Origin of the sequence: Pseudomonas sp. PMCC200344, from assembly GCF_030053095.1 — a bacterium.
Lineage (GTDB): Bacteria > Pseudomonadota > Gammaproteobacteria > Pseudomonadales > Pseudomonadaceae > Aquipseudomonas > Aquipseudomonas svalbardensis.
Map to the genome: position 1 here is coordinate 4,644,414 of NZ_CP125618.1, position 57,357 is coordinate 4,701,770.

Consider the following 57,357-nt stretch of genomic DNA (forward strand, 5'->3'; position numbering starts at 1 on the left):
ATATCAACGCTTTGGGGCTGATGGCCCGGTACTCACCGCGCCAGTAAGCCAGGCAGAGTGCCTGCAACAGGCGTAGATCATCCTTGAGCTTGCCCAGCCGGTTACCCTGACTGGCACCTTTGCTGGCCACCGCGAAGATCAAGGTCGGCAAACGTCCACGCGCGAGCAGGCGTCCGGCCAGAGGCAGGAAACGTGCGAAATTCCAAGGTGTTTTCATCATTTCCTCCCACTGAAATGTTATCCACACAAATTGTGGATAACCTTGTGAACAGAGCTGCTTTTCACGGCTGAAAGCCCCGTTTCATAAGGGCCTCACTCAGATCGGGCGTTTTTTACTCACATAAAAAAACCCAAGATTTCATTGACTTGGCGCTCTGGCGCGGCTAGCACGGGCGTCCTCAATGGCTATGACTCCAGCCTACAGCATCCGTTCGCTTTGTTTACCTTTGCTGAACGCCAGATGCAACAACGCCCCGCATAAGCGAGGCGTTGTTTTTAGAGCAGACGCTGATTACTTGGTAACGGCGTCTTGTTTTGCTGGATCTTTGATTGCGAGCAGTTCCAGGTCGAATACCAGCACCGAGTTGGCTGGAATCGCCGGGCTTGGGCTTTGGGCGCCGTAAGCCAGTTCGCTAGGGATGTACAGTTTGTACTTCTCGCCAATGTGCATCAGTTGCAGGCCTTCGACCCAACCCGGAATCACACCGCTGACCGGCAGATCGATCGGGCTGCCACGCTCGACGGAACTGTCGAAAACGGTGCCGTTGGTCAGGGTGCCGGTGTAGTGAACGGTCACTACGTCGGTCGGCTTAGGCTGTGCGCCATCGGCTTTCTTGACCACTTCATACTGCAGGCCCGAAGCGGTGGTGGTTACACCGGCTTTCTTGGCGTTGTCTTCGAGGAATTTTTTGCCAGCAGCTGCCGACTCTTCGCTCATTTTGGCCATACGCTCTTCAGCACGCTTTTGCAGTGCTGCGAAGGCTTCGACCAGTTCGTCATCCTTCAGCTTCTGTTCTTTCTTGCCGACGGCATCTTCGATGCCTTGGGCTACGGCTTTGGAGTCCAGATCATCCATGCCTTCCTGAGCCAGGCTCTTGCCCATGTTCAGGCCAATCCCGTAGGAAGCTTTTTGCGCCGGGGTTTTCAGCTCTACGCTGGTCTGCGAATCACAACCCGCAAGTACCAGGCTAACCAGGGCCACCGCCGCCGCCAACCGATGCTGTTTCATGCTATTTCCTTGTTCATGCGCCTAAAGGGCAATCGAATAAAGCCGCGAGCTTATCAGGCGGCCACGACCAATGGCTACCGGCATGAGAGCAGGAAACCTCTGATAAGTTCAGGTGTTTTAACGCATTTCGGGAATGGGCTGATGAAGCTTCTGTCATCTTGTGCTCACAGAGACCGATAGCAGAACCCCAGCATCTGGCGTAATGGCCACTTGCCGCACCTCAGGTGTTGAGGCATAAGGGAGCTTCAAATCGACAAGGATGTTTATCTTGCGCCTCCTCTTTCGCTTGCTGGTTCTGTTCGCAGTCCTGCTGGGGCTGGGCCTCGCCGTGGTTCTGTACTACGCCGCCAACCCGAAACTACCGGCCTGGTCACCCGTGCAGCAGGTGCATTACCTGGAGCAATGGAGCGTCGCCGACCGCGAGACTTACTACTTCACACCCCAGGGCACCCAGGTCAAAGGCTTGCGCTATGACTGGTTCAAGGCCCTCGAATTACCGCTCTCGCAACAGCGATTCGCCGCTCCCGAATACCTCGCCCGCTTCGGTTTTCTGATCGACCCCAGCCAGAAACCCACGCCGAACAACCCCGGCAATCTGCCCGTGGGTTTTGCCCGTCATCAAAACCCTGGAAGCCAGGACGAGTTCCTCGACATCACCTGCGCCGCCTGCCACACCGGCGAACTGCGTTTTAACGGCCAGGCCGTGCGCATCGATGGCGGTTCGGCGCAGCACGTTCTGCCATCCAGCGTTCCTACGTTGCGCGGCGGCAGTTTCGGGCAAGCGCTGGTAGCGAGTCTGACGTCGACTTACTACAACCCGTGGAAATTCGAACGTTTCGCACGCAACGTATTGGGCCAGGACTACGATGCCCGGCATCAACAACTGCGCAAAGACGTCAAAGTCTCTCTCGATATCTTCTTGAAGGTGGCCTGGAACGACACCCATCGCGGGCTCTACCCCACCGAAGAAGGCCCCGGCCGCACCGACGCTTTCGGGCGCATTGCCAACGCCAGTTTCGGCGATGCGATTTCCCCCGCCAACTACCGCGTGGCCAACGCCCCGGTCGACTATCCGCAACTGTGGGACATGTGGACCTTCGACTGGGTGCAGTGGAACGGTTCGGCGCAGCAACCGATGGCCCGCAACATCGGTGAGGCCTTGGGTGTGGGTGCGACGCTGAATTTCTTCGACGCTAACGGCCAACCGCTTAAAGGAGACGCCCGTTATCCGTCCAGTGTCCGCTTGCGCGATCTGCACCTGATCGAACAAACCCTGCAACGGCTCAAACCGCCAGCCTGGCCGGAGGAACTGCTGGGCACCATCGACAAAACCCAGGCAGCAAAAGGTCGCGAATTATTCACCGAGAACTGCGCCGGCTGCCATGTACCTCGATCGGTGCAGAGCGACGGGCGCTGGGTGCAACATTTGAAAATGCTGCCCGTGGAGTTCATCGGCACAGACCCGGGCGCGGCCAATAACATCGCCGACCATCGCTTCGACCTCACAGCCTTGCAATGGGACCCGGCAGAGCTGACGCAACTGGATGTGCAATTGCAGCCGACGCCCACTGAATCGCTGGATTTGAGCAAGCTCTCATCGGCTAAAGGGTTGGCCTACGTCACCGCTTTCGTCGGAAACCGGGCCTTCCGTGAAGCAAACATTCCTGCGGCCGAACGACCGGACATGGATGGCTTCGGCCTGCCGATTGGCGTGCGCGAATTGCGCGCCTACAAGGCGCGACCATTGGCGGGAGTCTGGGCCACCGGACCATTTCTGCATAACGGTTCTGTGCCGAGCATTTATCAGTTGCTCTCACCCCAGGATGAACGCGCAAGCACCTTCTACAAAGGCACTTTCGAGTACGACCCCAGGCACCTGGGTTATCGCACCGAGGCCTTCACCAATGGCTTTATGTTCGACACACGCATAACCGGCAATCACAACAGCGGCCACGAATTCCGGGCAGGCAAGCGCGGCAACGGCGTCATCGGTCGCCTGCTGCAACCAGAAGAGCGCTGGGCGCTGCTGGAGTATCTGAAAGTGTTGGGCGGCCCGCTAGAGACACAATTGCCATGAGTAGACTCTGGATGCGCTTTGGCGCCTTTCTCGGCAAAACCCTGTTGTGGTCGTTGGGTCTTGGATTGCTCGGCTGGGCGCTGGCCACTGCTTGGTTTGCCTGGCAGCACAGCGTCCCGGTTTCGGCAGAAGAACTGATTCCGGATGGCGAATCAGCGATGACCCAAGACATCATCCAGACGGCCGTGCGTATCGTCGATCAGCACCGTGAAAGCACCCGCTACCTGCGCGACGCCCATGCCAAGGCCCATGGCTGTGTGAAAGCCGAGATTCAGGTGCTGCCGGATCTGACGAGTGAACTGCGTCAGGGTGTGTTCAGCGAGCCCGGCAAAACCTGGCAAGCGACGATGCGGCTGTCCAACGGCAATGCCTACCCGCAGTTCGACAGCATCCGCGATGCACGAGGCATGGCAATCAAGTTGCTCGATGTGCCCGGTAAACAACTGCTGCATGATCAACAGAGTCGTGGTGAACAGGACTTCGTGATGTTCAGCCATCCGAATTTCTTCGTCAGCGATGTCGCCGAGTACCGTCAGAATGTAGCTGCACAGGCTGACGGCAAGAAGCTGATGGCGTTCTTTCCAGGTTGGGACCCACGGACCTGGCAGGTTCGCCATCTGTTTATCGCGCTGGCGACACTTTCACCCGCCCCGGAAAGCCCGACCCAGACGACTTATTTTTCGGTTTCGCCCTACAAATTCGGCGAAGCCAATGCCAAGTTCCGTGTCATGCCCGATCCGACAAGCTGCCCGACCTATATCTTGCCAGCGCAAAACCAGAAGTTGCCGAACTTCCTGCGCAATGCGCTGAACCAGCAACTGTCAACCGACCGGATGCCGGCCTGCTTCGTCCTGCAGATACAGCGCCAGGACCCGACCAAGTACATGCCGATCGAAGACACGAGTATTGAGTGGCAGCAAAGCGATGCCCTGTTCGAGACCGTGGCGAGGATCAACGTACCCGCCCAGGACTTCGATACGCCTGCGCTGAACGTGCAATGCGATAACCAGTCGTTCAACCCGTGGTTTGGCCTTGAGGCTCACCGCCCCATTGGCGGCATCAACCGGTTGCGCAAAGCCGTGTATGAAGCCGTGAGCGACTACCGACACAGCCGCAACGCCGAACAATAAGAAGGCTCCACCGAGAAAGCGACCCGAAGGTCGCTTTCTCGGTGGAGCCTCGGCAGAAGCCAAACCCCAGACAGCAGAAAGCCCGCATTAAGCGGGCTTTCTGTGGTGACCTGGCGTTCAGCGTTCCAGGTGACCGAATATGGCGCAGCGGACGGGACTCGAACCCGCGACCCCCGGCGTGACAGGCCGGTATTCTAACCGACTGAACTACCGCTGCGCGTAGCGTTGAAAGTAAGTGGTGGGTGATGACGGGATCGAACCGCCGACATTCTGCTTGTAAGGCAGACGCTCTCCCAGCTGAGCTAATCACCCTTTACCTTCGTTGCGGGGCGCATTGTGCCACAGATTTTCATAAAGTGTTGATTTAATTGAATAAATTTTCAAAAAAATCTGAAAACCCATAAACGACGCGACCTGCAGGAACAACTTACAAACTTTGGACAGAAAAAAACCCGCGTTAAGCGGGTTTTTCCGTGGTGACCTGGCGTTCAGCTTTCCAGATAACCGAATATGGCGCAGCGGACGGGACTCGAACCCGCGACCCCCGGCGTGACAGGCCGGTATTCTAACCGACTGAACTACCGCTGCGCGTAACACTGGAAGCGAATGGTGGGTGATGACGGGATCGAACCGCCGACATTCTGCTTGTAAGGCAGACGCTCTCCCAGCTGAGCTAATCACCCTTCACTTTCGGTGTGGCGCGCATTCTACGGAGCGACCACATCTCTGGCAAGCACTTTTTTAATTAATTTTTTCAGGCCTTCCAAAGGCTTAGAGAAGGGTTGGCCTATGGCGCCGCGAAGAGAATAATGCCCCCCTTTGTATAAAGGAGAGACTCGCCCCATGTGGTTCAAAAACCTGCTTATCTATCGCCTGACCCAAGATCTGCCTTTTGATGCCGAGGCGTTGGAAACCGCACTGGCCACCAAACTGGCGCGTCCATGTGCAAGCCAGGAGTTGACCACCTACGGTTTCGTCGCGCCATTCGGCAAGGGCGAAGATGCTCCGCTGGCGCACATCAGTGGCGACTTCCTGCTGATCGCCGCCCGTAAAGAAGAACGCATTCTGCCGGGCAGCGTCGTGCGTGACGCGGTGAAGGAAAAGGTCGAAGAGATCGAAGCCGAACAAATGCGCAAGGTCTACAAAAAGGAACGCGATCAGATCAAGGATGAAATCATCCAGGCCTTCCTGCCGCGCGCCTTTATTCGTCGTTCGTCGACTTTCGCTGCCATCGCGCCGAAACAGGGCTTGATCCTGGTCAACTCGGCCAGCCCGAAACGTGCCGAAGACCTGTTGTCCACCCTGCGTGAAGTCATCGGCACTTTGCCGGTACGTCCGCTGACCGTGAAAATGTCGCCGACCGCGACCATGACTGAATGGGTCACCACCCAGAAAGCCGCGGACGATTTCTTCGTGCTGGACGAGTGCGAGCTGCGTGATACCCACGAAGACGGTGGCATCGTGCGTTGCAAGCGCCAGGACCTGACCAGCGAAGAAATCCAGCTGCACCTGAGCACCGGCAAAGTGGTCACTCAGCTGTCGCTGGCCTGGCAAGACAAGCTGTCTTTCGTGCTTGACGACAAGATGGTGGTCAAGCGCCTGAAGTTCGAAGACCTGCTGCAAGACCAGGCGGAACAGGACGGTGGCGAAGAAGCCCTCGGCCAACTGGACGCCAGCTTCACCCTGATGATGCTGACCTTCGGCGACTTCCTGCCGGCGCTGGTTGAAGCGTTGGGCGGCGAAGAGACTCCGCAGGGGATCTAAAGGCTTGTGATATCCCACTGTGGGAGCGAGCCTGCTCGCGAAGGCGTCATATCAGTCAGCATCATTGTTGAATGACAGACCGCTTTCGCGAGCAGGCTCGCTCCCACATTGGTTTTATGGCGTTACTTGATAACAAGGATCAGGCCATGCGTGCACTGGCTGAATTGAGTCGTTTTATCGGCAACACCTTCGCTTACTGGGTACTGATTTCGCCGTCGTGGCGTTCCTGCAGCCGACCTGGTTCATCGGCCTGAAAGGCGCGATCGTGCCGCTGTTGGGCCTGGTGATGTTCGGCATGGGCCTGACCCTCAAACTCGAAGACTTCGCCGAAGTCGCTCGCCATCCATGGCGCGTGGCCCTGGGCGTGGTTGCGCATTTCGTGATCATGCCCGGTGTGGCGTGGTTGCCCAGCGCCTGCTGGGTGATCGGGTTCGCCACGCGGTGGAGGTTCTGCCGCTGATCTCGGTGGTGAGCATCGTCATTATCGTCACAGCGGTAGTGGCCGCCAGCCAGGCGAAGATTGCCGAATCCGGCCTGCTGATCATGGCCGTAGTGATGCTGCACAACAGCCTCGGCTATCTACTGGGTTACTTCACCGGGAGGCTGTTCAAGTTGCCACTGGCCCAGCGTAAATCCCTGGCGCTGGAAGTCGGCATGCAGAACTCCGGGCTGGGTGCGGCCCTGGCCAGTGCGCACTTCTCACCGCTGGCGGCGGTGCCGAGTGCGTTGTTCAGCGTCTGGCACAACATCTCCGGGGCGCTGCTCTCGACGTATTTCCGCCGGATGAGCGAGAAAGAAGATCGGGAGGTGGCGGCTCAACCAGCCACCGACTGATCCGCAAACTTGATCCCCGGGTTAATGATGGGCACTCTATTGCACAACGCGAGGACGACCTCGCGGCTCGATCGAGTCATTAATCTGGGGACGACCCCGTCAATCGATGGAGGTCTCTCATGTCCTGGATCATTCTGTTTTTCGCCGGCCTGTTCGAAGTTGGCTGGGCCGTCGGCCTGAAATATACCGATGGCTTCAGCCGCCCTCTCCCCACCGCATTGACCGTTGCCGCCATGGTCATCAGCCTTGGCTTGCTGGGCCTTGCCATGAAGGAATTGCCGCTGGGCACGGCCTACGCGATCTGGACGGGTGTCGGTGCGGTCGGGACGGTAATTGCCGGGATCGTTCTGTTCGGTGAATCCATGGCGTTGTTCAGGCTCGCCAGTGTGGCGCTGATCATTTCCGGGCTGATTGGGCTGAAGATCAGCGCCTGACTGTTTGCTGCCATTACAAAAAAGCCCGCCCCCCTTTCGATACAGACAGGGGGAGCGGGCTTTTTCAATGGCGTGTATTAACCGATCAGCTCTCGGCCAGTTCCATGCGTCCACGCGCGACAGAAGCCTTTCCCGCATGCTCAAGTTGCATGCAGCGTTCCAGGAACAGGAACATGTAGTCGTAGCTCTTGCAGACCGCCTGACGCAATTCCACTTGCAGGGATTTGCTTGGGTTCATTCCTGCCAGCGTGCAGATGATTTCCAAGGCTTCCCACGGATGGGCATCGTCGTACTGGGCATGCATTTTTAACCACTTCATGGCCCGCTTGCGATCTTCCTCGGGGAATGATGCCGCGTAGACGCCACTGGAACAGACCAGCGCCGACCACTCCCCGGTCGCACCTTCAATGGCGTAGTTGGTGGCGGCAATGGCAACGATCAGCGAATCCGACGAACTGGTGTGCCAGCACCAGTGGCTCAAGGCGTGAAGTTCGGGAGCAACTTGTTGCGCTTGCAGATCTTCCAGGCTGACACCGTGAGCACGGCTCCAGTGCACCCAGTAATCGGCATGGTTCAATTCGACGCGTATGTTACGCATTAGCCAGCGACGCGCCATGTCTTCACCTGGATGGCGGGCAAAGCGAGTCTTGGTCAGGTTCTGTGCCATATATAACGCGAACTGTTCGACTACCGGCCAGCCACCAATCAGGTACTGACGCATGGTCTTTGCACTGAGTTTGTTATCACGCAGACGCTTATACAGTTCGTGTTCGACAACCCGATGTTTGCTCTCGCTGCAATCCTGGATCAGGCGTTGAGCCCAGGCGGGATAACTTGCAGCGTCCATGAGTGGTCCGGTTCGGTTGAATGTGTCGATCACTGTCGAGCTCCTTTTGATTGTGATTATAAGGATCAGCAAGAGATTTCAACGGAACGTGCCAGGCGCCTTGAACAACAAAGGCTGAGGCCTGGCTGGACGACTTTGTAAACTGTCGCAGGTAAACAAATGCGGGCGTTCAATAACATACCCTTGAGCGTAATCCACCCCGATCTCCAGCAATGCCTGCTCGATCTGGGGTGTTTCAACAAACTCGGCAATCGTACGCTTACCCATAACATGACCGATGTGATTGATCACTTCGACCATGGCGCGGTTAATCGGGTCGTCCAGCATATCCTTTACGAAACTCCCGTCGATCTTCAAGAAGTCTACAGGTAAATGTTTCAAGTATGCGAATGAGGACATTCCGGCACAAAAGTCATCCAGTGAAAAGTGGCAACCTAAACCTTTGAGTTCATTAATAAATCTGATTGCACTTCCGAGATTGGAAATAGCACTGGTTTCAGTGATTTCAAAACAAATCATTTCAGGCGGTATGGAGTAAGTAACAAACTGTTCACGCAGGAAGTGCAGAAACGCCTCATCTCCGATAGTTGTGCCTGACAGATTAATCGCACACATGGCCAATGGTCCTTTGTGCTGTTCGGCTATGCATTGGGCAATGATCTTGAAAACGTTCTGCACTACCCAGCGGTCTAGGGACGTCATCAGACCATACCGTTCAGCAGCCGGAATAAAACTGTCGGGCAAAATCATGCGTCCGGCTTCATCGTGCAGGCGCAACAGAATTTCGATATGTCCACCGCCCTTCTCGACATGACCAAGGGGGACGATTTCCTGTGCATATAGACAGAAGCGGTCTTCTTCCAGCGCCATGTGCAAGCGTTGCACCCAAGCCATTTCACCGAAGCGCAGTGACAGTTCCGAATCGTCCGCGTGATAGACCTGAACCCGATTGCGGCCCTTTTCCTTGGCCATGTAGCAGGCCATGTCGGCAGCGCGCAGCGAAGCTTCAAGAGTGGTCGGATTCTGAGCGACGTGAACCAGTCCGATGCTCACAGTGGTCACGAATGGTCGACCTTTCCAGACGAAGTGCAGGTTCTGCACGGTCTGACGCAGGCCCTCGGCGATTTTTTCGGCGGCTTCCGGGGCGCAGTTCTCCAGCAGGATGCCAAACTCGTCACCACCCAGGCGGGCCAGGGTATCGCCTTCGCGCAAACCGGATTGCAACAGAGCGCAGATATGCCGCAGCAACTCGTCACCCGCCGCATGGCCGCAGGTATCGTTGACCAGTTTGAACTGATCCAGATCGAGGAACATCAAGACATGGCGCCCCGACTGCCGTGTCAGGTTGTGCAGCGCCTGTTCCAGGCGATATTCGAATTCGCGGCGGTTGGCGAGCCCGGTCAAGGCGTCATGGGTCGCCTGCCAGGACAGATTGGCAATGTACTGTCGCTCCTGGGTCATGTCGTGCAATACCAGCACGGTACCGCTGACCTTCCCGGCGTTGCGGATCGGCGCACCGACCAAGGTGACCGAAACCGTGCTGCCATCCAGGCGCTGGATCAGTTTTGAGTGTTCGCTGCCACCGCTCAGCTGTCCGCTCAAAATGTGCTCGATCAACGTGAAGCCATCGGCCTGAGCGTTCTCGTCCAGCAGATTGAACAGCGCCGCCAGCGGCAAACCCGTCGCCTGCTCGGCCTTCCAGTGAGTCAACGCCTCGGCGGCCGGGTTCATGTAGGCGATTGCGCCTTCGACATTCGTGGTGATCACGCCATCGCCAATCGATTGCAGGGTGATCTGCGCTCGGTCCTTCTCCAACTGCAGCGCCTCGGCGAACGCATTGCGGTGCTTGAGCAGTTTGTGGGTGCGCATCAAGGCCAGCGCAATCAAGCCCAGGGCGGTGGCGAGGTTGGTCACCAGCAGCAGCCGCAGGATCACCCGTGAACCTTCGCCCAAGGCATCGCTGAACGCTTTCGCCGCCGGTGTCACACCCTCATTGATGGTGAATATCTGGTCTTTCCAGCGCTTGATGTCAGCCTGGGCGGCCTGATTGACAGGAATGAGCTGATGCATTTCCTTCGCAACGTCATCGAGTTGCACCAGGTACGCGTCGCCCACCGTCCAAAGGTCGATAGCTTTTTCGAGATAACTGAAGTGCCGGAAATTGAGGTAAAGCCAGATCACACTGGAGACGTCATCCGGGTGGTTACCCCCCTTGAGGATCGCCACCCGTGCCGCTTCGATATTAGGTGGCCGATGATCCAGCGCCACACGCAACTCGTGGCCACCCTGAGGTACGGCAGTGGCGTTCTGGTATTTGAGGAAAATTGTCTCGTCGCGGCTGTCGGCGTAGAGATTGAGGTAATAGATGGCGTCTTTTTGGCCTTTGGACCACAGGCTTTCACCGGCAACGTAGCCGCGAACCGCCGACAGAACATACAGGCTGACACCGCCCAGCAAGGCTTGAAATAACACGACGGCAATAAATGGCCAGACGATGCCCAACAACCGTGGCGTTCCGAGAGTCCGCGCTTGATTCATGAGGTCCCTTGTTTTAGCACTGCCAGATCAGCATCCCGACGTGATCGCTACAGCTAGACTAGGGTGCGTTCCCGGTTCCGGCAAGCGGAGGATCGGGCTCAATGCCATACACGTGCCCCCCATATAGATATATACCGCCAAAGCCGGTTTGGAGATCTGTTTACTGGGCACTTCGGGCTCCCCCTATCCGTTGCGGGAACCCTTTCAAAGGAGGCGCGGCCACCGACCTCGCGCGACACATGACCATGACAGTTACAAGTCAAAACGCATCAATGTTCAAATCACCGACATCGTGGAGGCTTTCCTGAACGGCAAGCGTTCGTTAATCGGTCATCTCGGCGCCTCTGTACTGGCTTCCGCATCCATGGTTCAGCTGCGCGCGACGCCCTCTGTATTCCTCCAGCGAATGCTGAACACGGACAAAGCAAAAGAGCAGTGGGCGACTGCATTCAAACGGGGGGATACCCGCGCCGTTCCTTCGCTATGGCTAACGGCTGCGCTTGGCGATACAGCTGCGGGCACGTCACCTACCACGCCGAGGATCGCTATGCAGTACGTGTCAGCAGGCCGCTTGCCCTCTAAGTGCGCTGACCAATCGAGAAGCAGAGAAGTGCCGATTTCAGCAGTATATGTTTGTCCGGGAATTGAAGCGTGCAAGGGAAACGTGGTGCGAACCCCGTTGACTGTTGAAAACCTCAAGTGGGGTCGGCAACGAATGACGCCAGCACTCGGGATCAGTTCGTAATAGGTGATTTCATGATTGTGGGTCACCTGTAGTACGAAACCTTTTCAGAGATGAACTCTCGGCCTTGATCGATTGCAACCGCTGCAAATTACTCGCTGTGCCAGCGACAATAAAAGATATTGAAAGCTATCGCCCGGCACTGACTCTCAAGCCCACGTCACTGGACAGCGAAAGCAAGTTGATCAGCGTGATTCGCGAAAAATACCCCGATCCCAGATCGATCGAAACGGTTAACGTCGCCACCACCATGCCACCCTGCGAATCCTGTTAGGTTGCTATCAAGGAATTCGGTTTCGACGGTAGTGAAAATGCGCTGAACGTCCTGTGGCACTGATCTAATGTTGCTGCAAATGCCCATAAAGCTTGGCGTACAAACCACCCTCGGCAATCAGCTGCTGGTGGTCGCCATCCTCGGCGATTTGCCCGCCATCAAACACCAGCACCCGATCAGCCTGCTTCACCGCGGACAACCGGTGCGCAATGATCAGCGTGGTGCGGTTGCTCAAGAACCGCGCCAGTGCCTGGTGCAGGTTGTATTCGGTGGCGGCATCCAGCGCTGAGGTGGCTTCGTCGAGGATCACCACCTTGGGCTCGGCCAACACCATCCGCGCAATCGCCAGGCGTTGACGCTGGCCGCCGGACAAGCGCACACCGGAACGTCCGACGATGCTGTCCAGGCCGTTGGGCAGCTCTCGAACGGTCTGGTGCAATTGCGCGATTTCCAGCGCTTGCCAGCAGGCTTCGTCACTGCGTTCACGACCCATCGTCAGGTTGGCGCGGACGGTGTCGTTGAACAGCGCCGGATGTTGCAGGACCACGGCGACATTTTCCCGCACGGTTTCCAGGCCGATCTCTTGCTGGGTCGAGCCGCCGAAGCGGATCGTCCCAGCGAGCGGCGTGTACAGGCCCAGCAGCAACTGCACCAAGGTACTTTTGCCGCCACCGCTGGCGCCGACAATCGCGACTTTTTCGCCGGGGGCGATCGACAGGTTCATCTGGTTCAACACCAGCTCGTCGCCGTAACCGAAACTCAATCCCTGGACTTCGATGCCCACGGTTTCGCGACCGTTGAACGGGTCGACACCGCCCGGGTACTCAGGCTCATCGGCCCGGGCCAGCAACTCGTTGATCCGCGACAGCGCGCCGCCGGCCGCGTAATAGGCGTACTGCAGATTCAGCAGCTGTTCCACCGGACCGATCATGAACCACAGGTAGCTGAACACCGCGAGCATCTGGCCGATGGACAGGTCGGAAAACAGCACAGTGAGCATCGCTGCCGCACGGAAAATATCGATGCCGAACTGGAACAGCAAGCCGCTGGCACGGTTCGAGGCATCGGTTTTCCACTGCGAGTTCACCGCGTAATCGCGCACTTCCCGGGCGCGATGACCCAGGCGCCCAAGGAAAAAGCCCTGACGGTTGCCGGCACGCACTTCCTGAATGGAATCGAGGGTTTCGGTCAGCGCCTGGGTAAAGCGCGAGGTGCTGTCGTTCTCGAGTTTCTTCAGGTGCTTGACCCGCTTGCCCAACTGCACCGTGGCATAGATCACCAACGGGTTGAACAGCAGGATCAGCAACGCCAGCTTCCAGTGCATCCACATCAGGATGGAGGCGGTGCCGACCAGGGTCAGCATGGCCACAAGGAAACGACTGAGGGTTTCGCCAACGAATTTGTCCAGCGTGTCCAGGTCGGTCACCAGGTGGGTGGTGACCGTGCCGCTGCCCAGGCTTTCGTATTCACCCAGCGAAATGCGCTTGAGCCGTTCGATCAGCCGCACGCGAATGCGGTAGACGATGTCCTTGGCCAGCGCGGCGAACAGCCGCGCCTGCACCACGTTGAACAGCAATGCAGCGCAACGCAGTCCCAGCGTCACCAGCAGCATAAGGCCGATGTAACCCGCGGCTTTCTGCCAGTTTTCGGGCAACGCGTGGTTCATGATCTTCAGCGCGGCGTCACCGTGGCCCAGCAACACTTCGTCGACCAGTAACGGCAAGAGCAAGGGGATTGGCACGCTGCACAGGGTTGCCAGCACCGCCACGCCGTTGGCAATCCACAGGGATTTCTTGTGATGCAGGGCCAGGCGGCGGATTTCCGCCCAGCTCAGACGGTCGACACGTGTAGCGGTTGGGGCGTCGTCGGGCAGATCATGCACAGGCAGCGCGCTCCAGCCAGCGGCCGAGCAACGGAGACAATACGCTGAGAGGCTGATAGCCATTGGTCAACAGCGCCAATTGACCATCACGCTCAGCCAGTAAGGTAGGGAAACCGGCAATGCCCAGGTCCTGGACCCAGGTGAAATCGGCAGCCGTCGCGGCGTGCATATCGGCACGGTCGAACGCAGCGGCGAACTCGATGCGCGGCAGACCGGCCTGTTCCGCCAACTCCACCAGAACGCTGGCATGAGTGACGTCGCGCCCTTCGGCGTAAAACGCATGCTGAATCAGCCCGAGCAGTTTCCACGCGCAATCCGGCGCCAGGCTGCGCGCGGTCACCAGCGCCCGACAGGCAGGTTCGGTGTCGTAGACAAACCCGTCGGGCAACGCGCCTTCCAGCTTGAACGGTTGGCCAGTCGCCTCGTTGACCGCCTGCCAATGCTCAAGGATGTAGCGCCGGGTGGTCGGCTCCAGCGCGGAGCCGCTGCCGGTACGCAAACCGCCCACCACCAGGTGCACGTCCACACCCGCTGCTTGCGCCTGCTCGACCAGCGCGTTGGCGATTGGCGCAAAGCCCCAGCACCAGGAACACATCGGGTCCATCACATAGAGCAGGCGTTGCGCAGACATGGTTCAAGCCTCGGGAGGAGTTTGCTTGTAGTTGTAGCCGATCGGGTGAGGCAGGTTGCGAGCCTTGGCCAGTTCGATCTGCTTTTGCCGGTCGATGGCACTGCGACGGGTCTTCTCGCTCAGCTTATCCCAGCAATGCGGGCAACTGATGCCGGCCACGTAGTGCTCGGATGTGCGGTCTTCGACGCTGATCGGTGTACGACAGGCATGACATTGATCGTAGTCGCCTTCGCTGAGGTCGTGACGAACGGTCACGCGGTTATCGAACACGAAGCAGTCGCCCTGCCATTTGGTTTCTTCCTGCGGCACCTCTTCGAGGTACTTCAGAATGCCGCCCTTGAGGTGATAGACCTCGTCGAAGCCCTGGCTGAGCATATAGCTCGACGCCTTTTCACAACGAATGCCGCCGGTGCAGAACATCGCGACTTTCTTGTGCACGGCCGGGTCGAAATTGGCTTTGATGTAGTCGGGGAACTCGCGAAAACTGGTGGTCTTCGGGTCGATGGCGCCTTCGAAGGTGCCGATCGAGACTTCGTAGTCGTTGCGGGTGTCGATCAACAGCACTTCCGGATCGCTGATCAACGCGTTCCAGTTCTCTGGGTCGACGTAGGTGCCGACCTTCTTGTTCGGGTCCACGCCTTCGACGCCGAGGGTGACGATTTCTTTCTTGAGTTTGACTTTGGTGCGATAGAACGGCTGGTCGTCGCAGTACGACTCTTTGTGGTCGATGTCGTCCATGCGTGGGTCGTTCTTGAGCCAGGCCATCAGCCCGTCAATGCCTTCGCGGCTGCCGGACACGGTGCCGTTGATGCCTTCTTCGGCGATCAGCAGCGTACCTTTGATGCCGTTGTCGACCATCGCTTGCAGCAGTGGCTCGCGCAGGGCAACGTAATCTTCCAGAGTGACGAACTTATACAGTGCCGCCACGACAATCTGTTGTGTCATGGGTGATTCTCCAGGTGGCTACCCTCGTAAGGGGTGAACCGGATGCGAAAAAAAACGCGCCGGGTGAGCGGCGCGTTGCGGATTCTAGCAAAAAACCGATGCTTAATGCTTGCTGCCGCCAGCACAGGTCGGCGAGGCCGGAGCCGCGTCGATCTGTGCCCATTCCTCTGGCGTGTAGGTATGCAGCGCCAACGCATGGAACTCGCCCATCAGCTCGCCGAGCGTGCCGTAGACTTTCTGGTGGCGCTTGACCCGGTTGAGCCCTTCGAACTGCTGGCTGACCACCACGGCCTTGAAGTGGGTCTGCAACCCACGGCTGTGCATGTGGCTTTCATCCAGCACTTGCAGATGCTGCGGCTGCAACAGGCCCAGCGTCGATTCGATGCGTTGTTGCATGGTCATACCGAACTCCGCTTAAGGCTTTTTCTTGGCTGGAGCAGCGGCGCCTTTAGGCTCCAGCTCGGCCGTCATGTCAGCCAGCAGTTTGTTGACCACAGGCACGGCGCTTTCCAGCTTGGCTTGAGTCATCTGGGCCGATTGCTGAGTCAGCTGCGGCATTTTTTCCAGGACTTTCTTGCCCAGTGGCGACTTGTAGAACGCAACCAGGTCTTTCAGCTCGGATTCGCTGAAGTTGGTGGTGTAGAGCTTGACCATGTCCGGCTTCAGCTTGTTCCAGCCAATGGCTTGGTCCAGCGCGGCGTTGGCTTTGGCCTGGTAGGTTTCCAGCAAGGCTTTTTTCGATTCAGGGGCCTTGGTCTGTTCAAAGCGCTGAGCGAACATTTGCTGCACTTGCATGTACACCGGAGTGCCCAATTTGTCAGCGTGCGCCAGGGTCAGGAAAGCTTCGGCACTGGCGTTGTGGCTGGCGGTATCGGCAAAAACAGGGCCGCTGGCGCAAACCAGTGCAACCGCGGTACAGATGGCACGAAGACGAGTCATCGAGTTTCCTTTTCTAGCAGGCGAGGTAAAACCCCAAGGGCGACCATTCTGCGCCTAAAAAACTGTGTGGCTCAACCCCAAGCCATGTCGGGCCTGATTTAGAGGGGTTGAACGGTCAAATTCCAGACTGATGGAACCACGGCCGGCGATCACGGCCTAAACTGCGCTATCAGACCTACAGGAGTGTGCATGATGAGCCGTATCGAAACCGACAGCCTCGGCCAGGTGGAAGTCCCGGATGAAGCCTACTGGGGCGCTCAGACGCAACGCTCGCTGATTAACTTCGCGATTGGCAACGAACGCATGCCACTGGCGGTGCTGCACGCCCTGACGCTGATCAAGAAAGCCGCGGCGCGGGTCAATGACCGCAACGGTGACCTGCCCGCCGACATCGCCCGGCTGATCGAACAGGCCGCCGACGAAGTGCTCGACGGCAGCCATGACGACCAGTTCCCGCTGGTGGTCTGGCAGACCGGCAGCGGCACCCAGAGCAACATGAACGTCAACGAAGTGATCGCCGGTCGGGCCAACGAACTGGCCGGTAATGCTCGCGGCGGCAAGTCGCCAGTTCACCCTAACGATCACGTCAACCGCTCCCAGAGCTCCAACGACTGCTTCCCGACTGCCATGCACATCGCAGCAGCCCAGGCGGTGCAACAGCAATTGCTGCCGGCGATCAGCGAACTGTCGGGCGGATTGGCCGAACTGTCCGCGCGGCACATGAAACTGGTCAAGACCGGTCGCACCCATATGATGGACGCAACGCCGATTACCTTCGGTCAGGAACTGTCGGCGTTCATCGCGCAACTGGATTACGCCGAACGAGCGATCCGCAGCTCGCTGCCGGCCGTCTGTGAACTGGCCCAGGGCGGCACCGCGGTCGGCACCGGGCTGAACTCGCCCCACGGTTTTGGCGAAGCCATCGCTGCCGAACTGGCCGCCCTCTCCGGCCTGCCGTTCGTCACCGCACCGAACAAATTCGCCGCCCTGGCTGGCCATGAACCGCTGACGACACTGTCCGGCGCGTTGAAAACCCTCGCCGTGACCCTGATGAAAATCGCCAACGACCTGCGCCTGCTGGGCTCCGGGCCGCGAGCAGGCTTCGCCGAAGTGAAACTGCCGGCCAACGAACCGGGCAGCTCGATCATGCCGGGCAAGGTCAATCCGACTCAGTGCGAAGCGCTATCGATGCTTGCTTGTCAGGTATTGGGCAACGACGTCGCCATCGGGTTTGCCGCGAGCCAGGGGCACCTGCAGCTGAACGTGTTCAAACCGGTGATCATCCACAACCTGCTGCAATCGATCCGCCTGCTCGGCGATGGCTGCAGCAACTTCCAGCAGCATTGCATCGCCGGTCTGGAACCGGATGCAGATAAAATGGCTGAACATCTGGAGCGTGGATTGATGTTGGTGACGGCGCTGAATCCGCACATTGGTTATGACAAATCGGCGGAAATCGCCAAAAAGGCTTACGCAGAAGGGCTGACCTTGCGTGAGGCGGCGTTGCAACTTGGGTATCTGACGGATGAAGAGTTTGATGCGTGGGTAAAGCCGGAGAATATGCTGGAGGCTGGCGCCAAGGGCTGAGTTTTGTAGCGCCTGACACTCAGCTTTCGCGAGCAGGCTCGCTCCCACAGGTAATCGCATTTCTCCTGTGGGAGCGAGCCTGCTCGCGAAGAACGATGACGCGGTCTAACTGGCGGCCATCCGCACCTTTCGGGCCCTGAGCCCGGCAATCAACGACGGCCCCAACGCCACCAGCGCCGACCCCAGCACCACCAGCACCGCCCCGCCATAACCCAAACCATTGATCGTCTCGGCATGCACATAGTCCGGCCACAACCACGCAGCCACTGCCACCGCAGCAAACGTCACCAACGGCGTAATCGCCAGCGTCGCACTGACCCGCGATGCCTCCCAATGGGCCAGTGCCTCGGCAAACGCGCCATAAGCAATCAGCGTATTCATACAGCACGCCAGCAACAGCCAGCCTTGCAGCGGACTCAGTTGCAGCGCTTCCAGCGGATGCACCCACGGCGTCAGCAACAGCGCGCAGAACAGGTAGATCACCATCATCACCTGCAACGAATTCCACACCGTGAGCAATTGCTTCTGGCCCAAGGCGTAGAACGTCCAGACCGTGGACGCCAACAACACCAACAGCACCCCGGCGGTGTAATCGGTCAGCGAGGTCAGCAACTCGGCCAGCCGCTGATTGAAAAACAGGGCAAAACCGATCAACAGCACCAGCAGGCCAATCCCCTGCCCCACGCTGAACCGTTCCTTGAACACAAACAGACTGGCGATCAGCAACATGATCGGCCCCATCTGCACCACCAGTTGCGCGGTGCCGGGGCTAAGCAGGTTCAGGCCCATCAGGTACAGCACGTAGTTGCCCACCAGGCCGAGCACCGCCATCAACACCAACCAGCCACCACGCGGCCCGAGCACCTTGCGGCTCGGCAGGCGTTTGGTCGCCGCCAGATAAATGAACAGGCACCCGCCGGATACGATCAGGCGAAACCACGTCACCGTCACCGGGTCCATCACCAGCAGCACTTGCTTGAGTTTGATCGGCAGGATTCCCCACAGCAGCGCGGTCACCAAGGCCAGGAACAGACCGTAAACCCAGCGACCCGATGAAATGTGCATTGCGAACCCCGAAGCCCATTGGCGAGAAAGGTCATTCTAGGCTTAGCGCCGTTCGGCACACAGGGACAGTTGGGCGTTGGCCGCGAATGAAACTGTGCAGGTCGCACCATTAAATTGGCGCTATGCCGTCGATCGGTTGGCCAGGCGTTGCAAGTGGTTCATGCATAAGCTCATGGGATTCGCCAACAGGAACATTCCTCAGGAGATCGCCATGTACGGCAAACGCGCCCAGGACAATGCCCCCGCCACTCACTTTCGCTGTGACCGGGTGTGTCGCGTGAATGGGGAGTTGTATTTCAGCACCCGGGAAAACACCCTGGAGGGGCCGTTTGAAAACCCGGAGAAGTTGGCGCGGGAGGTACAGGCTTACATTGAGCGGATGCTGCTTTTGCGTATGAACCTGTAAACCGCGGCGCCTCCATTCGCGAGCAGGCTCGCTCCCACATTAGATCTATGTCGCACTCCAGATCCATGTGGGAGCGAGCCTGCTCGCGATAGCGGTTAATCAGACAATACAAATCTTGCAGTCTTAACGCACCGCTTCAAACAACCCGGTCGCCCCCATCCCGCCACCCACACACATGGTGACGATGCCGTAACGCACGTTGCGGCGCTGTAATTCACGCACGAGATGCCCGACCTGACGCGAACCGGTCATGCCGAACGGATGGCCGATGGAAATCGAGCCGCCATTGACGTTGTACTTGGCGTTATCGATCTCCAACCGAATGCGGCTGTATAGGCATTGCGAGGCGAACGCTTCGTTGAGTTCCCACAGATCAATGTCGGCAATCTGCAAACCCTTGGCCTTGAGCAGCTTCGGCACCGAGAAGACCGGGCCGATGCCCATTTCATCCGGCTCGCAACCGGCCACGGTGAAACCACGGAAGAACGCCTTGGGCTTCAACCCCAGTTGCAGTGCTTTTTCCAGGCTCATCACCAGCGTCATCGACGCACCATCGGACAGCTGCGAAGAATTGCCCGCCGTCACCGAACCGTCCTCGGCAAACACCGGTTTCAATCCCGCCAGGCTTTCCAGGGTGGTATCCGGGCGATTGCAGTCATCGTGATCGACGATACCGTCAAGGATCTGCACCTGACCGGTGGCCTTGTCTTCAACCCGATACTTCACCGCCATCGGCACGATTTCATCGTCAAACAATCCTGCGGCCTGAGCCTGAGCGGTACGTTGCTGACTTTGCAGCGCGTACAGATCCTGTTCTTCGCGGCTGACGTTGTAACGACGAGCGACGATTTCGGCCGTCTGGCCCATCGGGAAATAGATACCGGGCACCTGCTCTTTAAGCAGCGGATTGATCAGGTTGTCGGTGTTGATGCTTTTCATGGTCAGGCTGATGGACTCGACGCCACCGGCGACGATGATGTCACTGCAACCCGAAGCGATCTGGTTGGCGGCAATGGCGATCGCCTGCAGGCCCGACGAGCAAAACCGGTTGAGGGTCATGCCGGCAGTGCCGGTGCCCAGGCGCGACAGCACCGCGATGTTGCGACCGATGTTGAAGCCCTGGCCACCTTCGTTGGAACCGGCACCGACGATGCAGTCTTCGACGCTGGCCGGACCGATGCCCGAGCGCGCCAACAATGCGTCGACACAATGCGCCGCCATGTCGTCCGGACGGGTCATGTTGAACTTGCCGCGAAAGGATTTGGCCAGGCCGGTCCGCACGCTGTCGACGATCACCACTTCACGCATGGCATACCTCATTGTTGTTGTCGGTTGAGAGTGGACCGAGCATAAATCCACTGCATTACCGACCGCGACAATCATTCACCCCGCGTATGCGTAAACATCGATCACTTCTTGTGCTGTTTCACTTTCCTGTTGTGTTTGTCGGACTTTTCGAAAGCCTCTTCCAGCGCCAGATTGATGGTGCGCAGGACTTTGACCCGCGCCCAGCGCTTGTCATTGGCTTCCACCAGCGTCCAAGGCGATATCTCGGTGCTGGTGCGATCAACCATGTCACCGACCGCCGCGCGGTAGTCCTCCCATTTATCACGATTGCGCCAGTCATCTTCGGTGATCTTGAAACGCTTGAAGGGAATTTCTTCCCGCGCCTGGAAGCGCTCCAGTTGCGTCTGCTTGTCGATGGCCAGCCAGAACTTGACCACGATCACCCCGGCCTCGGCGATCAGCTCTTCAAAATCATTGATTTCACTGTAGGCCCGCAACCAGTCCGCCGGCGGGCAGAAGCCTTCGACGCGCTCCACCAGCACCCGCCCGTACCACGAACGATCGAACACCGTGAACGTGCCCTTGGCCGGGATGTGCCGCCAGAACCGCCACAGATAAGGCTGCGCACGTTCCTCTTCGGTGGGCGCGGCAATCGGCACGATGCTGTACTGCCGCGGATCAAGGGCCGCCGCGACCCGGCGGATCGCCCCGCCCTTGCCTGCCGCATCATTGCCCTCGAACACCGCCATCAAGGCGTGCCGACGCATGCGTTTGTCGCGCATCAGGCCGGAGAATCGTGCCTGTTCGGTAATCAATTGTTCTTCGTAATCGTCCTTGTCCAGGCGCTGGGTCAAATCCAGGCTGTCGAGCAGATTCAACTGATCGACATGAATGGGCAACGGCGCGGCATTAACCTTGGAAGGATGGACCTTGTGTCGCTTCAGGGCACTTTGCAGGCCTTCGAGCAGGATCTTGCCCACCGCCAGGCTGCGGTAATGAGGGTCCACCCCTTCGATCACGTGCCAAGGCGCGTAGTCGCGACTGGTACGGCGCAACACGTGTTCACCGTATTTCACGAACTTGTCGTAGGTTTGCGATTGTTGCCAGTCCAGCGGACTGATGCGCCAACTGTGCAGCGGGTCATCCGCCAGGGCCTTGAGCCGCGCCTTCATTTGCTTTTTGGAGAGGTGGAACCAGAACTTGAAGATCAGCGCGCCTTCGTCGCAGAGCATTTTTTCAAAGCGCTCGGACTGGTTGATCGCCTGATCCAGCACCGGGTCCTTGAACAAGCCATGAACCCGGCCTTGCAGCATCTGGCTGTACCAGTTGCCGAAGAAAATCCCCATGCGGCCCTTGGCCGGGAGCATCCGCCAGTAGCGCCAGGCCGGCGGCCGCGCCAGCTCTTCGTCGGTCTGCTGATCGAACGTGCGGACCTCGATCAAGCGTGGGTCCATCCATTCGTTAAGCAACTTGACCGTCTCGCCCTTGCCGGCGCCTTCGATGCCATTGATCAGAATGATCACCGGAAAGCGGCGCTGCTGGTGAAGTTCGAACTGTGCTTCGAGCAAGGCTTCACGCAGGGCCGGTTCTTCGGCGTCGTAGGTTTCTTTGTCGATGGCGTGACCGATTTCGGCGGATTCGAACATGGATGGCTCCCTTTCCAGATTGAGCAAGACTAGCGGATTGAGTTGTTTTCCGCGGGAGAAATCCCTTACTTCGCAGCAACGATCGTTTCGTGTAGCAGCGGCCGAAGGCTGCTACAGATTTTCAGCGAATCTGCGAACGCACGCGTTGCCATGGATCAAGCACCGCTCCGGCGATCGGCTAGAATGGCCGCCTTGCCGTTGCCGAGCCTGCCATGAAACCTGTATTGCCCCACGCCCAGCTCGACTGGGATGACCAAGGTCTCCCGCGTTCGCGGGTGTTCAATGATGTGTATTTTTCCGATCTGTCGGGGCTGGACGAAACCCGCTACGTGTTCCTCGAACAAAACGCTTTGCGTGAACGCTTCGCTGCGTTGCCAGCCGGCGGTCGACTGGTGATTGGCGAGACCGGTTTCGGCACCGGGCTGAATTTCCTTTGCGCCTGGCAGTTGTTCGAACAGCACGCGGTGGCCGGGGCGCGGCTGCATTTTGTCAGTGTCGAAAAGTACCCGCTGAGCCTGCCCGATCTGCAGCGTGCCTTGGCCTTGTGGCCGGAGCTCAAACCGTTTGCCGATCAACTGCTGACGCAATACATCGCAATCCACCAAGGCTTCCAGCGCCTGGTGCTGGACAACGGCCGCGTGACCCTGACCCTGCTGATCGGCGATGCGCTGGAGCAATTGCCGCAACTGGACGCGCAGATCGATGCCTGGTTTCTCGACGGTTTTGCCCCGGCGAAAAACCCTGACATGTGGACCGCCGAACTGTTCGCCGAACTGGCGCGTCTGGCGGCCCCCGGCTCGACCATCAGCACCTTCACCAGCACCGGTTGGGTGCGCCGTCTGCTGAATGCGGCGGGCTTCAAGATGAAGCGCACGCCAGGCATTGGCCACAAATGGGAAATCCTGCGGGGCGTGTTTCTCGGCTGGTCTGAAGAAGTCCCGGTGCCCGCCGTGGCTAAACCGTGGTTTGCGCGGCCGAAGCCACTGAACGGCGAGCGGCGTGCCATGGTGATCGGCGCCGGCCTGGCCGGTTGCGCCAGCGCCGCCAGCCTGGCTGCGCGGGGCTGGCAAGTCAGTCTACTGGAGCGTCACAATGCACTGGCGCAGGAAGCCTCGGGCAATCCTCAGGGCGTGCTGTACCTCAAGCTTTCGGCCCATGGCACCGCGCTGTCGCAGTTGATCGTCAGTGGTTTCGGTCACACCCGGCGTTTGCTCGAACATTTGCAACGGGGCGTCGACTGGGACGATTGCGGGGTCTTGCAACTGGCCTTCAACGCCAAGGAAGCCGAACGTCAGGCGCAATTGGCCGCCGCCTTTTCGTCAGATCTGGTGCACTTGCTCGATCAACCGCAAGCCCAGGCTCAGGCCGGCATCGCCCTGGAACACGGCGGATTATTCTTCCCGGAAGGTGGCTGGGTTCATCCGCCAGCGCTGTGCCATTGGCAGGCGTCCTCGGCGAACATCCAGTGGCTGCCCCATCGCGATGTCCTGGAACTGCGCAAGGTTGATGATCAGTGGCAGGCCTGGGACGGTGATGATTTGCTGGCCAGTGCCCCCGTGGTGATCCTGGCCGGCGCGGCCGAGATCAAGCGTTTTCCACACAGCGCCGAGCTGCCCCTCAAACGCATTCGTGGCCAGATCACCCGACTCGCGCAAACCCCTGAAAGCCAGAACCTGGCCACCGTCGTCTGCGCCGAAGGCTATGTGGCGCCGGCTCGACTGGGCGAACACACCCTCGGCGCCAGCTTCGACTTCAAGAGCGATGACCTGACCCCGACCCTCGCCGAACACCTCGGCAACCTGGCCTTGCTCGAGGAAATCTCCCCCGACCTGGCCACGCGACTGCATGCACAGGCACTGGACCCCCAACAGCTTGAAGGACGCGCCGCGTTCCGCTGCACCAGCCCGGACTACCTGCCGATCGTTGGCCCGTTGGCCGAGCAAGCAGCGTTCGTCGACGCCTACGCCGTACTGAGCAAGGACGCCCGGCAAGTGCCGGACATTCCCTGCCCCTGGCTTGAGGGTTTTTACGTCAACAGCGGCCACGGTTCTCGCGGCCTGATCACCGCGCCATTGTCGGGTGAATTGCTCGCGGCATGGATCGAAAACGAACCGCTGCCCCTGCCCAGAGCAGTCGCCGAGGCCTGCCATCCCAACCGTTTCGCCGTGCGCCAATTGATCCGCGGAAAAGTCTGACGGCGCGCCTTATAACTTATCGGTCTAAAACTCCGGGGATTTAGCCGGGTCAGTTTCTGAGTACCCGCCGTTTTTGGCGCGGTATTGATTGACCCTCCCCAACGGAAAAACCGGTAAGGAATTTATGTGCGGATTAGCTGGCGAGTTACGCTTCGATCATCAACCTGCGGACCTCGCGGCTGTTGAACGAATCACCCATCACCTGGCCCCTCGCGGCCCCGACGCGTGGGGCTTTCATGCCCAAGGGCCGATTGCCCTGGGCCATCGTCGCCTGAAAATCATGGACCTGTCGGACGGCTCGGCGCAGCCGATGGTCGACAACCAGCTGGGCTTGTCCCTGGCTTTCAACGGCGCGATCTACAACTTCCCGGAACTGCGCACCGAGCTTGAAAGCCTCGGTTATGCCTTCTATTCCGGTGGTGACACCGAAGTGCTGCTCAAGGGCTATCACGCCTGGGGCGAAGCGCTGCTGCCCAAGCTCAACGGCATGTTCGCCTTCGCCATTTGGGAGCGCGACGCTAAACGCCTGTTCATCGCTCGCGACCGTCTCGGCGTGAAGCCGCTGTACCTGTCGCGCACCGGCCAGCGCCTGCGCTTTGCCTCGGCGTTGCCGGCGCTGCTCAAGGGCGGCGACATCAACCCGATCCTCGATCCGGTGGCGCTCAATCATTATCTGAATTTCCACGCCGTGGTCCCGGCACCGCGCACCTTGCTGGCCGGCATCGAAAAACTGCCACCGGCGACCTGGATGCGCATCGAAGCAGACGGCACCACCGAGCAGAAAACCTGGTGGACCTTGCCCTACGGCCCACACGCCGACGAGATGAATCTGACACTCGAAGACTGGCGCGACCGTGTACTCGACAGCACCCGCGACGCGGTGGCGATCCGTCAACGTGCGGCGGTCGATGTGGGTGTGCTGCTTTCGGGCGGTGTCGATTCGAGCCTGCTGGTCGGTCTATTGCGTGAAGTCGGTGTTGAAAACCTGTCGACCTTCTCCATCGGTTTCCAGGATGCCGGCGGCGAGCGCGGCGACGAGTTCCAGTATTCGGACCTGATCGCCAAACACTACGGTACCCAGCATCACCAATTGCGCATCGACGAAAAAGAGATCATCGAGCAATTGCCCGCAGCGTTCCGCGCCATGAGCGAGCCGATGGTCAGCCATGACTGCATTGCCTTCTATCTGCTGTCCCGCGAAGTGGCCAAGCATTGCAAAGTGGTGCAGAGCGGCCAGGGTGCCGACGAACTGTTCGCCGGTTATCACTGGTACCCACAAGTCGACGGTGCCGAAGATCCGTACGCCGCCTACCGCGATGCATTTTTCGACCGCAGCTACGACGACTACGCCGCCACCGTGCAGCCGAAATGGCTGACGGCCAATGACGCGGCCGGTGACTTCGTCAAAGAACATTTCGCACAGCCCGGCGCCGATGCAGCGGTAGACAAAGCCTTGCGTCTGGACAGCACGATCATGCTGGTGGACGACCCGGTCAAACGCGTCGACAACATGACCATGGCCTGGGGCCTGGAAGCGCGCACACCGTTTCTCGACTACCGCCTGGTGGAATTGTCGGCGCGCGTGCCGGGTAAATTCAAACTGCCGGACGGTGGCAAGCAAGTCCTGAAAGAAGCCGCGCGCCTGGTCATTCCGAGTGAAGTGATCGATCGCAAGAAAGGTTATTTCCCGGTCCCCGGTCTGAAGCATTTGCAGGGCGATACGCTGAACTGGGTGCGCGAACTGCTGCTCGATCCGAGTCAGGATCGCGGACTGTTCAAGCCAGAGATGCTCGATCGCCTGCTGACCGATCCGCAAGGCCAGCTGACCCCGTTGCGCGGCTCCAAGCTGTGGCAATTGGCGGCCCTGAACCTGTGGCTCAGTGAACAAGGAATCTGATCGATGAAACCCCACGCCACGGCCTACAGCCAACGCTTGTTGCGCGGTCAGGCGCCCTCTTACGAACGCTTGCAGGCACGCCTGGCCGAAGACGGCAGTGAATTGGGCGCCGCACCGATTGCCGTGCACTGCGGCTGGGGCCGGTTGCTGATCGGCCACACCTTTCCAGATGCGGCGAGCCTGGCCCAAGAGCTGCTCAATGAGCACACCGGTGAACGCGACATCGCCCTGTACGTGGCTGCGCCTCAGCAAGTACTGGGGCTGGAGCCCGCCCAGTTGTTTCTCGACCCGTCCGACACCCTGCGCCTGTGGTTCAGCGATTACCGCCAATCCACTCGGGTGTTTCGCGGCTTTCGCATCCGCCGGGCCCAGAGCGACGTGGACTGGCAGGCGATCAATCAGCTGTATCATTTGCGTGGCATGTTGCCGATCGACGCCAACTTGCTGACCCCACGCCATCAGGGTGGCCCGGTGTATTGGCTGGCCGAAGATGAGGACAGCGGCGCAATCATCGGCAGCGTCATGGGCCTCAATCACCACAAGGCGTTCAACGACCCAGAGAACGGCAGCAGCCTGTGGTGCCTGGCGGTCGACCCACAATGTTCGCGACCGGGTGTCGGTGAAGTGCTGGTGCGGCATTTGATCGAGCACTTCATGAGCCGTGGGCTGAGTTATCTGGACCTGTCAGTGCTGCACGACAACCGGCAGGCGAAAAGTCTTTACGCCAAGCTCGGGTTTCGCAACCTGTCGACCTTCGCCATCAAGCGTAAAAACTGCATCAATCAGCCGTTGTTTCTGGGCCCGGGTCCTGAAGCGGAGTTCAATCCTTATGCGCGGATCATCGTCGAGGAAGCTCACCGCCGTGGCATCGAAGTACAAGTCGATGACGCCGATGCCGGCCTGTTCACCTTGATCCATGGCAGTCGCCGCGTACGTTGCCGTGAATCCCTCAGCGATCTGACAAGCGCCATCAGCATGACGTTGTGCCAGGACAAAAGCCTGACGCACAAAGTGCTCAAAGCCGCCGGTTTGAACCTGCCGTCGCAGCAACTGGCCGGCAACGCCGATGACAATCTGGCGTTTCTCGACGAGCACGAACGGGTGGTGGTCAAACCGCTGGATGGCGAACAGGGCCAAGGCGTCGCGGTGGATTTACGGTGCATCGAAGAGGTCCAGCAGGCCATCGAATCCGCCCGTCAGTTCGACAGTCGCGTGCTGCTGGAGAGCTTCCACGAAGGCCTCGACTTGCGGATTGTGGTGATCGGTTTTGAGGTGGTCGCCGCGGCCATTCGCCGACCGGCAGAAGTGGTCGGTGATGGACAGCATTCCATCGGTGCGTTAATCGAAGCCCAGAGCCGGCGTCGTCAGGCGGCGACCAGCGGTGAAAGCAAAATCCCGCTGGATCATGAGACCGAGCGCACCTTGCACGCGGCGGGTTATGACTACAGCAGCATTCTGCCGGCCGGTGAGCATCTGTTCGTACGGCGTACAGCGAATCTTCATACCGGCGGCATTCTTGAGGATGTCACTGCGATTCTGCATCCGACCCTGGTGGATGCGGCTGTGCGAGCGGCGCGGGCGCTGGACATTCCGATGGTCGGGCTCGACCTGATGGTGCCCGCTGCCGATCAACCGGAGTACGTGTTTATCGAAGCCAATGAGCGCGCCGGCCTGGCCAACCATGAACCGCAGCCGACGGCCGAGCGGTTTGTGGATTTGTTGTTTCCGCACAGTCAGCCGGCGGCCGGACATTGATTTGTCGCCTGTTCCATCGCCATCGCGAGCAGGCTCGCTCGCACATTTGACCGCATTCCCCTGTGGGAGCGAGCCTGCTCGCGATGGGGCCCTGACAGATCACACACTCTCTTTTCCTCATCGAAACCATCGATGCTCTCAACCCATCAGGAGTTTCCATGACCAGCAACATTCCGGAACCGGATCTGATCTACCTGCAAAAAGTCCTGCTGGAAATGCTCGCCATTCCCAGCCCGACCGGGTTCACCGACACCATCGTGCGTTATGTCGCCGAGCGGCTTGAAGAGCTGGGCATTCCCTTTGAGATGACCCGCCGCGGCACCATCCGCGCCACCCTCAAGGGCAAGAAGAACAGTCCCGACCGCGCGGTCTCCGCTCACCTCGACACCATCGGCGCGGCGGTTCGCGCGATCAAGGACAACGGTCGTTTGACCCTGGCGCCTGTCGGTTGCTGGTCCAGCCGTTTTGCCGAGGGCAGTCGGGTCAGCCTGTTTACCGACAACGGCGTAATCCGTGGCAGCGTGCTGCCGCTGATGGCTTCCGGGCATGCGTTCAATACCGCCGTGGATGAAATGCCAATCAGTTGGGATCACGTCGAATTGCGCCTGGACGCCTATTGCGCCACCCGTGCCGATTGCGACTCGCTGGGGATCAGCGTCGGTGATTTTGTCGCCTTCGACCCTTTGCCGGAGTTCACCGAAAGCGGCCACATCAGCGCCCGTCATCTCGATGACAAGGCCGGCGTTGCCGCATTGCTGGCGGCGCTGAAAGCGATCGTCGACAGCGGCGAAGAGCTGATGATCGACTGTCATCCGCTGTTCACCATCACCGAGGAAACCGGCAGTGGCGCGGCGGCGGCGTTACCGTGGGACGTCAGCGAATTCGTCGGCATCGACATCGCCCCGGTCGCGCCGGGTCAGCATTCCAGCGAACACGCGGTGAGCGTGGCAATGCAGGATTCCGGCGGACCTTACGACTATCACCTGTCGCGGCATCTGCTGCGCCTGGCCAGTGACAACGAGTTACCGGTGCGTCGCGACCTGTTCCGCTATTACTTCAGCGATGCCCATTCGGCGGTCACTGCCGGGCATGACATTCGCACCGCCCTGCTCGCCTTCGGCTGCGATGCCACTCACGGCTACGAACGCACCCACATCGACAGCCTCGCCGCCCTCAGCCGCCTGCTCGGCGCCTATATTCTGAGTGCGCCGGTGTTTGCCAGCGATGCACAACCTGCCAAGGGGTCGCTGGACCGGTTCAGTCATCAGATCGAACATGAGACGCAGATGGAAAGCGATACGCGGGTGCCGTCGGTGGATAGCCTGGTGGGTCAGCGGTCTGAAAGCTGAGTCTGGCTTGAGATAGGCTGTGATTGAAAGATTGCCATCGCGAGCAGGCTCGCTCCCACAGGAGTACGCGGTCACCTGTGGGAGCGAGCCTGCTCGCGAATACGCCAGATCAGACAACACAGAACCCCAGGCTAGCCGTCGTTGGTCATTCGCCGTAGCATCGCGCCATTGTTTAGCCGAGGTGCCCATGCTGATTCCCCACGAACAACTTGAAGTCGACACCCTCACCCGCCTGATCGAGGATTTCGTAACCCGTGACGGTACGGACAACGGTGATGACACGCCGCTGGAAACCCGTGTTCTGCGGGTTCGCCAGGCATTGACCAAGGGCCAGGCGCTGATTGTCTTCGATCCGGACAGCGAGCAATGCCAGTTGATGCTCAAGCATGATGTGCCCAAGCATCTGTTCGACTGAGGCCTTCAGCGCCCTTTGTTTTTTGCCCGTTTGGCCTGGATGCGGTCGTAGACCTCCGCCCGGTGCACGCTGACGTTTTGCGGCGCTTCGACACCGAAGCGCACAGTGTTGCCGTTGACCGCGACAATGCGCACGGAAATGTCGTCACCGATGGAAATCAATTCGCCCACAACGCGACTGAGTACAAGCATGACATTCATCCTTCAGGGTTATCGGACCCTGAAGATGCCTCGCATGCAGCAGCTCTTCAATGCGCTGACAGACAATCAGTCCATCCCTACAGCACAGGACGAACGCTTCCTAAGGAAACGTCTGACAAAACCATTGATTGAAGGACCGATCCTTCAGGAGGCGGAGAAACGCGGCCCGAAAAGGATGACGCTCGCCCCGATCACACACAACGCCACGCCGATCCAGTCCGAACCCAGCGGACGAATCCGCTCGACCACCGCCAGCCAGCCGATCGACGCGATGATGTAGATGCCACCGTACGCGGCATAGGCGCGGCCGGCGTAAGTCGCTTCGATGCGGGTCAGCAGCAGCGCGAACAAGGTCAGACTGAGCAGAGCCGGCACGACCCACCAGGCGCTTTTACCTTGGCGCAGCCACATCCAGAAGGCAAAGCAGCCGGCGATTTCAAACAGCGCGGCGAGGAAAAACCACAGGTAATTGAGCATGCAAACGTCTCACGAGGATGGCCGATGGCGGCCACCCTAACGACGGTGTTGCGTACGGGCAAGTTCAGCCTGCGGTTTGTTTGGCCTTGGCGCGCATTTTGTCGGCCATGGCGGTCATTTCGTCGTAGAGCAATTGCGGGTTCTTCTGCTTGAGCGCCCAGGCCATGCGGCCCTGTTCGTGCGGCAGGATCATGAATTCGCCGGCGGCGACGTGCTGATAGATGTAGTCGGCAATGTCGGCTGCGGTGATCGGCGAGCTTTCCAGCAACTTGCCGACCTGGGCTTTCATGGCCGGCGTCGGTCCACGGAAGGAGTCCAGCAGGTTGGTCTGGAAGAACGATGGGCATACCACATGCACGCCGATTTCCTGCTGCGCCAGTTCGACCAGCAAGCTTTCGGACAACGCCACCACGCCAGCCTTGGCCACGTTGTAGTTGCTCATGGCCGGACCTTGCATCAGGGCGGCCATCGACGCGATGTTGATGATTTTGCCTTTGCTTTTTTCCAGCAGCGGCAGGAAGGCCTTGCAGCCCTTGACCACGCCCATCAGGTTGATCGCGATCTGCCAGTCCCAGTCTTCCAGGGACAGTTCACTGAAGAACCCGCCCGAGGCAACGCCGGCGTTGTTGACGATGACATCGATGCCACCGAGTTTCTCGCCGCAAGCTTGGGCGAAAGCGGTCAGCTGACTGTAATCGCGCACGTCGCAACGCTGGATAAAACCGTCGCCGCCGGCTTCGCGAACCAGTTTCAGGGTTTCCTGCAGACCGGGTTCGCTGACATCCGACAAGGCCAGCTGCCAGCCTTCACGCGCCCAGCGCAGCGCGATTTCGCGACCTAAGCCCGAGCCCGCACCAGTGATCATCATGCGATTTTGCATAGCAAACAGCCTTGTTGTTCCGGGGAAGATGCATCGAGTGTAGCGAAGGACAATGCCCGACCCACGCTCCATCAGATTGCTGAATGGCCCGAGCAAACCGTGGCAGCGCCTGAACCAACTAGACTCATTAAAAACGAAATAAGCCTTTCTTCGAAAAACATTAAAAAAACTTGGAATTTTCTTTCATGCGCGACAGTCGGATTTTGTAAGCAGCCCGGCTTTATAGCCTCCCGGCTGACAATTAAACGCCAGGTAATTCCAGAACACTTCCAACAAGGAAATAGACATGGGCACAATTCTTATCGTAATCCTGATCCTGTTACTGGTGGGTGGTTTGCCAGTGTTCCCGCACTCCAGAAGTTGGGGTTATGGCCCGTCGGGGATCATCGGCGTCGTGTTGGTGGTGCTGTTGATACTGCTGTTGCTCGGCAAGATTTAAAGGTTTAACAGGCAAAAAAAAGAGGCCCTTTTCAAGGTTAATGCCAGTCAGTTAAGCTGACTGGCATTTTTCTTTCTGATCGGATATTTCGGTGATTTGAGCCTTATGGCGCGGGGATAAATGCGCTCTTCCCGTCGATGCGGCAGAACATAATGCGGGGCAGAGGCGTGCAGCTCGGCCAGATATTTGGGGATGTTCCCGGAACGGTCGGCCGAAACGCTGTTGATAAACCCTAAAATTGCCCAAGTACACGCGGTAAAGCTCATTTCGCACGGGTAAATACCTGGACAGTGGCGGCTCATTTCCACCATCTGGTAGCGCAGCAGGTTGTAGCCCAGCAACACACCCCACAGTTCCTGCTCGATCATCTCGGGCGTCTTGCTACGCAATGTATAGCTGCTGTTGAGCAGCGTCTGTTTCATCTCGCGAAACCCTAATTCGATCTCCCATCGCTGGCTGTACAGGTCGACGATTTCGTCGGACGGGAAGCGTAGCGGATCGGCCATCGACGTCAGGATCTGACAAACCTTGCCCTTGACGGTTTTGCTCAGCAATCGCGCGGTCAGGCGCTCCGGCAGCCCCGGCCATTGCGTGCGGGCCTGCGGCGAAGTGCTCAACGAGACCACAGCGTCCTGGCGCCCCAAGCGCTGAATCACTTCGTACTGCGCACCTTTGCGCAGAGGCATCAGCCAATGTCGCTCGATGCCTGCTTGCTGCCACTGATGCAGCAAACCCAAGGAGTAAAAACCGCGATCGAACAGCGTCAGCGAGTGATCGGGCGTGGTTTCGATCAGTTGCTCCGCCAGTTTCATTTCGTTGCTGCGATAGCCATCCAACGCGCTGCCGATCAGCATGTGGCTGGTCAACTCCATTTGGCAGACCATGCGCACCTGGGGGAAACCGGTGTCGCCATGCTGGTTGCTGGCGGAATCGTAGCGCGCCCGATTTTCGGGTGTATCGGGCGTTCGCCATACGACACCGTCGACCCCCAGCAAACGCAAGCCTGCCCAAGTTGGGTGATCCACGGCCTCATGCCAACTTTTCTGAGTCAGATGGAAGACTTGTCGTACAGCTTCGCTGCCTAATCGCTGACGGGCCTGGACTACGGCGCTGGGCGCCACCAGCGGACGTTGTCCCGGCAGCATGATGTTCATGCGGCTGACCACATCCCAGGCCGACATGCGTCGAAAGAACGCCATGGAGATCACGCACCAAAGCATCATTTCCAGCGGCAAACGCCGCTTGCGCAGGGTCGCCACGCCGGCCTGTTCAAGTGCCTGCTCGACCAAAGATGGATCGAGTAAAGAATCCAGTCCCTCGATTGAGTTAGGGGTGGAGGCGATATTGTGGGTCAGTTCCAGGGCCCGAGCGAGACGCATAAAAAAATCCGATGCCAGTACAGGCATCGGATTTTGATTTCTTGCGGCCAAAGGTCAAGCGAGAGGGCTTAACTGATCGGCATTACCCTTTTCAAGGGCCTCTTTTTTATTGCATCAAGACTTAGTCAGGCTTGCCGTCAACCACACCGGCGGTGTTGTCGATCAGGCCCTTGGTCGCCGTTTGCAGGAACGCTTCGAGCTTGAGCTTCAGCTCAGCGGTACGCGGTGCATCCGCAACGATCTCGGCGTGAGGTGTCGCGCCCAGTTCGTACTGGTACATCTTCGGCGCCATTTCCTTTTCCTTCGGCAGCACCAGAATCTGATCAGCCGTGATGATGGCGGTGGTCTGCTCGCTACCCGACGGTTTGATCACGCCAAAACCGGTGTCGCCTTCAGGCAGGTTGAGCAAATCGCGGCCCCAGCACTGATGACGCACTTCGCCACCAATACGGCCCATGATGGTCGGCACTATGTCGATCTGCGTGCCCACGGTATGGTCACGCTCGCCGAACTTTTCCTGGATGCCCGGTGCGATCATCAGCATCGGCACGTTGAAGCGGCCCAGGTCCATTTCGGTGATCTGACGCTCGTTGCCAAAACCGTGGTCGCCGACGATCACAAACAGGGTTTCCTTGAAATACGGCTCCTTGCGGGCCTTTTCAAAGAACTGGCCCAGCGCCCAGTCCGCATAGCGCATGGCAGTCAAATGCTCGTTCAGACTACCGCGATCGGTCACGCGCTCAACCGGCAATGGTGTCGGCAAGGCGTATGGCGTGTGGTTGGACAGGGTTTGCAGCAACGCATAGAACGGCTTGCCGTTTTCCCGCGCCTTGAGCTCTACCAGACCACGGTCGAACATGTCCTGGTCGGACACGCCCCAGGTCGGATCGGAGAACACCGGGTTCACGAAGTCGTTACGACCAATGAAGTTGGTCATGCCCTGGTTGCTGAAGAAACCCGACTGGTTATCCCAAGCGAAGTCGCCGTTGTAGACGTACACGTCGTCATAGTCACGGGCACTGAGCAATTGCGGCAGGCCGGACAACTTGTGGCTGCCTTCCGGCGTCTGCATCAGGTATTCGAAACCTGGCAGGTTCGGGAAGCACGCCATGGTGGCGAACATACCCTGGTGGGTATGGGTCCCGTTGGAGAAGAAGCGGTCGAACATCAGGCCTTCCTTCGACAGTTTGTCGAGGTACGGCGTGATGTTACCCGGTGCACCCAAGGCGCCCACCGAGTGACCGGCCATGCTTTCCATTAGGATCACGACGACGTTCTTGATCGGCAGGGTCTTGTCAGCCGGCGGCGTGTAGTCGCGACGCACGGCTGCGGTTTCGGCATCCACCAGTTTGTCGTCCGCCATCACCAGCATGTCACGCACGATTTTCTGCGCTTCAGGCTGTGGCAGGGTGGCCTTCCATATGTTGTCGCGATTTTCGGACATCCGGCTCTTGGCCGCGGCGACCAGCGACAAAGTGCCGTTGAGGCCCAACTGGTTGGCGAAGTTCGAGTCGGTGGTGTAGACGTCACCCCAGCGCATTGGCGGGCCCTGACGCAGAGTGCCACGAGCGGCGACCACGCAGACCAGCAGGCAGACGACAAACACCGCGATGCGTGAGTACCACGGGGCGACCTGGCGCGTGCCGATGCTGCCGCCGCTGAAGGGGCCACGAGGCCGGGTGGCGCGGTCGGCGCCCTTGAACGCCAGAGTCAGGATCAACGTGCCCACGGCCCAGGCCAGCAGGTAGCGAACCACCGGGAAACCGTACCAGAGCATGCTCATCACGGTTTTCGGGTCTTCCTTTACATATTGGAAGACCAGGCCGTTGAGGCGCTGGTGGAACTCGCGGTAGAAGTCCATCTCCATCAGGCCCAGGAACAGCGCGATGCTCGAGGCAATGGTCAGCCAGAAACGGAAGAATCCGCGTGCGGCCATGGCTCGGGCGCTGAACAGCGCCAGCAGCAATGGAATGCAGAGGTATACCACCAGGCGCAGGTCGAAACGCAGACCGTTGGCGAACGCTTCGAGAAAGGTCGAGGCCGGGGTGTCGAGGATCATCTCGCGGTTGTAAACCAGCAGCGCAACGCGCAGCAGGCTGAACATGACCATCATGACCAGGGCACACAGCAGTGTGTAGGCCAGATGCGATTTGACGGTCGGTTGCAGCAGGCGACTAGAAGCTCGCTGCTGACTCAGGGCGTCCGGGTTTGCCATGTCGTTTTAGGACCCATTGGAAGTTGAAGTTTCAAAAATACAGCGGCGCCTTGCCCTCTGTTGGCCAGTACTCGGCCCCGGGACTTGCGCGGTGCGCAAATGTTGCACGATCACCCGCGGCATTGCCATTGATTACTGCCCGGCATGTTTGGCGCGGGCGAATTGTCTTGGAGGCTTTGTGAAAATTTCGTGCAACGCGATATCCGGAAACAAAATAAAGGCCCCTGCTCCTGATGTCCTTTAGTTCGGGGGGATGTTCGGTTCTGTGGTGATGGCGGCTCAAGTCGGGCCAAACTTGCGCTTGCTCGGTGAGGTTCAAGACGGTATTTACAGGGAAATGCGTTCACTTGAAGCCAGGCCGGCCGGTAGGCCGCCTCGCTTAGGCGTTTGCGGTGCACGCCCCCTCGGGAGGCCGAGCGCAGGTTCTGCGCAGTGGGCAACCCGGCATGGATGCCGGGTTAGCCGCCCCCGGCCATGGATGGCCGATGGCGGCGGGCCCACGGAGCAGGACCGGAGTGAGGGCATGCCGAGCCTAGGCGAGGCACCGAACGAAAGGGGCAGGAACCCTTTGGTTACTTTGGGGTTCTTTTCCAAAGTGACCTGCCGTAAGGGCGGAACCCTAAGCAGCCGTTACCGCAGAAACGGATATGTACCCCAATCAAAAGAGCGCCGCAGTTACTTCTCGGCGCGTTCTTTCAGGGCTTTCAAGGTATTGAACGGCGCATCAACCACAAACTTGTTGGCGACCATCGACGGTATGCTACCGCCCGGCTCGGTGTGCACCTGATAGGTCACTTCGATCTGATCGCCCTTGGGCACGAACTTCCAGAAACCGTCGACCTTGGTAACCCGCACAAAGCCTTTTTCTTCAGGAATGTACTTCGGCACACCTTCGAGTTTGCGGGTCAGGCTGCCATCAGCCCCCTCGACAGTGGTCACATGCAGCACCGAATCACGCGCGGTAACCGGCCAAGGAGTATTGAACTGAGTGTAGGTCCAGCTCTGATCACCTTCATGTTTGAGCAATTTCTGAGTCTTGCATTCGTGAATCCAGGCGCAGGCCCCCGGCACGTCTTCCTGCAAAGCTCGCAGTTTGGCCACGGTGGTCTTCATCAGCGTGACACCACGGTAGGCCTTGTAATCGGAGCCGGCCACCTCGCTCAAGGAGATCTTGATGCCGTCCTGTTCCTTGGCGACTTTCCAGTCTTCGGCCTGAGCAGCCGTGGTGGCGAGCATTACCGTCAAACCACACAGCACAGCCATACGTTGCAGCGAACCCATAGTCTTATTCCTTATTGTTGAAGATCCGTTCGTTGAACACATCACGCCGCCGTCATTTGCTCCCACCAACCCAACAATTTGATCGCTTCGTCACTGCTGCTTCCGCAGACTTCGATGTCGGCTTCGAACGCCAAACACACTGCAGGACGTTCCGGTTGGCCGAAAATGCCGCACAGGTTATCGACAGAGAGTTGTACGCAACGTTCTCCGGCGGGCTTGCCATTGGGCATGCCAGGAATCGGTGAACTGATGGAAGGGGCAATGCAACAGGCGCCACAGCCTTCACGGCATTTCATGACGACGAGCTCCTCGACGGGCGATGTGTTAAAGGACGTGGCACAGAGTAACCGCTAAAACGCTTGTTTAAAATTGTCTGGACCCGGGTTTTTCGCTTAAACGAGCGTGACTGACCAGTCTCCGACAAAGCGTCTGGCCAGCGGGTCACGGACGGGAAGAAATTATCGTTTGAACTCGAATTCCAGGGCTGCGCCTTCGACTTCATGACGCTCTTCGTTGCGCAGTTGCAACTGCATTTCGTTGCTGATCAGCCTCCCGTTGAGCTGAAACGGACCAGCCTTGTCACCAAACATTTGCGGCAATAGTGCATCGTGCCGTGGCAACGCTACCGTACCGAGCGGTTTCAGCTCCTCGGCCATGTCTTGGGGCAGGCTTAAATCCAGGTCGGCCGAAGGAAGCTCGGTTTTCGCGATCTCACTGGCGGATTTGGACTTGGAGGCAATCGGCGGTCGCTTTTTCACCTTGGCCGCTTTCTTTTTGACCGGCGCAGCTTTCTTGACCGGTGCCGGTTTTTTCGCGGTGGCGCTTGCTGCCGGTTTTTCTTGAACGGAAGCCGCCAATACGCCTTCGGCCTGGAAGGTCATCAGCAGGCAGATCGATAGCCAGACGGCGGGAAAAATCGGCTTCATGGAACCAACGGTACAAACGGCAGGAGTCCTATGCTCGCCTGTTGCACGCGACATGACAAGCTCGGGCAGGAATATCCTGCCCGCCCCCTCAAAAGCCGCCGACCATCTCCTGACAGAGCTGAGTGGCGAGCATGCCCAAGGTCATCAATGCACGTTCGGCTTCACGGTTCCAGGGTGTGCCGCAGTTCAGCCGAATGCAGTGGTTGAACTGCTCGGTGTTACTGAAAATCAGCCCCGGCGCGATGCTGATGCCTTGCTGCAACGCACGAACGTGCAGCTCCTGCGTGTTGACCCGCCCCGGCAGACTGACCCACAGAATGAAGCCGCCAGTCGGCCGGGTCATCTGCGTGCCTTCCGGGAAGTATTGCTGCACCGCCAGCTGGAAAGCGCTGAGGTTCTTGCGGTACTCCTGACGGATGTAGCGCAAATGCCGGTCGTAACCACCGTTCTCCAGGTACGCCGCAATGCCCATCTGCGTGACGCTGCAGGCCGAATGGGTGCTGAAGGTCTGCAAACGCTGGATTTCCTGCTGGTACTTGCCGGCAATCATCCAGCCGATCCGCACGCCCGGCGACAGGGTTTTGGAGAAGCTTGAGCAATAGATCACCCGGTCCAGCCGATCATAGGCTTTAAGTGATTTGGTGCGCCCCTGCTCGAACATCAGTTCGCCGTAGATATCGTCTTCGACAATCTGGATATCGAAATCCGAGGCCAGGCGTAGCAGTTGCTTTTGCCGCTCTTCGGGCATGGTGCCGCCCAATGGATTGCTCAGACGAGTGGTCAGCACCAGCGCCTTGATCGACCACTGGTTGGCCGCCAGCTGCAAAGCTTCGAGGCTCATGCCGGTGGAAGGATCGCTCGGGATCTCGATGACCTTGAGGCCCAGCAGGTCAGCCAATTGCAGTAAACCGTAGTAGGTCGGCGACTCGGCAGCGATCAGGTCGCCCGGGCGTGTCAGCACTCGCAAAGACATCTGCAATGCATCAACGCAGCCGTGGGTAATCACCACTTCCGACGGATCGACCACCACGCCGGCATCGCGCATGCGGATCGCCACTTGTCGGCGCAACGGCTCGAAACCCGGGCTGAACATGTAGCTGAACGCCCGCGGGCTATGGAAACGGGTGACTTTGGCCAGTTGCTGATGCAGCGCCCGCACCGGCAGATAATCAACGCTCGGTACCGCCGCGCCCAAGGGAAACACACCCTCGCGGCGGGATTCGACCAGAACTTGTTGGATGATGCTGCTGCGAGTGACCAGACCTGGACGCTCGACCCGGGCGATGTCCGGTGTCGGCGCGGTCAGGGCCGGGGTCTGGTGCACGTAGTAACCGGACTGCGGCCGGGCGCGGATCAGCCCCTGATCCTCGAGGTTGGCGTAAGCCTGCAACACCGTCGCATGGCTGACGTTGAGCTGCGAGCTCATCTTGCGCACCGAAGGCACGCGCTCCCCCGGTTGATAGACGCCACGGCGGATGTCTTCGGCCAGTTGTTGAGCAATACGTTGGTAGAGCAAGAGATTGGTCATGACGCAGCACTCGATTTCACGGGCATTTTATTCTTGTGTGAAACAATACCGGAACAGTTTAGAAGTGTACTGGGACAGTTGCCACAATAGTCGACCGTACAGTGCAGTGTCAGCAAAAACTGTACTGTTTTGTGAGTTGATTAGCAGGCGTAAAAAAACCCGGCGCTGACGTGCAGGCCGGGTTTTCCAGTGACGCAGCCCTTAGCGGGCAGCGCCGAGCTGGCCTTTTTCGTCAGAGAACACAATTTCTACCCGACGGTTCTGTGCACGTCCCCGTTCGGAGGCGTTCACGTCGACCGGATATTCATCACCGTAACCTTCGACCTGAATACGTTTATCATCGATGCCCAAATCCATCAGCACGTCCGCCACCGATTGTGCACGGTCACGGGACAGCTTGAGGTTTTCCTGCTTGCCGCCGGTACTGTCGGCATAACCTTCGATGCGCACTACGCGCTTGGGGTTGAGCTGCAGGAACTGCACGATCTTCAACACCACGCGGTTCGCCGAGTTTTTCAACTCCGCTTCGCCCGTGTCGAACAGCACGTCGCCCAAGGTCATCACCAGGCCACGGTCGGTCTGGGTGGTCGCCAGCGCGACAATCTGTTCTTCGAGCCACTTGCCCTGCTGCTGCACGCTGAGCAGTTTGGATTCGCGCAAGGCTAGCTGCAGGCGCTGACGCTCCAGTTCGAGCTTCGCCGCACGTTCTTCGTTGAGCACCTGATTGGTGTGTTCGCGCGCGATTTCGCTATAGCGCTCACTCAGGTAAGCGTAATGCAGCACGTCCGATCCACTGCCCCAGTAACTGGACAGACGATCGGCGCGGGCCAGCGACTCACCAGCACGAATCACGTCCTTGGGCGCGATTCGCAGCACGTTGGAATCTTCCTTGACCTTCTGGAAGTCAGTACTGGCCTGCTGCAACGCGGCCTCGCTGTGCTGACCGGCACAACCATAGAGGCTGGCGCAGCCTGCCAGGATCAAACCGCCCAGGGCTTTGGTCTTGAGGCTCATTGGGCATCTCCCAGTTGCTTGCGCACACGAGTGATGCGGGTATTAAGCACGTTCAACTGCTCCTCGCTCTTGAGGGTCAGAACCCGGGCTTCGGCCAGACGCGCGTCCAGTTCGGCCTGCTCGGCCCGCATGCGCGCGTTCTTGAAGGATTGGTCGTTCATGCTGCCCTTGGCGCGGTTGAACTTGTCTTCAGCCAGTTTCATTTCCGGCACGTCGGCGGCGGTGGCGCCTACAGCCTTGGCCTGTTCGAGTGCCTGTTCGGTCAGGCGCATTTGTTCATTCGGCGCCGGATCGGCTGCACAACCCGCCAGAGCCAGAACGGCCAGGGCAGCGAAAAGAGGTCGAATACTCACTAAAAATCCCTACTGTTTTGGGGTACTGACAGGTGGTTGCTGCGGTTGTGAGAGCTGCGCCTTCCAGCGCTCGATATTGCGTTGCAGCACGGCTTCCGTCAGTCCGGACGCGGGCAATTCTGTCATCTTTTTGGCCAGCTGTCCGCGCAACCACGGATCGTTGCAGGCGGAGTTGTGGGAAACCGCGAGGAACAGGCCGGGTTTGTCGATCGGTTGAGGACGGGCGATCAGGTCGTTGGCCAGGTTAAGTGTCTGCGCGGCCGCCATGCCCGAGTAGCGTCCGGCCAGGACAAATTCCACCTCGCCCAGCAGCAACTTCTGAAAGGCCTGGGTCAGGTTAGGCGTGCGTGCGAGGGTCAATTGCTGCTCGGCGAACACGCCAAATGCCGGGGTCATACGAGACTTTTCCGACAACGCGCCGGGATGACCGTGAAGGTCCTGCGCTTCGTTGTAGACCAGCGTCGAGTCTTTGCGGGTCCAGACCAGGTAATCGTTTTCCAGTAACGGCGGATGAATGTAATCCAGAGTGCCCAGTTCGCTGACCGTCAATGACGCATCCGCCAGCATGTCCATTCGTCCACTGCGCACTTCGTCCAGAGCCTGAGAGCGTTTGCCGGCGTAAAGCAGTTCGACCTTGATTCCCAGCTCCCCCGCCACTTGCTGCAACAGGTCAGCGCTGGTGCCGATCAGGTGCTTGGGGTTTTGCGGGTCTTGCCACAGGTACGGCGGCGCGTCCGGGCTGCCGGTCACCACCAGGCGCTCGCACTTGCCCGCGGCGACGGACAGCGCCGGCAACAACGTCAGACCCAGCAGCAATGACCAGCCGTAAACGCGGCGCAGATCCATGACAACACTCTCCCACTAAAATCCGGAACAAAAAAAAAAAAAGCCCGACCAAAAGGTCGGGCTCTTTATAAGTCAGGCCGCTGGATTAGACCAGCTTCTCGAACTCAGGGATGGCTTCGAACAGGTCCGCTACCAGGCCGTAATCGGCCACCTGGAAGATCGGCGCTTCTTCGTCCTTGTTGATCGCAACGATCACTTTGGAGTCTTTCATGCCGGCCAGGTGCTGGATCGCGCCGGAGATACCGACGGCGATGTACAGCTGTGGAGCAACGATCTTGCCGGTCTGACCGACCTGCATGTCGTTGGGTACGAAACCGGCGTCGACCGCGGCGCGGGAAGCACCGACAGCAGCGCCCAGCTTGTCGGCCAGGGCGTACAGGTGTTTGAAGTTGTCGCCGTTCTGCATGCCGCGACCGCCGGAAACGACGATCTTGGCAGCGGTCAGTTCCGGACGATCGGACTTGGCCAGTTCTTCGCCGACGAAGCTGGAAATACCAGCATCGTGAGCAGCCGCAACGGCTTCAACAGCCGCCGAACCACCTTCAGCAGCGACCGGGTCGAAACCGGTAGCACGCACGGTGATCACTTTTACTGCGGCGTTCGATTGAACGGTAGCAATGGCGTTACCGGCGTAGATCGGGCGCTTGAAAGTGTCAGCGCTTTCGACCGAGATGATCTCGGAGATCTGGTCAACGTCCAGCTGAGCGGCAACGCGCGGCAGGATGTTTTTGCCGTTGGAAGTCGCGGCAGCCAGGATGTGGCTGTAGCCCTTGCCCAATTCGGCCACCAGCGGCGCAACGTTTTCCGGCAGTTGATGAGCGTAGGCGGCGTTGTCGGCCACCAGCACTTTAGCCACGCCAGCGATTTTCGCAGCGGCTTCAGCAACAGCACCCACATTCTGGCCAGCGACCAGAACGTGAATGTCGCCACCAATTTTGGCGGCAGCAGCAACGGTGTTCAGGGTGGCAGGAGCCACAACCTTGTTGTCGTGTTCTGCAATTACCAAGATAGTCATGATTCGGCTCCTTAACTCAAAGCACCTTCGCTTCGTTTTTCAGTTTCTCGACCAGTTCAGCCACCGACTTGACCTTGATACCCGCGCTGCGTGCAGCTGGCGCTTCGACTTTCACGGTCTTGTTGGTGGAGGCGGTGGAAACGCCCAAAGCGTCCGGAGTCAGCACTTCGAGAGGCTTCTTCTTGGCTTTCATGATGTTTGGCAGGGACGCGTAGCGCGGCTCGTTCAAACGCAGGTCGGTGGTGACGATGGCCGGCAGTTTCAGGGAAACCGTCTGCGCGCCGCCGTCGACTTCGCGAGTCACGGCAACCGTGTCGCCGCTGATTTCGACTTTGGACGCGAACGTGCCCTGACCGTAGCCGCTCAATGCCGCGAGCATCTGGCCGGTCTGGTTGTTGTCGCTGTCGATGGCTTGTTTGCCAAGGATCACCAGCTGAGGCTGTTCCTTGTCGACAACAGCCTTGAGCAGCTTGGCAACGGCCAGCGAAGTCAGGTCTTCAGCGGATTCGACGAGGATGGCGCGGTCGGCACCCAGAGCCAGCGCGGTGCGCAGTTGCTCTTGAGCGGTGGACGGGCCGATGGAGACGACGACGATTTCAGTCGCAACACCTTTCTCTTTCAGGCGTACGGCTTCTTCCACTGCGATTTCGCAGAACGGGTTCATCGACATCTTGACGTTGGCGAGGTCGACGCCGGAATTGTCCGCCTTGACGCGAACCTTGACGTTGTAATCCACAACGCGTTTGACAGCTACAAGAACCTTCATGGATTCCTCGTTACTCTCCGGTGAAAAGAAAGTCGCCTAGGCGAACCTGGCGGTTTGATGCTCATCGGCGCAAGGGCACCTCTAAAAACGCTGGCAAAGGTGTCAAGTGACAAGCGCTCACGATGAAGATGACCGTTGGTCAGTGGTGACTCACGAGTCATTCATTATCGCGGCGTGTAAACTGCGCGCCAGAACCTGCGCTGCGCACACCTTGTACTGCCATCGCCCTGTCTTTAGAGGTGCTCTTGAAACCAACAGTCAGCCTACGGCGAGCGCAAAACCGACCGTATCTTGACCGGAACGCCTATTCCGGTCAATACGGCAAAATGGCCAGTCATAAGCCGCGTGACTTTGATTTCTCTGGCTTTGAGCTGATTCAAACAAACGTTTGTATTGGACGCTAGGAGTGGTGTAGATATAATGCGCCACCTTAGAGAGAAAGGTGGCTCATCGATTGTCCTCTTCCTGCATTACGCAGGAATTCATGGATGCGACACCAAACCTCCAATTAGAAAAAAAACTGTTGAGCCTTGAGTAGGAGATAACCTGTGGAACGCGAATACATGGAATTCGACGTGGTCATCGTCGGTGCCGGCCCCGCTGGTCTTTCCGCCGCCTGCCGATTGAAGCAGAAGGCCGCCGAAGCCGGTAAGGAAATCAGCGTCTGCGTGGTCGAAAAAGGCTCCGAAGTCGGTGCTCACATCCTGTCCGGCGCCGTGTTCGAACCACGCGCCCTGAACGAATTGTTCCCTGACTGGAAAGAACTCGGCGCCCCGCTGAATACGCCAGTCACCCGCGATGACATCTTCGTTCTCAAGAACGCCGACAGCGCGCAAAAGATTCCCGACATCTTTGTGCCCAAGACCATGCACAACGAAGGTAACTACATCATCTCCCTGGGCAACCTGTGCCGCTGGCTGGCTCAGCAGGCCGAAAACCTGGGCGTGGAAATCTACCCAGGCTTCGCCGCTCAGGAGGCGCTGTTCGACGAAAACGGCGTGGTTCGCGGGATTATCACCGGTGATCTGGGCGTTGACCGCGAAGGCCATCCGAAAGAAGGCCTGTACACCCCGGGCATGGAACTGCGTGGCAAGTACACGCTGTTCGCCGAAGGTTGCCGTGGCCATATCGGCAAGCAACTGATCAAGCGCTTCAACCTCGACAGCGATGCCGACGCCCAGCACTACGGCATCGGCCTGAAAGAAATCTGGGAAATCGACCCGACCAAGCATCAACCAGGTCTGGTGGTCCACACCGCCGGCTGGCCGCTGGACATCATGGGCACCGAGAACACCGGGGGCTCGTTCCTCTATCACCTGGAAAACAACCAAGTTGTAGTCGGTCTGATCGTCGATCTTTCCTACAGCAACACCTACCTGTCGCCATTCGACGAGTTCCAGCGCCTCAAGCATCACCCAGTGCTCAAGCAGTACCTGGAAGGCGGCAAGCGCATCAGCTACGGCGCTCGCGCCATCAGCAAAGGTGGCCTGAACTCCCTGCCGAAAATGGTCTTCAAGGGCGGCGCGCTGATCGGTTGCGACCTCGGCACCCTGAACTTCGCCAAGATCAAAGGCAGCCACACCGCCATGAAGTCCGGCATGCTCGCCGCTGAATCCGTGGCCGAGGCGCTGTTCGCTGAAAAGGACGGCACCGAAGAGCTGACCACTTACGTCGACGCGTTCAAGAAGAGCTGGCTCTACGACGAACTGTTCGCCAGCCGCAACTTCGGCCCGGCGATCCACAAGTTCGGCGCCATCGTCGGCGGCGGTTTCAACTGGCTCGACCAGAACATCTTCGGCGGCAAACTGCCGTTCACCTTGCACGACACCAAGCCGGATTACGCTTGCCTCAAGCTTGCGGCCGACTGCAAGAAAATCGACTACCCGAAACCGGACGTCAAGATCAGCTTCGACAAACTCAGCTCGGTGTTCATCTCCGGTACCAACCACGAAGAAGAGCAGCCGTGCCACCTGAAACTGGCCGATCCGAGCATCCCGATCGCCAAGAACCTGCCGCTCTACGATGAGCCTGCCCAGCGTTACTGCCCGGCCGGCGTGTACGAAGTGGTGACCCAGGAAGACGGCGAGAAGCGCTTCCAGATCAACGCCCAGAACTGCGTTCACTGCAAGACCTGCGACATCAAGGATCCTGCACAGAACATCACCTGGGTGGCGCCGGAAGGCTCTGGCGGCCCGACTTACCCGAACATGTAAGTCGAACGCCTGAACATCAAGGCTCCCGAACGGGGGCCTTTTTGTTGCCCGCGATTCCTGTTAGGCAGCACGCTCATCACCAGGATTACGCTCGAAGTAGCGCTTGTACTCGCGACTGAACTGCGACGTGCTTTGATACCCGACCCGATGCGCCACCTGAGCCACGCCCAACCCCTCGCCCAGCAGTAACTGCTGGGCCCTGAGCAAACGCAAACGCTTCAAGTACTGCACTGGCGACAACAACGTGCTGCGTTTGAAATGCTCGTGAAAGGTCGACGCACTCATGTTCGCGCAACTGGCTAGGGTTTCGACGTTCAGCGGCTCGGTGTAATGCGCATGCAGATGGCTGAGCGATGCCGCGATCCGGGCGAATTGCCCCTGTTGCTCGACCAGCGCCCGCAACACATCGGCTTGCGGCCCGCGCAAGGCGACGAACAACAACTCGCGCAACCGCGCCTGCCCCATCACCTGGCATTCCAGCGGATCGTGCAGGCAACGCAGCAGCCGCTCAACACAACCACGCATCGCATCGTCGAGCACCGCCGAGGTCATGGACTCTGGCGTTTGCGCCGCAATACTACGCCCCGGCGCTAGGCCCATGGCCAAGACCAACTCACCGAGCAACACCCGGTCGATGGCGATGGACACCCCGAGCATCGGCCCATCCGGCGCCGAAAACGTTTCGCACTCGAACGGCACCGGCAGTGCCTGAATCAGATAATGCCCGGCGCCGTACTCCAGCGTACGCGGCCCCAGATACGCCAGCTTGCTGCCCTGGGCGATGATCACCAGACTCGGCTCGTAAATCTGCGGGCCGCGAGCCACATCACAACTGGCCCGCAAAACCTGCACACCCGGCAACGCCGTGGGAGCAAAACCGTCGCGGGTGGTCAGCGGCTGTATCAATGAAACCAGGGTGGCATTGGCATCCAGATGACGGGTCAACAACATGAGGGCTCTTCACAAAAAAGTCGCGAAAATAGGGATGAAAGCATCATCGCAGGTCTGATGGCCAATGCGACCCATTGAAGGCTGATGCCGGAGGATTAGGCATGACACCCGGAGGAATCGCCATGGTCGGTGGCCGGTGCGGCGCCCAGAATGCGCCACCTCACCCGTCACAGCTTTTGCGAGGTTCATCATGTACACCGCCATCGGATACGCCGCCCAGTCGGCCACCACTCCCCTCGCCCCCGTGAAGTTCGAGCGCCGCAGCCCACGGGCCGACGACGTTGCGATCGACATTCTCTACTGCGGCGTCTGCCATTCCGACATCCATCAGGCACGCAACGAGTGGGGCATTGCCGTTTATCCGCTGATGCCTGGCCACGAGATCGTAGGCAAAGTTACCGCCATCGGTGCGAACGTCACCCAGCACAAAGTCGGCGACCTGGTTGGCGTCGGCTGCATGGTTGATTCCTGCCGCAGTTGCGAAGCCTGCCAGTCGAACCTCGAGCAATACTGCCTCGAAGGTCCGACCATGACCTACGCCACCCCGGACCGCGTCGACGGCAGCAACACCATGGGCGGCTATTCCGACAGCATCGTGGTCAGCGAACACTTCGTGGTGCGCATCCCGGAAAAACTCGACCCGGCCAGCGCCGCGCCGATCCTGTGTGCCGGCATCACCACCTATTCGCCGCTCAAGCACTACGGGGTGAAAGCGGGCGACAAGGTCGGGATTCTCGGCATGGGCGGCCTCGGCCACATGGGCATCAAGTTCGCCAAGGCAATGGGCGCTGAAGTGACGCTGTTCACTCGCTCGGCGAGCAAGGCTGAAGAAGGTCGTCGCCAGGGTGCGGACCACGTGATCGTGTCCACCGATGCCGAACAGATGAAGGCCGCCGCAGGACATTTCGACTTCCTGCTGGACACCATTCCGGTGCAGCACGACCTCAATCCCTACCTCGATACGCTACGTTTCGACGGCGTGCACATTCTGGTGGGCTTGATCGAACCGGTCGATCCACCGGTCCACGCCGCCAAACTGGTATTGGGCCGTCGTGTGCTGGCCGGCTCGCTGATCGGTGGCATCGCCGAAACCCAGGAGGTGCTGGATTTCTGCGCCGAGCACAACATCACCTGCGACATCGAAATGCTCGACATCCGCCAGATCAACGAGGCTTACGCCCGCATGATCGCGGGTGACGTGAAGTACCGCTTCGTCATCGATATGGCCACGCTGAAGGTCTAATCAGACCTTGGCGCCAAGCTCCGCCGAAAGCCGGGCTGTGACCCCTTTGATCAGGGGAATCAGCTCGGCCATTTTCTCCAGCGGCATATACGGCACGGTGCTGGCGATGCTGATGCCGGCAACGATGCGCTTGCTGGCATCGCGGATCGGCGCCGCCACACAGCGGATCGACGGCTCGTTGTCTTCCAGATCGAACGCATAACCGCCCGCCACATACTCGACCATGCGCTGCTGAAACTGCTCCCAGGACTGCTCCGGGTGCTGCGGCCAGAACTGGTTTTTCCCACCCGCCGGCAAGCTGACTTCGTAAAGCCGTTGCCACTCTTCCTGCGTGTCATCGAGCATCAGTGCCTTGCCGATCCCGGTACGCGCCAACGGCATGCGATGGCCGACCCGCGAACGCATTTCCGGACCATTGCGCCCCGGATTCTTGTGCAGGTACAGCACCTCATCGCCTTCACGAATCGCCAGATGAATGGTGTCGCCGGTCAACGCCGACAACTCATCCAGATACGGCCCGGCCAATGTGACCAGCGGCAATTCTTCACGCGCCTGGAAGCCCAGTTCGATCAGCTTCGGCCCCAACAGATAACCGACTTGCGGCACCACACGCAGATAACGCTCGTCCACCAGGCAACTGGCCAGACGATGGGTGGTGCTGCGCGTGGTACCGATCAGCCGGGCGATCTCCTTGAGATCGCGGGCACCACTGGCCACGGCCTGAACCACACCCAATCCACGAAGCAGTGTCTGGGTGCCAGTCGGTGCGGCGTCCTTGGCGATTTTTGGGGCGTCTTCCTGCATATCCAGCCTTTACCGTTGAGCGAGTGAACGGGCGGCATTATGGTCGCCCGAATGCCGCAACTACAACTTGATACGCTCGACTTTGCCGACCAGCAAGATGTAGGAAAGTGCGCCAATCAACGCCAGAACCGAGATATAGGTGATCGCGGGAGCGAACGAATCACCGGTCGCGAGGAAACCGATGACGATCGGCGTGGTAATCGCCGACAGGTTGCCGATGAAGTTGAACACCCCACCGGTCAACCCGAGCAATCGCGCCGGGGCCAACGTCGAAACCAGCGACCAGGTGATCGAAGCCAGCCCGTTACCGAAGAACGCCAACGCGAGGAAGGCAATCACCAGCGGTGTCGACTCGACGAAGTTGGCGCCAATGATCGAAGTGGAAATCAGCAGGCCGCCAATGATCGGCAACTTGCGAGCGAAACCCACGGTGTAGCCGCGGCGGATCAGCCAGTCGGAGAAGAACCCCGAACAGAGCACACCGACGAAGGCGGCGAGAAACGGCAGCGACGCCAACAGGCCGGACTTGATGAAGTCCATGCCGCGATATTTCACCAGGTAGGTCGGGAACCACGTCAGAAAAAACCACAACGTCGAGTTGAGGCAGAACTGGCCGAGGTAGATACCCCACAATTTACGTTTGGTCAGAACGATGCCGAGGTCGATCCAGCTGAATTTGGCTTTGACTTTGGCTTGTTCAGCCTGGATATCCACCAGCCCGCCACCTTCGCGGATCAGCTCGATTTCGGCGTCATTGGCGCCTTTGAAATCCCGAGGCTCGCGGTACACCGCGTACCAGATCACCGCCCAGAGAATGCCCACCGCACCGGTGCTGACAAACACCATGTGCCAGCCATATTGATGCTGCAGCCAGGCCAATACCGGCGTCAGGAACGCCAGACCGACGAATTGCCCGGACGTGTAGAAACCGATGGCTGTGGCGCGTTCACGCTCAGGAAACCAGGTGGTGACCACACGGCTGTTGATCGGGTACGCCGGGGCTTCCAGTGCACCGACTGCCATGCGCAATACGAACAGTGCGATGAAGCTGGCGGCGAAGCCGAGCATCACCGTGGCGATCGACCACAGCAGCAATGCGACGCTGTAAAGAATCCGCGGCGGAACCCGATCCACCAGCCAGCCGCCGGGGATTTGCATCGCGGCGTAGGTCCAGCCGAATGCCGAGAAAATCAGCCCGACGTGGATCGGATCGATGCCCAGTTCACTGGTGAGTGCCGGGGCGGCGATGGACAGGTTGCTACGGTCCAGGTAGTTGATCACCACGGTGATAAACAGCAGCACCATGATGAAAAAACGCTTGCGACTGGGCGTCACCAACGACGCCTGCCCGGTGAGGGTTTGCGGGTGCATGGGGAATGCCTCTTCTTATGTTTGTTGAGGTCGATGTGAAATCGGGGGGTTGCCGTAAATCATCCTGTCCATGGAGATCTAATTGTGGGAGCCAGCCTGCTGGCGATCGCGGTGGGTCAGTCACCAAAAATGCTGGATGTGCCGACCAAATCGCCAGCAGGCTGGCTCCCACAGGGATTTGCGGTGGGTCAGTGATCACTCACCACTCAGCAAAACTGCCATCGGCATGGCGCCAGATCGGGTTGCGCCAGCGGTGACCGACGGCCGCGCGTTCGATGACGTATTCCTCGTTGATCTCGATCCCCAGGCCCGGGCCATTCGGGATCTTCACGAAGCCTTTGTCGTAGTCGAACACCCGTGGATCCTTGACGTAATCCAGCAGGTCATTGCTCTCGTTGTAGTGGATGCCCAGGCTTTGTTCCTGGATGAACGCGTTGTAGCAAACCGCATCCAGCTGCAAGCACGCCGCCAGTGCAATCGGGCCCAGCGGGCAGTGCAGCGCCAGCGCCACGTCGTAGGCTTCAGCCATGTTGGCAATCTTGCGGGTTTCGGTGATACCGCCGGCGTGAGACGCGTCCGGCTGAATGATGTCGACATAACCTTCACTGAGCACACGCTTGAAATCCCAGCGCGAGAACAGCCGCTCACCTAGGGCAATCGGGGTGCTGGTCATCGGCGCCAATTCTTTCAGCGCTTCGTAGTTTTCGCTGAGCACCGGCTCTTCGATGAACATCAGTTTGTACGGATCGAGTTCCTTCATCAGCACCTTGGCCATGGGCTTGTGCACCCGGCCATGGAAATCGACGCCGATGCCAACGTTCGGCCCCACCGCATCGCGCACGGCGGCGACGTTGGCCAGGGCCAGGTCGACTTTTTCGAAGGAATCGAGGAATTGCAGCTCTTCAGTGCCGTTCATTTTCACCGCGGTGAAACCACGTTCGACGGCCTCTTTCGCGGCGCGAGCGGTGTCCGCCGGCCGGTCGCCGCCGATCCACGAATAGACGCGAATCTTATCCCGCACCTGGCCGCCCAGCAGATCGCTGACCGACACACCCAGGGCTTTGCCTTTGATGTCCCACAGCGCCTGATCGATACCGGCCAGCGCGCTCATGTGGATCGCGCCGCCCCGGTAGAAGCCGCCGCGGTAAAGCACGGTCCAGATGTCTTCAATATTGCGTGGGTCTTTGCCAATCAGGTAGTCGGACAATTCTTCAACGGCAGCGGCGACAGTGTGAGCGCGGCCTTCGACCACGGGTTCGCCCCAGCCGGTCACGCCCTCGTCGGTTTCGACCTTGAGGAAGCACCAGCGCGGCGGAACGATGAAGGTGGTCAGTTTGGTGATTTTCATCTTGTTGTCTCTCTTGTTAGATGCAGCGCGCTCGGCGCCAAAAAGTCTTAACGCAGAGCGTTCCATGCAGCGACATATGCCTTGGCATTGGCCGCCACTTCATCTGGCGTCATGCCCGGTTTGAACAACCCGGAACCGAGGCCGAAACCTTTGACGCCCGCGTCGATAAATACCTGCATGTTGTCCGGCGTGATCCCGCCGACCGGCGCCAGAATCGTTCCCGCAGGCAGCACCGCGAGCCAGGCTTTAACGACTGCCGGGCCCATCTGCTCGGCCGGAAACATCTTCAACACGTCCGCCCCTTCAGCCAATGCCGCAAAGGCTTCAGTCGGCGTCGCCACACCCGGCGACAGGAACAACCCCGCCGCTTTCGCTGCGCGCAACACCTTGGCATCGCTGTGCGGCATGACGATCACCTGACCGCCCGCCGCTTTCACTTGCTCGACTTGCTCCGGCGTCAACACCGTGCCAGCACCGATCAGGCAATCGGCGGGCAAGGTACTGCGCAGGATGCGGATACTTTCGTACGGCTCAGGGGAATTGAGCGGCACTTCGATGACGCGAAATCCGGCGGCGTAAAGGACTTCGCCGATGGCTGCCGCTTCTTGCGGGCGCAGGCCACGCAAAATCGCGATCAGACCGTTTTGCGCCAATGCTTGCTTGAGCATGTCAGACCTCCAGTCAGGTTTAACGGGATGGGTTGGGTGTGATCAGTCCGGCGGCAACCGCCAACTGCCACAAGCCGCGTTCGGTGGCTTGTTCGGCCAGGGTCACCCGGGCAAAACCACAGGCGTCGAGCGCCCGGCTGTAGCGGGCACAGAGTTGGGAATTACCGATGAGGATGATCGAAGGCAGATGAACGCTGTTGCGTCGGCGCCGCTGGACGCTGGCCAGCGCCGACAGCTCATGGCCGATCAACAAGCCGGACAAGTAATCCGGTTGGGCGGTGGCGCTGAGTTCGCCAGTCAACCCAAGGCTGCGGGCACTGAACAATGTCGACAACGGCCCGATCTCGCCATCCGCCGACAGCGCCACCTGCACACCACGATCAAAGGCTTGGCCATCGAAGGACGCACCCTTTTGCTGAGTGCGCCCGAGAATGCTGTGCTCGCTAAGCACGGCGAAGACTTCGCCGGTCATGAAGGTATCGAAATGCACGATGCAGCCGTCGGCCACTTCCACCCATTTCGAATGACTGCCCGGCAGGCCGATCAACAGATCATCACCCGCCTCGGCCGGTAGATTCTGCAACACGCCGAGCACTTGGGTTTCTTCGCCACGCATCACGTTTGGCAAACGAGAACGCTGAATCACGCCCGGCACAATGTGCACGTCGACACCGCGAACACTACGAACCGTTTGTAGGGAGATTCCGAGATTGGCGACGTTCGCCGGCGTATCGCGGTAAGCCGCTTCACGCCAGCCTTGTGCGCTGCCGACCATGCCGCAAGCAATCACCGGCAAATCGGGCTGCGCGTCGAGCCAGTCACCGCAGGCCTCATCGAAGGCCAGTTCAAAACCGTCGGTACATTCCTGACCCGCAATCATTCGCGGCGTCCTGGGCAGCTGCATGATCCCCGATGACAGCGAACGCTGTTCGAGCACCTGGCCACCGGCGGTGAGTTTGTAAGCACGTAATGAGGTTGTCCCCCAATCGAGCGCGATCAATTGCGCCAGCATCGCTTCACCTGTTTTGTTTATTGGCAGTGAGTGAGCTGGACTATAAACCCGGACGCACAAAAATCTCAATATATAAATATAACTCCCATATTATGGGATTTACAAGTGTGACAAGTTTTTCTACGACGACGCTTTAAAATGCCGGGCCATTGCAGCCGTACACCCAATCAAGGAAGAAAAATGAAGATTGCTTCAAAGGCTCTGCTGTTATGCGGCGTGCTCTGGTCCATGGCGGCCTTCAGCGCATCGAAAGACTTGAAGGTCGGTGATATCTGGGCCTACAAAAACCGGCCGGGCGAGGATGGATCGACACTCACGATCCTGAAAATCGAAAATTATCCGAAACTGGGCAAGGTCATTCACATCAGGGTGGACGGTTTTCGGATGATCAATCCGGTGACAGGCAATGAGTTCAACGACATGCCTCACCTGCCCTTCCAGGCAAAAGCCCTGGAACGCAGCATCACGCACCGGGTGGGGGAAACCGCAGATGTTCCGGATTTCAGTCAGGGTTATACGGCGTGGAAAGCGGCGTTTGACGAAGGGAAGGCCGGGGCTTTCAAGATTACCGTTCGACAAGTCCTCGACGGATTGATCAATAGTAATTGGGAAGCCAGTGACTGAGTGAGAGGCTGCTTTTTCCCGGTAAACAACCTCGCATCACCTAGGCTTGTTTTACTGTTTAGAAATAGCCTTCAACAGTTCCGCGGTCGGCACGTGCATGACCTTGGAGAAGTACGTATTGTATGTGGTGGTATGAACTCGAAACACGCACGAAATAAAATCACGTTTCTTCAATAGCAGAATCAGGGCCTCTCCTTCCAAATAATCCTCTCCTCCTTTTCCGCTTTCTGACTCACTAAAAATGACATTCGCTCGATAGAGCAATGACGCCGGCTCAATCACTTTTCCTACCAAGCCAAAACCGGAACGCTTTATATGGTGTGCTTCGGTAAAATCCAGATCATCTTCTAAAGAACAGACAAGCCCCTCACCTATTCGCGACTTGAATAACTGAAGAAGCTCCACATCGGAAGTGAAATAAATCTGGTAAAGCCCAGTATTACGAAGTTCCTTTACACTGGAGTATTCAAGCGTTGCGATAGGTCTTCCATGATTGAGAGAACAAGATGCACTCATCAAGATTGTTAAAAACAAAAAAACCTTATGCATCCAGAGTCACTCCCTAAAGTAGCTCAAAATCGACTCGTTGAATATTTGCCGAGCAGACTTGCCACCAGGCAATGTCTGCACAAACATCCTGTCGGCATCGGCATGGTTAACGTCCACCCGCCCCATGACATTAGGTCCCTGTGTTACTTGCCACTGTTCACCAAAGTCCGCGACCAGGTCCGACACATTCCAGTCGACCGCTGCAGCCCGAATATTAACCCAGTATTCAGCCTTGGGTATTGGCTCCCGTCTATAGATACTTGAGATGCCGTAGACGATTTTCCCTTCTCCTACTGGATCCAGTGTAATCAGCATTTTTACTTTGAAGCCTTTGTCTGTCAGCACACTGGAAAGGTGGGCACCGTTCCAACCACCGAGACTGTGGCCGACGATGTAAATCGCGGTGGAGCAATTAGGTATTCGACTCAACACATTGCGTTCAAGATCATCATTACTAATAAACGAATTATAACTGAGCGCCCACGACGGACAGCGCTTCAAAATCTCCAACTGCTTTGCGTCATCAACAGCAACCCGGCGCACATAATCGATATTATTATTGGGTCCAGTACCGTAATAACTTTCCTGATCGCCTGCACCACCAATAAAAAATATAACCAAGTCTCGCAAAATAACAGGTACCTGTTTAACAGACTGGTCCGTTTTACAGGTCAACGTATGGGTTTTTACATCTCTTTTAGGCAACTCTTGTTTCACCGCTGCAGCTTCACCAGCCATGCCAATCACTCCACAAACAATTTAATGGTCTCGGCCAAATGAGAACTGACGGTGTGAGTAAAACCGGACGCATCCGTAACGCCATGCTCTTCGCTGCCGTCACCACGCTGAATGGTGTATGGGTGATAAGGAATCGGCTCACCGGTCGCGTCATTCACCACTTGTAATCTGTCGGTAAAATGCACCGGCATCGGAAGCAACCCACTAAAGGCTGCTCCGCCTCCGCTTTGTCCGATGATAACGGTCCCGGAACCGCCGATGACTACGTTGCCGTGCCCGCCCGTGCTATCGAGGGTTGCAGCGTTGAGACCATTGATGAATACCGTACCCGAAACAGCACCGGTAATTGGGCTGCCACAGGCAGATTTGTCCGTCATGCGAGCAGCGGCCAGACCATCGAAGAAAACATCTGGCGATCCAGAAATAATCGGATTGGTGCCATGTCCTGGTCACGGGCACGACGTAGGGTCGGTAACGCGCGCAGCAGGTTTTCCACTCAAGTCAAAGCTCCTTGCTTTTGAGTTTTAAAGCGATGTGGCAAACATCTACGGTGCAAAAGAAAAGCACCAACAGCGTTCAACCAAATCGGACAGTCGATGGCGATCGTGACGAATGTCGAGAGATGAAGATGCCAAAGGCATTGCAGGTGTCATCCGTGAGCGCGCAAAGGCGAACAGAATGCCGGACTAGAGCGGTGGCGACAACTGATTCAGCAGCCCATTGCCATCAGCGATCACCGCCCCTCGGCAAACTCCCGCAACACCGCCCCGTCCATCCGATACCGCACCCACTCTTCCTGCGGCTGCGCACCCAATGACTTGTAGAACTCGATCGCGGGTTTGTTCCAGTCCAGCACGCTCCACTCAAATCGACCGCAATCATTGGCGCAGGCGATTTTCGCCAAGTGACGCAGCAAGGTTTTACCCGCGCCGCCACCGCGTTGTTCGGGGGTGATGTAGAGGTCTTCGAGGTACAGGCAGTTGCTGCCGAGCCACGTGGAATAGCTGAAGAAAAACACCGCGAAGCCGATCGGCGAGCCGTCGCGCAGGCAGATCAGACCGTGGGCGGTGGCGCCTTCGCTGAACAGGCTGCGCTCGATGTCGGCGACGCTGGCGATGACTTCGTGGCGGGCACGTTCGTAGTCGGCCAGTTCGGTGATGAACCCGAGGATTTGCGGTGCATCGCTCGGGGTCGCCGGGCGGATCTCGATCGTCATGGACGTGCCTTCGTCAAAAGTTGAAAACGCCATACTAAGTCGGCGAGCGACGCTCGTCACACTGGAAATTCAAAGCTGATCCATGGAGCATGTGTAGCCGCTGGCGAAGCCTGCTGCTACAGGACTATGTCGCTGCAAAAGACGTTTTCACTTAACAGGATGTTTATGAACACTGATGCTTTCGCACCACTGCAACTCCTCGCTGCGCAACTGCTGCCCCACGCGCTGGAACCCTCAGAGGACGGCGCTCACGATCTGTCGCACTTGCAGCGGGTCTGGCACAACGTGCAAACACTCCATGCGCAAGAAGATGGTGATCTTGAAGTGTTGCTCGCGGCAGTGCTGTTGCACGATTGCGTGGCGGTAGAGAAGAACTCGCCGCTGCGTTCTCAGGCGTCGCGGTTGGCCGCCGAGAAGGCATCGAAATTGTTGGTGGACATGGCCTGGCCAGACGCAAAAGTCAGTGCGGTTGCCCACGCCATCGAAGCGCACAGTTTTTCCGCCAACATCACGCCGACCACGCTCGAAGCGAAAATCATGCAGGACGCCGACCGCCTCGACTCCCTTGGCATGCTCGGCGTGGCGCGCACCTTTTACATCGCCGGACGTATGGGCAGCGCGTTGTACGACCCAGAGGATCCCGAGGCGAAGGACCGGGACTACGATGACAAACGTTTTTGCCTCGACCATTTCCAGACCAAACTGCTGCACCTGGCGGATGGATTCCAGACGACCACCGGCCAGCGTCTGGCGCAGACTCGCCACGAACGGTTGAAGGGGTTCATGGTGTTGTTCAAGGAAGAAATAGGCGTCTGCTAAACGCATTACTCCGGCCAGCGCTAACCCTGAAATCGATAACCACATACCTGACATCGACACCTTGCGTGATAGATAGATAAAGCTCTCTTCTATCGGGTCAAGGAACCGCGTCATGTCTAGCGCAACACCCCCAGTCTCAAGCAGGTTGTTCGGCCTGTTTTGCCTGGCCAGCTATTTGCTGTCGATGTCCTATGGCTCGACCTTTTTGCTGTCGTTGTTGATCGGTTCCCGCGGCGGCAACGAGCACGATGCCGGCAGTGTGATTTCGGCGGCGATGCTCAGTACGTTTGCAGCGGTAATCGTCTCCGGGCACTTGTCCGATTTGCTCGGCGCGGCGCGCTCGATTGCGCTGTTCGGCATTCTGCTGGTGGCCGCCAGCCTGGGCTTCGCCCTGGTGCCAGGCTTCGGCAATCTGCTGTTGTTTTTCGGACTCTTGCTGGGGCTGGGTTGGGGCGTATTCTATACCCTCGGCCCGATCATTGTGGCGAGTCTGGTAACGCCTGCCCAACGCGCGAAATATTTTGCGCTGTTGTCGGGCAGCATGATGACCGGGATCGGCAGCGGTCCCTTGTTAGGCCGCGCTGCCAGTGCACTCGGCTATCCGATCACCGCGGC

General features: G+C 58.6%; 52 protein-coding genes, 4 tRNA genes and 3 pseudogenes (2 of these 59 running past the window's edge). 19 read left to right on the forward strand and 40 right to left on the reverse strand.

The window, feature by feature from the left end:
• Both QFW87_RS21210 and QFW87_RS21215 read right to left on the reverse strand, forming a co-directional pair.
• Positions 1–217, reverse strand: partial view of a YkvA family protein gene (locus tag QFW87_RS21210; RefSeq protein ID WP_283181158.1) — the start only. It extends 239 nt beyond the left edge of the window; the window shows 217 of its 456 coding nt (coding positions 1–217); the start codon lies at positions 215–217; its stop codon lies beyond the left edge, outside the window.
• 294 nt (positions 218–511) lie between these two features.
• A complete protein-coding gene (locus QFW87_RS21215) occupies positions 512–1,228 on the reverse strand; it encodes an FKBP-type peptidyl-prolyl cis-trans isomerase (RefSeq protein ID WP_283181159.1) in 717 nt (238 codons plus the stop codon).
• Between the two features lie 268 nt (positions 1,229–1,496).
• Between QFW87_RS21215 and QFW87_RS21220 the strand changes: the two genes are divergently transcribed.
• Complete coding sequence (locus QFW87_RS21220) at positions 1,497–3,305, forward strand: di-heme-cytochrome C peroxidase (protein ID WP_283188791.1); 1,809 nt, start codon at positions 1,497–1,499, stop codon at positions 3,303–3,305.
• Entirely contained in the window at positions 3,302–4,435 is a 1,134-nt protein-coding gene (locus tag QFW87_RS21225; protein ID WP_283188792.1) for a catalase family protein, read from the forward strand. The genes QFW87_RS21220 and QFW87_RS21225 overlap by 4 nt, the downstream gene beginning before the upstream one ends.
• 140 nt (positions 4,436–4,575) lie before the next feature.
• Here the strand turns inward: QFW87_RS21225 and QFW87_RS21230 are convergent.
• The 4 genes from QFW87_RS21230 to QFW87_RS21245 all read right to left on the reverse strand — a co-directional run bounded on the left by QFW87_RS21230 (position 4,576) and on the right by QFW87_RS21245 (position 5,118).
• Positions 4,576–4,652 (reverse strand) — tRNA-Asp (locus QFW87_RS21230).
• 19 nt (positions 4,653–4,671) lie between these two features.
• A tRNA-Val gene (locus tag QFW87_RS21235) sits at positions 4,672–4,747 on the reverse strand.
• 199 nt (positions 4,748–4,946) lie between these two features.
• Positions 4,947–5,023, reverse strand: a tRNA-Asp gene (locus tag QFW87_RS21240).
• 19 nt (positions 5,024–5,042) lie between these two features.
• Positions 5,043–5,118 (reverse strand) — tRNA-Val (locus tag QFW87_RS21245).
• A gap of 160 nt (positions 5,119–5,278) precedes the next feature.
• Between QFW87_RS21245 and rdgC the strand changes: the two genes are divergently transcribed.
• From rdgC to sugE, 3 genes and pseudogenes are all read left to right on the forward strand, one after another.
• Positions 5,279–6,199: a recombination-associated protein RdgC gene (gene rdgC, locus QFW87_RS21250; protein WP_046056543.1), complete on the forward strand. Its 921-nt coding sequence runs from the start codon at positions 5,279–5,281 to the stop codon at positions 6,197–6,199.
• A gap of 146 nt (positions 6,200–6,345) precedes the next feature.
• Positions 6,346–7,033: pseudogene (locus QFW87_RS21255) on the forward strand (bile acid:sodium symporter family protein).
• Between the two features lie 119 nt (positions 7,034–7,152).
• Complete coding sequence (sugE, locus tag QFW87_RS21260) at positions 7,153–7,467, forward strand: quaternary ammonium compound efflux SMR transporter SugE (protein WP_283188793.1); 315 nt, start codon at positions 7,153–7,155, stop codon at positions 7,465–7,467.
• 85 nt (positions 7,468–7,552) lie between these two features.
• On the opposite strand, the gene QFW87_RS21265 is transcribed toward sugE, so the two are convergent.
• Both QFW87_RS21265 and QFW87_RS21270 read right to left on the reverse strand, forming a co-directional pair.
• Positions 7,553–8,347: an iron-containing redox enzyme family protein gene (locus QFW87_RS21265; RefSeq protein WP_283181163.1), complete on the reverse strand. Its 795-nt coding sequence runs from the start codon at positions 8,345–8,347 to the stop codon at positions 7,553–7,555.
• Between the two features lie 45 nt (positions 8,348–8,392).
• Positions 8,393–10,852, reverse strand: coding sequence for an EAL domain-containing protein (locus tag QFW87_RS21270; RefSeq protein ID WP_283181164.1), 2,460 nt, complete (start codon positions 10,850–10,852; stop codon positions 8,393–8,395).
• Between the two features lie 830 nt (positions 10,853–11,682).
• On the opposite strand from QFW87_RS21270, the pseudogene QFW87_RS21275 reads away from it, so the two are divergent.
• Positions 11,683–11,931 (forward strand): annotated as a pseudogene (locus QFW87_RS21275) (hypothetical protein); the annotation flags it as partial.
• Position 11,932: 1 nt separating this feature from the next.
• Here the strand turns inward: QFW87_RS21275 and QFW87_RS21280 are convergent.
• From QFW87_RS21280 to QFW87_RS21300, 5 genes are all read right to left on the reverse strand, one after another.
• Complete coding sequence (locus QFW87_RS21280) at positions 11,933–13,750, reverse strand: ABC transporter ATP-binding protein (RefSeq protein ID WP_283188794.1); 1,818 nt, start codon at positions 13,748–13,750, stop codon at positions 11,933–11,935.
• The gene (locus QFW87_RS21285) at positions 13,743–14,381 is read right to left on the reverse strand and encodes a DsbA family protein (protein ID WP_283181166.1); all 639 of its coding nucleotides are present in this window, start codon (positions 14,379–14,381) and stop codon (positions 13,743–13,745) included. The genes QFW87_RS21280 and QFW87_RS21285 overlap by 8 nt, the downstream gene beginning before the upstream one ends.
• A gap of 3 nt (positions 14,382–14,384) precedes the next feature.
• A complete protein-coding gene (locus tag QFW87_RS21290) occupies positions 14,385–15,326 on the reverse strand; it encodes a rhodanese-related sulfurtransferase (RefSeq protein ID WP_283181167.1) in 942 nt (313 codons plus the stop codon).
• 102 nt (positions 15,327–15,428) lie between these two features.
• Positions 15,429–15,728, reverse strand: coding sequence for a BolA family protein (locus QFW87_RS21295; protein ID WP_008151216.1), 300 nt, complete (start codon positions 15,726–15,728; stop codon positions 15,429–15,431).
• A 12-nt stretch (positions 15,729–15,740) separates the two neighbouring features.
• The gene (locus QFW87_RS21300; protein ID WP_109633752.1) at positions 15,741–16,265 is read right to left on the reverse strand and encodes a DUF2059 domain-containing protein; all 525 of its coding nucleotides are present in this window, start codon (positions 16,263–16,265) and stop codon (positions 15,741–15,743) included.
• Between the two features lie 192 nt (positions 16,266–16,457).
• Between QFW87_RS21300 and QFW87_RS21305 the strand changes: the two genes are divergently transcribed.
• Entirely contained in the window at positions 16,458–17,852 is a 1,395-nt protein-coding gene (locus QFW87_RS21305) for a class II fumarate hydratase (RefSeq protein ID WP_283181168.1), read from the forward strand.
• Positions 17,853–17,957: 105 nt separating this feature from the next.
• Here QFW87_RS21305 and QFW87_RS21310 read toward each other — a convergent pair whose 3' ends face one another.
• On the reverse strand, positions 17,958–18,917 hold the full coding sequence (locus tag QFW87_RS21310; protein WP_283181169.1) for a DMT family transporter: 960 nt from the start codon (positions 18,915–18,917) through the stop codon (positions 17,958–17,960).
• 211 nt (positions 18,918–19,128) lie between these two features.
• Between QFW87_RS21310 and QFW87_RS21315 the strand changes: the two genes are divergently transcribed.
• Entirely contained in the window at positions 19,129–19,323 is a 195-nt protein-coding gene (locus QFW87_RS21315; RefSeq protein ID WP_283181170.1) for a DUF6316 family protein, read from the forward strand.
• Between the two features lie 123 nt (positions 19,324–19,446).
• Here QFW87_RS21315 and QFW87_RS21320 read toward each other — a convergent pair whose 3' ends face one another.
• Entirely contained in the window at positions 19,447–20,631 is a 1,185-nt protein-coding gene (locus tag QFW87_RS21320) for a thiolase family protein (RefSeq protein WP_283188795.1), read from the reverse strand.
• A gap of 101 nt (positions 20,632–20,732) precedes the next feature.
• Complete coding sequence (gene pap / locus QFW87_RS21325; RefSeq protein WP_283181172.1) at positions 20,733–22,256, reverse strand: polyphosphate:AMP phosphotransferase; 1,524 nt, start codon at positions 22,254–22,256, stop codon at positions 20,733–20,735.
• A 212-nt stretch (positions 22,257–22,468) separates the two neighbouring features.
• Between pap and mnmC the strand changes: the two genes are divergently transcribed.
• The 5 genes from mnmC (at position 22,469) to QFW87_RS21350 (ending at position 29,867) form a co-directional block, all read left to right on the forward strand.
• On the forward strand, positions 22,469–24,451 hold the full coding sequence (gene mnmC / locus QFW87_RS21330) for a bifunctional tRNA (5-methylaminomethyl-2-thiouridine)(34)-methyltransferase MnmD/FAD-dependent 5-carboxymethylaminomethyl-2-thiouridine(34) oxidoreductase MnmC (protein ID WP_283188796.1): 1,983 nt from the start codon (positions 22,469–22,471) through the stop codon (positions 24,449–24,451).
• A 124-nt stretch (positions 24,452–24,575) separates the two neighbouring features.
• Complete coding sequence (locus QFW87_RS21335; RefSeq protein WP_283188797.1) at positions 24,576–26,348, forward strand: N-acetylglutaminylglutamine amidotransferase; 1,773 nt, start codon at positions 24,576–24,578, stop codon at positions 26,346–26,348.
• Positions 26,349–26,351: 3 nt separating this feature from the next.
• A complete protein-coding gene (gene ngg, locus QFW87_RS21340; protein ID WP_283188798.1) occupies positions 26,352–28,103 on the forward strand; it encodes an N-acetylglutaminylglutamine synthetase in 1,752 nt (583 codons plus the stop codon).
• Between the two features lie 158 nt (positions 28,104–28,261).
• Positions 28,262–29,452 carry an osmoprotectant NAGGN system M42 family peptidase gene (locus QFW87_RS21345; protein ID WP_283181176.1) on the forward strand — a complete coding sequence of 397 codons (1,191 nt, stop codon included), beginning with the start codon at positions 28,262–28,264 and terminating at the stop codon, positions 29,450–29,452.
• Positions 29,453–29,639: 187 nt separating this feature from the next.
• Positions 29,640–29,867, forward strand: coding sequence for a YheU family protein (locus tag QFW87_RS21350; protein WP_283188799.1), 228 nt, complete (start codon positions 29,640–29,642; stop codon positions 29,865–29,867).
• Positions 29,868–29,872: 5 nt separating this feature from the next.
• Here QFW87_RS21350 and csrA read toward each other — a convergent pair whose 3' ends face one another.
• The 3 genes from csrA to QFW87_RS21365 all read right to left on the reverse strand — a co-directional run bounded on the left by csrA (position 29,873) and on the right by QFW87_RS21365 (position 31,424).
• Positions 29,873–30,058 carry a carbon storage regulator CsrA gene (gene csrA, locus QFW87_RS21355; RefSeq protein WP_282481278.1) on the reverse strand — a complete coding sequence of 62 codons (186 nt, stop codon included), beginning with the start codon at positions 30,056–30,058 and terminating at the stop codon, positions 29,873–29,875.
• Positions 30,059–30,211: 153 nt separating this feature from the next.
• Positions 30,212–30,544 (reverse strand): YnfA family protein, encoded by a 333-nt coding sequence (locus tag QFW87_RS21360; RefSeq protein WP_282380829.1) that lies wholly within the window; start codon positions 30,542–30,544, stop codon positions 30,212–30,214.
• Between the two features lie 64 nt (positions 30,545–30,608).
• Complete coding sequence (locus QFW87_RS21365) at positions 30,609–31,424, reverse strand: SDR family oxidoreductase (RefSeq protein ID WP_283188800.1); 816 nt, start codon at positions 31,422–31,424, stop codon at positions 30,609–30,611.
• Positions 31,425–31,704: 280 nt separating this feature from the next.
• Here QFW87_RS21365 and QFW87_RS21370 point away from each other — a divergent pair, with 280 nt between their 5' ends.
• Positions 31,705–31,863, forward strand: a complete 159-nt coding sequence (locus QFW87_RS21370) for a DUF3309 family protein (protein WP_169858239.1) — start codon at positions 31,705–31,707, stop codon at positions 31,861–31,863.
• Positions 31,864–31,910: 47 nt separating this feature from the next.
• On the opposite strand, the gene QFW87_RS21375 is transcribed toward QFW87_RS21370, so the two are convergent.
• From QFW87_RS21375 to QFW87_RS21425, 11 genes are all read right to left on the reverse strand, one after another.
• Positions 31,911–33,242 carry an IS4 family transposase gene (locus QFW87_RS21375; RefSeq protein WP_283188801.1) on the reverse strand — a complete coding sequence of 444 codons (1,332 nt, stop codon included), beginning with the start codon at positions 33,240–33,242 and terminating at the stop codon, positions 31,911–31,913.
• 121 nt (positions 33,243–33,363) lie between these two features.
• A complete protein-coding gene (locus QFW87_RS21380) occupies positions 33,364–35,457 on the reverse strand; it encodes an LTA synthase family protein (RefSeq protein WP_283181178.1) in 2,094 nt (697 codons plus the stop codon).
• 675 nt (positions 35,458–36,132) lie between these two features.
• Positions 36,133–36,738 carry an START domain-containing protein gene (locus QFW87_RS21385; RefSeq protein ID WP_283188802.1) on the reverse strand — a complete coding sequence of 202 codons (606 nt, stop codon included), beginning with the start codon at positions 36,736–36,738 and terminating at the stop codon, positions 36,133–36,135.
• A gap of 41 nt (positions 36,739–36,779) precedes the next feature.
• Positions 36,780–37,034: a YkgJ family cysteine cluster protein gene (locus QFW87_RS21390; protein ID WP_283181180.1), complete on the reverse strand. Its 255-nt coding sequence runs from the start codon at positions 37,032–37,034 to the stop codon at positions 36,780–36,782.
• A gap of 162 nt (positions 37,035–37,196) precedes the next feature.
• Positions 37,197–37,664, reverse strand: coding sequence for a translation initiation factor 2 (locus tag QFW87_RS21395; protein ID WP_283181181.1), 468 nt, complete (start codon positions 37,662–37,664; stop codon positions 37,197–37,199).
• 88 nt (positions 37,665–37,752) lie between these two features.
• Positions 37,753–39,192 (reverse strand): PLP-dependent aminotransferase family protein, encoded by a 1,440-nt coding sequence (locus QFW87_RS21400; RefSeq protein WP_283188803.1) that lies wholly within the window; start codon positions 39,190–39,192, stop codon positions 37,753–37,755.
• Positions 39,193–39,393: 201 nt separating this feature from the next.
• Positions 39,394–40,206 carry an OmpA family protein gene (locus tag QFW87_RS21405; protein WP_123364827.1) on the reverse strand — a complete coding sequence of 271 codons (813 nt, stop codon included), beginning with the start codon at positions 40,204–40,206 and terminating at the stop codon, positions 39,394–39,396.
• Complete coding sequence (locus tag QFW87_RS21410) at positions 40,203–40,559, reverse strand: DUF4398 domain-containing protein (RefSeq protein WP_283181182.1); 357 nt, start codon at positions 40,557–40,559, stop codon at positions 40,203–40,205. The genes QFW87_RS21405 and QFW87_RS21410 overlap by 4 nt, the downstream gene beginning before the upstream one ends.
• A gap of 9 nt (positions 40,560–40,568) precedes the next feature.
• Entirely contained in the window at positions 40,569–41,405 is an 837-nt protein-coding gene (locus QFW87_RS21415; protein ID WP_283188804.1) for a transporter substrate-binding domain-containing protein, read from the reverse strand.
• Positions 41,406–41,490: 85 nt separating this feature from the next.
• Positions 41,491–42,420: an FAD-binding protein gene (locus tag QFW87_RS21420; protein ID WP_283181184.1), complete on the reverse strand. Its 930-nt coding sequence runs from the start codon at positions 42,418–42,420 to the stop codon at positions 41,491–41,493.
• Between the two features lie 16 nt (positions 42,421–42,436).
• Entirely contained in the window at positions 42,437–43,186 is a 750-nt protein-coding gene (locus tag QFW87_RS21425) for an electron transfer flavoprotein subunit beta/FixA family protein (RefSeq protein WP_283188805.1), read from the reverse strand.
• Positions 43,187–43,734: 548 nt separating this feature from the next.
• Here QFW87_RS21425 and QFW87_RS21430 point away from each other — a divergent pair.
• Entirely contained in the window at positions 43,735–45,399 is a 1,665-nt protein-coding gene (locus tag QFW87_RS21430; protein WP_283188806.1) for an electron transfer flavoprotein-ubiquinone oxidoreductase, read from the forward strand.
• A gap of 60 nt (positions 45,400–45,459) precedes the next feature.
• Here the strand turns inward: QFW87_RS21430 and QFW87_RS21435 are convergent, their stop codons facing one another.
• Positions 45,460–46,350, reverse strand: coding sequence for an AraC family transcriptional regulator (locus tag QFW87_RS21435; RefSeq protein WP_283181186.1), 891 nt, complete (start codon positions 46,348–46,350; stop codon positions 45,460–45,462).
• A gap of 190 nt (positions 46,351–46,540) precedes the next feature.
• On the opposite strand from QFW87_RS21435, the gene QFW87_RS21440 reads away from it, so the two are divergent.
• Entirely contained in the window at positions 46,541–47,593 is a 1,053-nt protein-coding gene (locus tag QFW87_RS21440) for an NAD(P)-dependent alcohol dehydrogenase (RefSeq protein WP_283181187.1), read from the forward strand.
• On the opposite strand, the gene QFW87_RS21445 is transcribed toward QFW87_RS21440, so the two are convergent.
• The 5 genes from QFW87_RS21445 to QFW87_RS21465 all read right to left on the reverse strand — a co-directional run bounded on the left by QFW87_RS21445 (position 47,594) and on the right by QFW87_RS21465 (position 52,796).
• Complete coding sequence (locus QFW87_RS21445; protein WP_008152270.1) at positions 47,594–48,397, reverse strand: IclR family transcriptional regulator; 804 nt, start codon at positions 48,395–48,397, stop codon at positions 47,594–47,596.
• A gap of 60 nt (positions 48,398–48,457) precedes the next feature.
• Entirely contained in the window at positions 48,458–49,768 is a 1,311-nt protein-coding gene (locus QFW87_RS21450; protein ID WP_283188807.1) for an MFS transporter, read from the reverse strand.
• Between the two features lie 199 nt (positions 49,769–49,967).
• A complete protein-coding gene (dgoD, locus tag QFW87_RS21455; protein WP_283181189.1) occupies positions 49,968–51,116 on the reverse strand; it encodes a galactonate dehydratase in 1,149 nt (382 codons plus the stop codon).
• 47 nt (positions 51,117–51,163) lie between these two features.
• Positions 51,164–51,784, reverse strand: coding sequence for a 2-dehydro-3-deoxy-6-phosphogalactonate aldolase (locus QFW87_RS21460; protein WP_283188808.1), 621 nt, complete (start codon positions 51,782–51,784; stop codon positions 51,164–51,166).
• Positions 51,785–51,803: 19 nt separating this feature from the next.
• Positions 51,804–52,796, reverse strand: coding sequence for a 2-dehydro-3-deoxygalactonokinase (locus QFW87_RS21465; protein ID WP_283188809.1), 993 nt, complete (start codon positions 52,794–52,796; stop codon positions 51,804–51,806).
• 180 nt (positions 52,797–52,976) lie between these two features.
• Between QFW87_RS21465 and QFW87_RS21470 the strand changes: the two genes are divergently transcribed.
• Entirely contained in the window at positions 52,977–53,420 is a 444-nt protein-coding gene (locus QFW87_RS21470; RefSeq protein ID WP_283181192.1) for a hypothetical protein, read from the forward strand.
• Positions 53,421–53,471: 51 nt separating this feature from the next.
• Here the strand turns inward: QFW87_RS21470 and QFW87_RS21475 are convergent, their stop codons facing one another.
• The 4 genes and pseudogenes from QFW87_RS21475 to QFW87_RS21490 form a co-directional block, all read right to left on the reverse strand.
• Complete coding sequence (locus QFW87_RS21475; RefSeq protein ID WP_283188810.1) at positions 53,472–53,969, reverse strand: hypothetical protein; 498 nt, start codon at positions 53,967–53,969, stop codon at positions 53,472–53,474.
• 6 nt (positions 53,970–53,975) lie between these two features.
• A complete protein-coding gene (locus QFW87_RS21480) occupies positions 53,976–54,707 on the reverse strand; it encodes an alpha/beta hydrolase (RefSeq protein ID WP_283188811.1) in 732 nt (243 codons plus the stop codon).
• A 5-nt stretch (positions 54,708–54,712) separates the two neighbouring features.
• Positions 54,713–55,207 (reverse strand): annotated as a pseudogene (locus tag QFW87_RS21485) (PAAR domain-containing protein).
• 233 nt (positions 55,208–55,440) lie between these two features.
• A complete protein-coding gene (locus QFW87_RS21490) occupies positions 55,441–55,923 on the reverse strand; it encodes a GNAT family N-acetyltransferase (protein WP_129437409.1) in 483 nt (160 codons plus the stop codon).
• A 165-nt stretch (positions 55,924–56,088) separates the two neighbouring features.
• On the opposite strand from QFW87_RS21490, the gene QFW87_RS21495 reads away from it, so the two are divergent.
• Positions 56,089–56,742, forward strand: a complete 654-nt coding sequence (locus QFW87_RS21495) for an HD domain-containing protein (RefSeq protein ID WP_283181195.1) — start codon at positions 56,089–56,091, stop codon at positions 56,740–56,742.
• Positions 56,743–56,854: 112 nt separating this feature from the next.
• On the forward strand, positions 56,855–57,357 hold the beginning of the coding sequence (locus QFW87_RS21500; protein WP_283188812.1) for an MFS transporter. The gene runs 703 nt beyond the window's last position; the window shows 503 of its 1,206 coding nt (coding positions 1–503); the start codon lies at positions 56,855–56,857; its stop codon lies off the right edge, out of view.

Coding starts and splice junctions, on each gene's coding strand:
- QFW87_RS21215 (WP_283181159.1), bottom strand. CDS start 1,228: ATGAAACAGCATCGGTTGGCGGCGGCGGTGGCCCTGGTTAGCCTGGTA.
- QFW87_RS21225 (WP_283188792.1), top strand. CDS start 3,302: ATGAGTAGACTCTGGATGCGCTTTGGCGCCTTTCTCGGCAAAACCCTG.
- rdgC (WP_046056543.1), top strand. CDS start 5,279: ATGTGGTTCAAAAACCTGCTTATCTATCGCCTGACCCAAGATCTGCCT.
- sugE (WP_283188793.1), top strand. CDS start 7,153: ATGTCCTGGATCATTCTGTTTTTCGCCGGCCTGTTCGAAGTTGGCTGG.
- QFW87_RS21270 (WP_283181164.1), bottom strand. CDS start 10,852: ATGAATCAAGCGCGGACTCTCGGAACGCCACGGTTGTTGGGCATCGTC.
- QFW87_RS21285 (WP_283181166.1), bottom strand. CDS start 14,381: ATGTCTGCGCAACGCCTGCTCTATGTGATGGACCCGATGTGTTCCTGG.
- QFW87_RS21290 (WP_283181167.1), bottom strand. CDS start 15,326: ATGACACAACAGATTGTCGTGGCGGCACTGTATAAGTTCGTCACTCTG.
- QFW87_RS21295 (WP_008151216.1), bottom strand. CDS start 15,728: ATGACCATGCAACAACGCATCGAATCGACGCTGGGCCTGTTGCAGCCG.
- QFW87_RS21300 (WP_109633752.1), bottom strand. CDS start 16,265: ATGACTCGTCTTCGTGCCATCTGTACCGCGGTTGCACTGGTTTGCGCC.
- QFW87_RS21305 (WP_283181168.1), top strand. CDS start 16,458: ATGAGCCGTATCGAAACCGACAGCCTCGGCCAGGTGGAAGTCCCGGAT.
- QFW87_RS21310 (WP_283181169.1), bottom strand. CDS start 18,917: ATGCACATTTCATCGGGTCGCTGGGTTTACGGTCTGTTCCTGGCCTTG.
- QFW87_RS21315 (WP_283181170.1), top strand. CDS start 19,129: ATGTACGGCAAACGCGCCCAGGACAATGCCCCCGCCACTCACTTTCGC.
- QFW87_RS21320 (WP_283188795.1), bottom strand. CDS start 20,631: ATGCGTGAAGTGGTGATCGTCGACAGCGTGCGGACCGGCCTGGCCAAA.
- pap (WP_283181172.1), bottom strand. CDS start 22,256: ATGTTCGAATCCGCCGAAATCGGTCACGCCATCGACAAAGAAACCTAC.
- mnmC (WP_283188796.1), top strand. CDS start 22,469: ATGAAACCTGTATTGCCCCACGCCCAGCTCGACTGGGATGACCAAGGT.
- QFW87_RS21335 (WP_283188797.1), top strand. CDS start 24,576: ATGTGCGGATTAGCTGGCGAGTTACGCTTCGATCATCAACCTGCGGAC.
- ngg (WP_283188798.1), top strand. CDS start 26,352: ATGAAACCCCACGCCACGGCCTACAGCCAACGCTTGTTGCGCGGTCAG.
- QFW87_RS21345 (WP_283181176.1), top strand. CDS start 28,262: ATGACCAGCAACATTCCGGAACCGGATCTGATCTACCTGCAAAAAGTC.
- QFW87_RS21350 (WP_283188799.1), top strand. CDS start 29,640: ATGCTGATTCCCCACGAACAACTTGAAGTCGACACCCTCACCCGCCTG.
- csrA (WP_282481278.1), bottom strand. CDS start 30,058: ATGCTTGTACTCAGTCGCGTTGTGGGCGAATTGATTTCCATCGGTGAC.
- QFW87_RS21360 (WP_282380829.1), bottom strand. CDS start 30,544: ATGCTCAATTACCTGTGGTTTTTCCTCGCCGCGCTGTTTGAAATCGCC.
- QFW87_RS21365 (WP_283188800.1), bottom strand. CDS start 31,424: ATGCAAAATCGCATGATGATCACTGGTGCGGGCTCGGGCTTAGGTCGC.
- QFW87_RS21375 (WP_283188801.1), bottom strand. CDS start 33,242: ATGCGTCTCGCTCGGGCCCTGGAACTGACCCACAATATCGCCTCCACC.
- QFW87_RS21380 (WP_283181178.1), bottom strand. CDS start 35,457: ATGGCAAACCCGGACGCCCTGAGTCAGCAGCGAGCTTCTAGTCGCCTG.
- QFW87_RS21385 (WP_283188802.1), bottom strand. CDS start 36,738: ATGGGTTCGCTGCAACGTATGGCTGTGCTGTGTGGTTTGACGGTAATG.
- QFW87_RS21390 (WP_283181180.1), bottom strand. CDS start 37,034: ATGAAATGCCGTGAAGGCTGTGGCGCCTGTTGCATTGCCCCTTCCATC.
- QFW87_RS21395 (WP_283181181.1), bottom strand. CDS start 37,664: ATGAAGCCGATTTTTCCCGCCGTCTGGCTATCGATCTGCCTGCTGATG.
- QFW87_RS21400 (WP_283188803.1), bottom strand. CDS start 39,192: ATGACCAATCTCTTGCTCTACCAACGTATTGCTCAACAACTGGCCGAA.
- QFW87_RS21405 (WP_123364827.1), bottom strand. CDS start 40,206: ATGAGCCTCAAGACCAAAGCCCTGGGCGGTTTGATCCTGGCAGGCTGC.
- QFW87_RS21415 (WP_283188804.1), bottom strand. CDS start 41,405: ATGGATCTGCGCCGCGTTTACGGCTGGTCATTGCTGCTGGGTCTGACG.
- QFW87_RS21420 (WP_283181184.1), bottom strand. CDS start 42,420: ATGACTATCTTGGTAATTGCAGAACACGACAACAAGGTTGTGGCTCCT.
- QFW87_RS21425 (WP_283188805.1), bottom strand. CDS start 43,186: ATGAAGGTTCTTGTAGCTGTCAAACGCGTTGTGGATTACAACGTCAAG.
- QFW87_RS21435 (WP_283181186.1), bottom strand. CDS start 46,350: ATGTTGTTGACCCGTCATCTGGATGCCAATGCCACCCTGGTTTCATTG.
- QFW87_RS21440 (WP_283181187.1), top strand. CDS start 46,541: ATGTACACCGCCATCGGATACGCCGCCCAGTCGGCCACCACTCCCCTC.
- QFW87_RS21445 (WP_008152270.1), bottom strand. CDS start 48,397: ATGCAGGAAGACGCCCCAAAAATCGCCAAGGACGCCGCACCGACTGGC.
- QFW87_RS21450 (WP_283188807.1), bottom strand. CDS start 49,768: ATGCACCCGCAAACCCTCACCGGGCAGGCGTCGTTGGTGACGCCCAGT.
- dgoD (WP_283181189.1), bottom strand. CDS start 51,116: ATGAAAATCACCAAACTGACCACCTTCATCGTTCCGCCGCGCTGGTGC.
- QFW87_RS21460 (WP_283188808.1), bottom strand. CDS start 51,784: ATGCTCAAGCAAGCATTGGCGCAAAACGGTCTGATCGCGATTTTGCGT.
- QFW87_RS21465 (WP_283188809.1), bottom strand. CDS start 52,796: ATGCTGGCGCAATTGATCGCGCTCGATTGGGGGACAACCTCATTACGT.
- QFW87_RS21470 (WP_283181192.1), top strand. CDS start 52,977: ATGAAGATTGCTTCAAAGGCTCTGCTGTTATGCGGCGTGCTCTGGTCC.
- QFW87_RS21475 (WP_283188810.1), bottom strand. CDS start 53,969: ATGCATAAGGTTTTTTTGTTTTTAACAATCTTGATGAGTGCATCTTGT.
- QFW87_RS21480 (WP_283188811.1), bottom strand. CDS start 54,707: ATGGCTGGTGAAGCTGCAGCGGTGAAACAAGAGTTGCCTAAAAGAGAT.
- QFW87_RS21490 (WP_129437409.1), bottom strand. CDS start 55,923: ATGACGATCGAGATCCGCCCGGCGACCCCGAGCGATGCACCGCAAATC.
- QFW87_RS21495 (WP_283181195.1), top strand. CDS start 56,089: ATGAACACTGATGCTTTCGCACCACTGCAACTCCTCGCTGCGCAACTG.